This is a genomic window from Arenibaculum sp., assembly GCF_035998295.1.
Lineage (GTDB): Bacteria > Pseudomonadota > Alphaproteobacteria > Azospirillales > Azospirillaceae > DASYHS01.
In genome coordinates, this window is record NZ_DASYHS010000113.1 from 1 (window position 1) to 45,207 (window position 45,207).

41 protein-coding genes are annotated in these 45,207 nt (G+C 69.7%); 18 read left to right on the forward strand and 23 right to left on the reverse strand.

Going from position 1 to position 45,207, the window contains the following annotated elements:
* Positions 1 to 381 (forward strand): S4 domain-containing protein (locus VGO20_RS11715; protein ID WP_473964857.1); only part of this gene is annotated, 381 nt, incomplete at its 5' end.
* 11 nt (positions 382 to 392) lie between these two features.
* Here the strand turns inward: VGO20_RS11715 and VGO20_RS11720 are convergent.
* Positions 393 to 3,542, reverse strand: coding sequence for a YhdP family protein (locus tag VGO20_RS11720; RefSeq protein ID WP_327502527.1), 3,150 nt, complete (start codon positions 3,540 to 3,542; stop codon positions 393 to 395).
* An 84-nt stretch (positions 3,543 to 3,626) separates the two neighbouring features.
* Between VGO20_RS11720 and VGO20_RS11725 the strand changes: the two genes are divergently transcribed.
* The 3 genes from VGO20_RS11725 (at position 3,627) to VGO20_RS11735 (ending at position 7,868) form a co-directional block, all read left to right on the forward strand.
* Positions 3,627 to 6,599, forward strand: a complete 2,973-nt coding sequence (locus VGO20_RS11725; protein ID WP_327502528.1) for a bifunctional [glutamine synthetase] adenylyltransferase/[glutamine synthetase]-adenylyl-L-tyrosine phosphorylase — start codon at positions 3,627 to 3,629, stop codon at positions 6,597 to 6,599.
* 10 nt (positions 6,600 to 6,609) lie between these two features.
* Entirely contained in the window at positions 6,610 to 7,335 is a 726-nt protein-coding gene (locus VGO20_RS11730; protein ID WP_327502529.1) for a GNAT family N-acetyltransferase, read from the forward strand.
* A gap of 68 nt (positions 7,336 to 7,403) precedes the next feature.
* Positions 7,404 to 7,868 (forward strand): peroxiredoxin, encoded by a 465-nt coding sequence (locus VGO20_RS11735; protein WP_327502530.1) that lies wholly within the window; start codon positions 7,404 to 7,406, stop codon positions 7,866 to 7,868.
* Between the two features lie 8 nt (positions 7,869 to 7,876).
* Here the strand turns inward: VGO20_RS11735 and parA are convergent, their stop codons facing one another.
* The gene (gene parA, locus VGO20_RS11740; protein ID WP_327502531.1) at positions 7,877 to 8,536 is read right to left on the reverse strand and encodes a ParA family partition ATPase; all 660 of its coding nucleotides are present in this window, start codon (positions 8,534 to 8,536) and stop codon (positions 7,877 to 7,879) included.
* A 114-nt stretch (positions 8,537 to 8,650) separates the two neighbouring features.
* Here parA and VGO20_RS11745 point away from each other — a divergent pair, with 114 nt between their 5' ends.
* Genes VGO20_RS11745 through VGO20_RS11755 form a run of 3 tightly spaced genes read left to right on the forward strand, consistent with a single transcriptional unit; the run spans position 8,651 to position 11,302 of the window.
* Positions 8,651 to 9,622 (forward strand): L-threonylcarbamoyladenylate synthase, encoded by a 972-nt coding sequence (locus VGO20_RS11745; protein WP_327502532.1) that lies wholly within the window; start codon positions 8,651 to 8,653, stop codon positions 9,620 to 9,622.
* 25 nt (positions 9,623 to 9,647) lie between these two features.
* On the forward strand, positions 9,648 to 11,060 hold the full coding sequence (locus tag VGO20_RS11750) for an FAD-binding oxidoreductase (RefSeq protein WP_327502533.1): 1,413 nt from the start codon (positions 9,648 to 9,650) through the stop codon (positions 11,058 to 11,060).
* Between the two features lie 14 nt (positions 11,061 to 11,074).
* The gene (locus VGO20_RS11755; protein ID WP_327502534.1) at positions 11,075 to 11,302 is read left to right on the forward strand and encodes a hypothetical protein; all 228 of its coding nucleotides are present in this window, start codon (positions 11,075 to 11,077) and stop codon (positions 11,300 to 11,302) included.
* A 17-nt stretch (positions 11,303 to 11,319) separates the two neighbouring features.
* On the opposite strand, the gene VGO20_RS11760 is transcribed toward VGO20_RS11755, so the two are convergent.
* Both VGO20_RS11760 and VGO20_RS11765 read right to left on the reverse strand, forming a co-directional pair.
* A complete protein-coding gene (locus VGO20_RS11760) occupies positions 11,320 to 11,658 on the reverse strand; it encodes a DUF1491 family protein (protein ID WP_327502535.1) in 339 nt (112 codons plus the stop codon).
* A gap of 81 nt (positions 11,659 to 11,739) precedes the next feature.
* The gene (locus VGO20_RS11765) at positions 11,740 to 12,633 is read right to left on the reverse strand and encodes a transglycosylase SLT domain-containing protein (RefSeq protein WP_327502536.1); all 894 of its coding nucleotides are present in this window, start codon (positions 12,631 to 12,633) and stop codon (positions 11,740 to 11,742) included.
* Positions 12,634 to 12,776: 143 nt separating this feature from the next.
* Here VGO20_RS11765 and VGO20_RS11770 point away from each other — a divergent pair, with 143 nt between their 5' ends.
* Positions 12,777 to 14,573 carry an acyl-CoA dehydrogenase gene (locus VGO20_RS11770; RefSeq protein WP_327502537.1) on the forward strand — a complete coding sequence of 599 codons (1,797 nt, stop codon included), beginning with the start codon at positions 12,777 to 12,779 and terminating at the stop codon, positions 14,571 to 14,573.
* Between the two features lie 63 nt (positions 14,574 to 14,636).
* Here VGO20_RS11770 and VGO20_RS11775 read toward each other — a convergent pair whose 3' ends face one another.
* The 6 genes from VGO20_RS11775 to VGO20_RS11800 all read right to left on the reverse strand — a co-directional run bounded on the left by VGO20_RS11775 (position 14,637) and on the right by VGO20_RS11800 (position 21,749).
* Positions 14,637 to 15,542: a DMT family transporter gene (locus tag VGO20_RS11775; RefSeq protein ID WP_327502538.1), complete on the reverse strand. Its 906-nt coding sequence runs from the start codon at positions 15,540 to 15,542 to the stop codon at positions 14,637 to 14,639.
* A gap of 32 nt (positions 15,543 to 15,574) precedes the next feature.
* A complete protein-coding gene (locus VGO20_RS11780) occupies positions 15,575 to 16,210 on the reverse strand; it encodes a 2OG-Fe(II) oxygenase (protein ID WP_327502539.1) in 636 nt (211 codons plus the stop codon).
* Entirely contained in the window at positions 16,203 to 17,396 is a 1,194-nt protein-coding gene (locus VGO20_RS11785) for a hypothetical protein (protein ID WP_327502540.1), read from the reverse strand. The genes VGO20_RS11780 and VGO20_RS11785 overlap by 8 nt, the downstream gene beginning before the upstream one ends.
* 59 nt (positions 17,397 to 17,455) lie before the next feature.
* On the reverse strand, positions 17,456 to 18,688 hold the full coding sequence (locus VGO20_RS11790) for a hypothetical protein (protein WP_327502541.1): 1,233 nt from the start codon (positions 18,686 to 18,688) through the stop codon (positions 17,456 to 17,458).
* Between the two features lie 678 nt (positions 18,689 to 19,366).
* Complete coding sequence (mepK, locus tag VGO20_RS11795; RefSeq protein ID WP_327502542.1) at positions 19,367 to 19,972, reverse strand: peptidoglycan L,D-endopeptidase MepK; 606 nt, start codon at positions 19,970 to 19,972, stop codon at positions 19,367 to 19,369.
* Positions 19,973 to 20,072: 100 nt separating this feature from the next.
* Positions 20,073 to 21,749, reverse strand: coding sequence for a L,D-transpeptidase family protein (locus VGO20_RS11800; protein ID WP_327502543.1), 1,677 nt, complete (start codon positions 21,747 to 21,749; stop codon positions 20,073 to 20,075).
* Positions 21,750 to 21,999: 250 nt separating this feature from the next.
* Between VGO20_RS11800 and VGO20_RS11805 the strand changes: the two genes are divergently transcribed.
* On the forward strand, positions 22,000 to 23,871 hold the full coding sequence (locus VGO20_RS11805; RefSeq protein WP_327502544.1) for a YjbH domain-containing protein: 1,872 nt from the start codon (positions 22,000 to 22,002) through the stop codon (positions 23,869 to 23,871).
* A gap of 15 nt (positions 23,872 to 23,886) precedes the next feature.
* Here the strand turns inward: VGO20_RS11805 and VGO20_RS11810 are convergent, their stop codons facing one another.
* Both VGO20_RS11810 and VGO20_RS11815 read right to left on the reverse strand, forming a co-directional pair.
* Entirely contained in the window at positions 23,887 to 24,342 is a 456-nt protein-coding gene (locus VGO20_RS11810) for a hypothetical protein (protein ID WP_327502545.1), read from the reverse strand.
* An 82-nt stretch (positions 24,343 to 24,424) separates the two neighbouring features.
* Positions 24,425 to 25,477, reverse strand: a complete 1,053-nt coding sequence (locus VGO20_RS11815) for a DNA topoisomerase IB (RefSeq protein ID WP_327502546.1) — start codon at positions 25,475 to 25,477, stop codon at positions 24,425 to 24,427.
* A gap of 249 nt (positions 25,478 to 25,726) precedes the next feature.
* Here VGO20_RS11815 and VGO20_RS11820 point away from each other — a divergent pair, with 249 nt between their 5' ends.
* From VGO20_RS11820 to VGO20_RS11835, 4 genes are all read left to right on the forward strand, one after another.
* Positions 25,727 to 25,882 carry a hypothetical protein gene (locus VGO20_RS11820; protein WP_327502547.1) on the forward strand — a complete coding sequence of 52 codons (156 nt, stop codon included), beginning with the start codon at positions 25,727 to 25,729 and terminating at the stop codon, positions 25,880 to 25,882.
* An 81-nt stretch (positions 25,883 to 25,963) separates the two neighbouring features.
* Entirely contained in the window at positions 25,964 to 26,725 is a 762-nt protein-coding gene (locus VGO20_RS11825; RefSeq protein WP_327502548.1) for a DeoR family transcriptional regulator, read from the forward strand.
* Positions 26,726 to 26,839: 114 nt separating this feature from the next.
* On the forward strand, positions 26,840 to 27,604 hold the full coding sequence (locus tag VGO20_RS11830) for a metallophosphoesterase family protein (RefSeq protein WP_327502549.1): 765 nt from the start codon (positions 26,840 to 26,842) through the stop codon (positions 27,602 to 27,604).
* Positions 27,605 to 27,621: 17 nt separating this feature from the next.
* A complete protein-coding gene (locus tag VGO20_RS11835) occupies positions 27,622 to 28,008 on the forward strand; it encodes a hypothetical protein (RefSeq protein WP_327502550.1) in 387 nt (128 codons plus the stop codon).
* 22 nt (positions 28,009 to 28,030) lie between these two features.
* Here the strand turns inward: VGO20_RS11835 and VGO20_RS11840 are convergent, their stop codons facing one another.
* The 9 genes from VGO20_RS11840 to VGO20_RS11880 all read right to left on the reverse strand — a co-directional run bounded on the left by VGO20_RS11840 (position 28,031) and on the right by VGO20_RS11880 (position 37,252).
* Positions 28,031 to 29,047: a peptide ABC transporter ATP-binding protein gene (locus VGO20_RS11840; RefSeq protein WP_327502551.1), complete on the reverse strand. Its 1,017-nt coding sequence runs from the start codon at positions 29,045 to 29,047 to the stop codon at positions 28,031 to 28,033.
* On the reverse strand, positions 29,044 to 30,027 hold the full coding sequence (locus tag VGO20_RS11845; protein WP_327502552.1) for an ABC transporter ATP-binding protein: 984 nt from the start codon (positions 30,025 to 30,027) through the stop codon (positions 29,044 to 29,046). Before VGO20_RS11845 ends, VGO20_RS11840 begins: the two co-directional genes overlap by 4 nt.
* A gap of 3 nt (positions 30,028 to 30,030) precedes the next feature.
* Positions 30,031 to 30,933 (reverse strand): ABC transporter permease subunit, encoded by a 903-nt coding sequence (locus tag VGO20_RS11850; RefSeq protein WP_327502553.1) that lies wholly within the window; start codon positions 30,931 to 30,933, stop codon positions 30,031 to 30,033.
* 5 nt (positions 30,934 to 30,938) lie between these two features.
* Positions 30,939 to 31,949: an ABC transporter permease subunit gene (locus VGO20_RS11855; protein WP_327502554.1), complete on the reverse strand. Its 1,011-nt coding sequence runs from the start codon at positions 31,947 to 31,949 to the stop codon at positions 30,939 to 30,941.
* Between the two features lie 93 nt (positions 31,950 to 32,042).
* The gene (locus tag VGO20_RS11860) at positions 32,043 to 33,641 is read right to left on the reverse strand and encodes an ABC transporter substrate-binding protein (RefSeq protein WP_327502555.1); all 1,599 of its coding nucleotides are present in this window, start codon (positions 33,639 to 33,641) and stop codon (positions 32,043 to 32,045) included.
* 141 nt (positions 33,642 to 33,782) lie between these two features.
* Positions 33,783 to 35,330 (reverse strand): ATP-binding response regulator, encoded by a 1,548-nt coding sequence (locus VGO20_RS11865; protein ID WP_327502556.1) that lies wholly within the window; start codon positions 35,328 to 35,330, stop codon positions 33,783 to 33,785.
* Positions 35,331 to 35,500: 170 nt separating this feature from the next.
* Positions 35,501 to 36,016, reverse strand: coding sequence for a hypothetical protein (locus VGO20_RS11870; protein WP_327502557.1), 516 nt, complete (start codon positions 36,014 to 36,016; stop codon positions 35,501 to 35,503).
* 12 nt (positions 36,017 to 36,028) lie between these two features.
* A complete protein-coding gene (locus VGO20_RS11875; RefSeq protein ID WP_327502558.1) occupies positions 36,029 to 36,634 on the reverse strand; it encodes a hypothetical protein in 606 nt (201 codons plus the stop codon).
* A 24-nt stretch (positions 36,635 to 36,658) separates the two neighbouring features.
* Positions 36,659 to 37,252, reverse strand: a complete 594-nt coding sequence (locus tag VGO20_RS11880) for a MotA/TolQ/ExbB proton channel family protein (RefSeq protein WP_327502559.1) — start codon at positions 37,250 to 37,252, stop codon at positions 36,659 to 36,661.
* A 265-nt stretch (positions 37,253 to 37,517) separates the two neighbouring features.
* Between VGO20_RS11880 and VGO20_RS11885 the strand changes: the two genes are divergently transcribed.
* Complete coding sequence (locus VGO20_RS11885) at positions 37,518 to 37,955, forward strand: CBS domain-containing protein (protein ID WP_327502560.1); 438 nt, start codon at positions 37,518 to 37,520, stop codon at positions 37,953 to 37,955.
* Between the two features lie 22 nt (positions 37,956 to 37,977).
* Here the strand turns inward: VGO20_RS11885 and VGO20_RS11890 are convergent, their stop codons facing one another.
* Entirely contained in the window at positions 37,978 to 39,129 is a 1,152-nt protein-coding gene (locus tag VGO20_RS11890; protein WP_327502561.1) for a M24 family metallopeptidase, read from the reverse strand.
* A gap of 211 nt (positions 39,130 to 39,340) precedes the next feature.
* Here VGO20_RS11890 and VGO20_RS11895 point away from each other — a divergent pair, with 211 nt between their 5' ends.
* From VGO20_RS11895 to VGO20_RS11910, 4 genes are read left to right on the forward strand one after another with little or no spacing between them, the layout of a single operon-like run.
* Positions 39,341 to 40,930, forward strand: a complete 1,590-nt coding sequence (locus VGO20_RS11895) for an ABC transporter substrate-binding protein (RefSeq protein WP_327502562.1) — start codon at positions 39,341 to 39,343, stop codon at positions 40,928 to 40,930.
* A 51-nt stretch (positions 40,931 to 40,981) separates the two neighbouring features.
* A complete protein-coding gene (locus VGO20_RS11900) occupies positions 40,982 to 41,935 on the forward strand; it encodes an ABC transporter permease (protein ID WP_327502563.1) in 954 nt (317 codons plus the stop codon).
* Positions 41,919 to 42,737 carry an ABC transporter permease gene (locus VGO20_RS11905; protein WP_327502564.1) on the forward strand — a complete coding sequence of 273 codons (819 nt, stop codon included), beginning with the start codon at positions 41,919 to 41,921 and terminating at the stop codon, positions 42,735 to 42,737. Before VGO20_RS11900 ends, VGO20_RS11905 begins: the two co-directional genes overlap by 17 nt.
* Positions 42,734 to 44,737 carry an ABC transporter ATP-binding protein gene (locus VGO20_RS11910; RefSeq protein WP_327502565.1) on the forward strand — a complete coding sequence of 668 codons (2,004 nt, stop codon included), beginning with the start codon at positions 42,734 to 42,736 and terminating at the stop codon, positions 44,735 to 44,737. The genes VGO20_RS11905 and VGO20_RS11910 overlap by 4 nt, the downstream gene beginning before the upstream one ends.
* 7 nt (positions 44,738 to 44,744) lie before the next feature.
* Here VGO20_RS11910 and VGO20_RS11915 read toward each other — a convergent pair whose 3' ends face one another.
* Positions 44,745 to 45,206, reverse strand: coding sequence for a hypothetical protein (locus tag VGO20_RS11915; RefSeq protein ID WP_327502566.1), 462 nt, complete (start codon positions 45,204 to 45,206; stop codon positions 44,745 to 44,747).
* Between the last annotated feature and the right edge of the window lies 1 nt (position 45,207).

The following is a 45,207-nucleotide window of genomic DNA, read 5'->3' on the forward strand; positions in this document are numbered from 1 at the left end:
GGCGCCGAGATCAACGAGGCGAAGAAGGTCCTCGCCTTCGAGGCGACCCGCCTGGCCCATGGCGCCGAAGCCGCGGAGCACGCCGCCGAAACCGCCCGGCGAACCTTCGAGGAAGGGGCCGCCGCCGAAGGGCTCCCCAGCATCGACGTCGCCATGGCCGATCTCGAAACCGGCGTTCCCGTCGTCGACCTGCTGGTGCGGACGGGACTGGCCGCCAGCAAGGGAGAGGCACGGCGCCTGATCCGCGGAGCCGGCGCCCGTCTCAACGACGCCGCGGTGACGGACGAGGCGGCCCTGGTCGGGACCGGCGACCTCGACTCCGGCGGGATCGCCAAGCTGTCGGCCGGCAGGAAGCGGCACGCCCTCGTCCGCGGAGCCTGATACCGGCCCGGTCAGCCCCGAGGGTGCATCTCGTCGGGCGGGACCGGGGCCGGGGCCGGATCTCCGGGCGCCGGGCCCAGGAAGAACAGGGTGCGCAGAAAGCCCGGCGCAAGGACCGCCAGCGGATTGACGGTGACGCGCGGGTCCGCGATCGGCCCGGCGACCGCGTAGGTGAATGCGAAGACCCCCTGCCCTTCGCCGCCGGTCAACAGCTGCCCCAGGAGCGGGATCGCCCCGATGACCCGGTTGACGCCGTAGACCGGGACGATCGTCCCTTGGACGTCGACCGTATCGGCATCGAGGTCCGCGATGCCCTCAAGCGTCAGCCCGAGCGCGGCACCGGACGTCCGCATCTCGGAGATTTGGACCTCGCCGCCTTCGTAGCGCCATTTGCCGATCAGGCGCTTGAAGTTGATCCCTTTGCCTTCCACCAGTTCGGCGAAGCCCGTAGGCGACGCCGCGTTCAGCAGGCGTGCCAATACCGGGGCGTCCAGCAGCACGAAGTCGGTCATCTCCACGCCGCCTTCGAGAGGGGCTTGCGGATCGTCCGCCGGCGCCGTCGCGTCGAGCACGAGATCGCCACCCTGCATCGACCCGAAGAAGCCGAGCGCGCGGAGTACCGCTCCGGCGTTCCCGGTCTGGAAGCGGAGCCGCCGAAGCGCTCCCTCGGGTCCGTAGCGCAGCATCACGGGCGTGGCGGACCCGACCCGGCCGTCGACCTGGACCCGGGTCCAGCGGCTGCCGTCGTTGGCGGCCTCGGCAACGACGTCGCGCAGTTCCTGGTCCTCTCCGAGCACGACGCGTTCCAGGCGGGCCGAAAGCTCGAACGGCACCCCGGGTTCACCCGCGTCCTCCGCCGGGTCGGGCTCGGCGTCGCGCGCTTCCATCACCGGACCGAGGTCCAGGGCCGGGCCGACGAGCGACATCCGCCACGTCCCGTCCGGCCGCCGATCCGCGTCGAGGCGCAGATGCGTGGCGCCGACACGCACCTCGTCCAGGTTCACCGCCTGCACGCGTCCTCCCTCCCCGAGGCCGGCACTGCCACGCGCATCGAGCCCCGGCCCCCGCAGCACGAAGGCCGCCACGCGTACCGGTGCGCCTCGTTCGAACAGGACGGTCGCCTCTGCCGAGGCGGGAACGCCCGGGGACTTCGACCAGCCGAGGCTCCCGGCATCCAGCTCCGCTCCGGCCAAGTCCATGCGCGCCGTGAGCGTCGCCGGCCCGCTTTTCGGCACCACGTACTCCGCATCGACCGCGACCGGGCCGGCAACCCAGGGCTCCACGTCGAGGCCGAGCACCCTGCGGTCTTCCGCGGACGTCACTCCGGCGACGGTGATCCGGGACACGATCCCCTTCCGGGGAACGAAATGCTCCCGCCAGGCGACCGTGGCGGGGATGCCGTCGACGCGCGCGGTGCCTTCGATGTGGATGCCGCCCGGATCGAGGGCCAGCGTCAGGTCCCCGTCCGAGATCCTGCGGCCGGCCGGCACGCCGTCGACGGTGACGTCCGAGAGCTTCGCCTTCGCTCCGAACACGACGTCGTCGATGCTGACGTCCTTCAGCAGCGGGAAGGCGAAGGTCACCGTTCCCGCCGCGCGGCCCGAAGCCGCCGCGGGGTCCAGTCCCAGCCGCGCCGGATACCCCAGCGGCGGCATGTCCAGCACGGCGAGGATGGACCTTACCGGCCCGGACAGCGGCACCTCGATGTCGATGGCCTCGTTGCCGCCGTCCAGCCCCGTGATCGACACGCGCGAGCGTCCGACCGCGACGTCGCGGAGCTTTCCTCCGTCGAGGGAGAGATCCATGCGCGTCGTATCGAAGGTTGCGACGCCGCTCACTCCGGTGACCGGCGGCAATTCGCCGAAATAGCGGACGTCGACGCCGGCGACCCGGATCTCGCCGTCGAGGGCGCGGATCTCAGCATCCTCCGGGCGGTCCGCCGGGAAGATCGCGGCAAAGGTCGCGGTGGCCCGTTCGGCCATGCCTCCGGACAGATTGGCGAGAATCCACTGCCGCGGGTTCCGGGCGACTTTCGGGGGCCATAGCCGCTCCAGCTCGCCGACCGGCACGCCCGCCACTTCAGCATCCCCGCGGACATCGATCCGGCCGCCCCCGAGATCGACCAGCGTGGCGGCCAGCCTGGCCGTCGGCCCCCCCAGATCCGCGAACACGTCGTCCAGCACGACCATCCCTCGCGCGGCGTCGAACCGGCCCCGCAGCTCGGCGAAGGGGAGGTGCTGCGGCGCGTCGTACAGCTGAGGAAGATCCAGCACCCCGTCGCGCCCGGTGAGATGGACCGTACCCTCGGTGATCCGGAACGCCCGGTCGAACCGCGCGGTGGCCGTGCCGCCCATCAGCATCGACACGGCCGAAAGCGGCTCGAGTGCGCGGGCGCGCGGCGCCAGTTCGCGCAGGTCGAGGTTCTCCACCCTTGCATTCACGACCGTCGACCCGTCGCCGGCGCGATGGCGCAGATCGGCCGTCAGCCGCGCGGTGCGGACCCCCGTCAGGACGTCCAGCAGCGCGAACCCGCCGAGGCCGGCCTCGTCCCGGCGCAGCGCCAAGTCGGCGCGCGGCGCATGCCAGACCTGGCCGTGCTCATCGTCCTCGACGACCAGCGCCGCGGCCGAGACGCTGATCTCCCGCAGTTCCGAGAGCGGCCCCCGGGCTTGCCCCGGCGGGCGCTGCAGCGCATCGAGCAGCTCGCGAACGACGGTCGTGCCCGAAGCGGTGGGCTCCGCGCCCATGGTATCGGCAACGTCGAATTGGAAACGGCCGTCAGCGGTGCGAACGATCCGCAGGCTGGGACGGATCAGGACCAGCCGGGTCGGCGCGAACTCGCCTCGCAGCGCCCGCCGCAGATCCAGGCTGATCCCCATCTCCGGGACCGAGGCGACCGGCGCGTCACTCCGGTCGTAGACCCTGACCGAGCGGGCGCGCAGCTCGAACGGCTCGGAGAAGCCGCCCCAGGTGATCTCGGTGCCGCCGATGTCGGTGCGGATGTCCGCGGCGGCGAGCGCGCGCTCGATCGCGGGTGTCAGGAAGTCGGCACGCAGCGGGCCTTGCGCGATGCGCCACACGAACAGGCCGGCCAGGATCGCGAGTGCCGCAAGGCCGGCTCCCAGGATCTCGACCAGGACCTTGGCGGCAGGGCGGATCAAGGAGCCCGGACCCCAACCCGGTTGACCACGTCCGGCACCCGGCGCATCGTCGCCCGATGCCCCGTCCGAGAAAGACCGTCATCCGTGTGGGTCGAATTCCCCTCTCTCCCGAAGCCGAGCGACCCTGCCGCCGCCAAGCTGGGCCTGGAGCACTGGCACGAGCGCGCGGCCCGCATCGATGACGCCGCCGTGCGCAGCTTCGCCGAAGCCTTCGCAGCCGCCCCGGAAGGGCGCGCCGTGCTCGACGCGGTGTTCGGCAACAGCCCGCACCTGACCCAGAGCCTCGTGCTCGACCTGCCCTTCGCCAAGCGCCTGTTCGAGGAGGGATGCGACGCCCTCTTCCCCGCCCTGATGGCGGAACTGCGCGCGGCCCATTCCCACGAACGCGACACCACCCGGCTGATGTCCGGCCTGCGGATCGCGAAGCGGCGCGCAGCGCTGCTGATCGCGCTCGCCGACATCGGCGGGCTGTGGCCGCTGGAGCGCGTCACCGCCGCCCTGTCCGAGCTTGCGGAGACCGCGCTGCGCCTCGCGGCGGCGCATCTCCTGCGCAAGGCCGGCGAGGCGGGCGCGCTCGTCCTGCCCGATCCAGAGGATCCGACGCGGGGGACCGGGCTCATCGTTCTTGGCATGGGCAAACTCGGGGCGCGCGAACTGAACTACTCGAGTGACATCGACCTGATCGTCCTCTACGACGACCAGGTGGTCCAGACGGCCCAGCCGGAGACGATGGCGAGGACGTTCATCCGCCTGGCGCGCGACCTCTGCCGCATTATGGAGGAACGCACCAAGGACGGCTACGTCTTCCGCACCGACCTGCGGCTGCGCCCCGACCCGGGTGCGACGCCGCTCGCGGTGTCGGTCTCCGCAGCCGAGGCCTACTATGGCAGCCTGGGACAGAACTGGGAACGGGCCGCGATGATCAAGGCGCGCCCCGTGGCCGGCGACGCCGACGCCGCGAAGCATCTCCTCGACGTGCTCGGCAGCTTCGTGTGGCGGCGGAACCTGGATTTCGCGGCCATCCAGGACATCCATTCGATCAAGCGGCAGATCAACGCCCATCGCGGCTTCAAGACGGCGGCGATCGAGGGACACAACGTCAAGATCGGCCGCGGCGGCATCCGGGAGATCGAGTTCTTCGCCCAGACCCAGCAACTGATCTTCGGCGGGCGCGACCCGACCCTGCGCAAGAGCGGCACCCGGGCGGCGCTGCGCGCCCTGGTCGAAGCAGGCCGTGTCGAGGCGTCGACGGCCGACGCGCTGACGGGAGCGTACGGGCTGCTTCGCCGCGTCGAGCACCGCGTCCAGATGATCGAGGATCAGCAGACCCACCAGCTTCCGTCCGACGAGGCCGGAGTGGCCCGCCTCGCGACCTTCCTCGGCTACGACAGCGCGTCGGCATTCCGGGACGCGCTCTCCGCGACCCTGTCGCTGGTGCAGGAGCACTACGCGGCGCTGTTCGAGGAGGCGCCGCCGCTCTCGGGGCCGGGCAATCTCGTCTTCACCGGCACCGAGGACGACCCCGAGACGCTGGCGACGCTGCAGCGCCTCGGCTTCCGCAACCCGGCCGGGGTCTCGGCGACCATCCGCGGCTGGCACCACGGCCGCTACAAGGCGACCCGCAGCACGCGGGCGCGCGAACTGCTCACCGAGCTCGGGCCGACCTTGCTCGAGGCGCTGGGCCGGACGCCCAATCCCGACGACGCGTTCATGAAGTTCGATGAATTCCTGGGCCGCCTGCCCGCCGGCGTCCAGCTCTTCTCGATGTTCTACAGCAACCCGGCGCTGCTCGAGCTGGTCGCCGAGATCATGGGGACGGCGCCTCGTCTGGCGGAGGTGCTGGCCCGCTCGCCGGCACTCCTCGACGCGGTGCTGACTCCCGATTTCTTCGGCCCCCTTGCCGACCGCGCACAGCTCCAGGGCGAGCTGGACACCGTGCTGTCGAGCGCCCGGAGCTTCGAGCAGGCGCTGGACATCGATCGCCGCTGGGCCAACGACCAGCGCTTCCGGGCAGGCGTCCACATCCTGCGCAACATCACCGGCGGCGATGCCTGCGGCCCGTTCCTCTCCGACGTCGCCGACCTGTCCGTCGGGGCGCTCGTCCCCCTGGTCCGCAGCGAGTTCGAGCGCCGGCACGGAACCTTCGGCGACGCCGCCGGCGCGGGCATGGTCGTCCTGGCGCTGGGCAAGCTGGGCAGCCGCCAGATGACGCTGCGCTCGGACCTGGACCTCATCACCGTCTACGACGTGCCCGACGGGGTCGGCGCGTCGGACGGGCCGAAACCGCTGACCCCGGCCGAGTACTACACCAAGCTGACGCAGCGCCTGATCAACGCGATCACCGCGCCGACCGGCGAGGGACAGCTCTACGAGGTCGACATGCGGCTGCGGCCGTCGGGCAATGCCGGCCCGCTCGCCGTCAGCTTCCCCGGCTTCGTCGCGTACCAGCGCGATTCGGCCTGGACCTGGGAACACATGGCGCTGACGCGCGCCCGCGTGATCCTCGGGCCCGACGCTCTCGCCGGCCGGCTCGCCGCCGCCATCCGCGACGTGCTGACCCGGCCGCGCGACCCGGCGCGCCTGCTGCGCGACGTGGCCGAGATGCGCGGCAGGATCGAGCGGGAATTCGGCACCGACGACGTCTGGAACACGAAATACGTGCGCGGCGGCCAGATCGACGCCAGCTTCATCGCCCAGTACCTGCAGCTGCGCCATGCCCACGACCATCCCGGGATTCTGAGTACCGACACGGCCACCGCGATCGGCAACCTGGCCGCGGCGGGCCTGCTGGACACCGGCATCGCGGCGGATCTGATCGATGCGTTGCGCATGTGGCGACGGATCCAGGGCTTCCTGCGGCTCACCACCGAGGGTCGCTTCGACGCGGCCAATGCCCCGGAAGGACTGCGCCGGGCGCTGACGCGCGCCGTTCTCGGACAGGACGCGGGGGATCTCGAGTTCTCCGGCCTGGAAACCCACGTCCGCAAAACCGCCGGGAGGGCGCATCGGCATTTCGCGTCCCTGGTCGAGGTCCCGGCCGCCGGGCTTGCCGGTTAGGCCGACGGGGATGGTCCACCCGCCCTCGATCCTGGCGCTGGAGGAGCATGCCCTGGAGGCTTGGCCCGCGCTCGAGGCGGTCCGGTTCGGCGGCTGGTCGTTCCGCTTCGCCGAGGGCTATACCAAGCGCGCCAACTCAGCCAGCGCGCTGGCCCCGGATCGCCCGTTCGCCGAGATCCACCGCGAGGCGCTCCGGCGCTACGCGGAGCGTGGGCTGCCGCCGATCTTCAGGATCGGTCCGCTCGCAGGGCCCGAACCGGACGGCACGCTCGACGCGCTCGGCTACCGTGCGCTGCGTCGCACGCTCGTCCTCACGGCGCCGGTGCCCGACGTCCCGGCCGATGCCGCCGTAAGGATCGCGCCCGTTCCCGACGGCGGCTGGCTGAACGTCCACGATCCGGGGCGGCCCGCGGACCGGGACCTGCACGCGCGCATTCTCGCCGCGACGGAGCTGCCCGCCGCCCATGCCACGCTCCTCGAGGATGGACAGCCCGTCGCCTTCGGCCGCATCGTCGCCGGCCGCGGACTGGCCGGGCTGTTCAGCGTCCTCACGCTGCCGCGAGCGCGCGGCCGCGGAGCCGGACGGCGCGTCGTGGAGGCGCTGCTCGGCTGGGCGCACGGTCAGGGGGCTCGAACCGCCTACCTGCAGGTCGAGGCGGACAATGCGCCCGCTCTCGCCCTCTATCGCCGCCTCGGCTTCACTGAAACTTACGGTTACCACTACCGGTTACCGTGACGGTTGCAAAGCACCGCCGGATGGCCGAAACCTTTGCTCACGCCATCGAGACAGGAGCACCCCCGACCATGAGCATCGAGCCCGGCTCACCCGCCCCGGACTTCACCATGCCGACCGATGGTGGCGGCACTCTCAGCCTCGCGGGCCTGAGGGGCCGGAAGGTGATCCTCTACTTCTATCCCAAGGACGACACCTCGGGCTGCACCAAGGAAGCCTGCGGCTTCCGCGACCTCCTTCCCGATTTCACCGGCACCGACGCCGTGGTCGTCGGCGTGTCCAAGGACGGCGTCGCCAGCCACGACAAGTTCAAGGGCAAGTACGACCTGCCCTTCACGCTCGCCTCCGACCAGGGGGGAGACGTCTGCGAGCGCTACGGCGTCTGGGTCGAGAAAAGCATGTACGGCCGCAAGTACATGGGGATCGACCGGGCGACCTTCCTGATCGACGGCGACGGCGTCGTCCGCCGCGTGTGGCGCAAAGTCAAGGTCCCGGGGCACGTCGAGGAGGTGCTGGAGGCCGCGCGCGCCCTCTGAACACCCGCTCAGGAAAGCGCGCCGGACCGGGCGGAGCGCCCGACGCTCTCGCGAATCTCCGCCGAGAGGTCCCGGATCTCCTCGGCGGCGCGGGTGCGGCGGGCCTGCTCGGTGACGCCCAGCCCCTCGAACAGGGCCGAGGCGAACTGGATGCGGTTACCTACCTGCGTGCGGGCTACGGGAGCGCCGAGGTCGCGGATGCGCCGTTCCAGCTCGTCGGCGAGGCGGGCGCGCGGCGGCACCCGGTTCACGACGATCAGCACCGGCACCTTCTCCTCCCGGGCGAGCGCCAGCGTCGGCTCCGTCGCCCACAGGTCCATCGGGCTCGGCTGCACCGGCACGACGACCAGGGTGGCGGAGCGGACCGCTATCCGGGCCTCCGTCTCGGCGTGCGGCGGGCTGTCGATGACGACGAAGTCGTGCTCGCGCGCCAGCCGCTCGACCTCGCGCTGGGTGCGCCAGCCGGTGATCTGGACGTGGCTGAGGCCGCCGTCCCCCCGCGCGGCCAGCCGGGTCTGGTACCAGCGCGACAGGCTCGCCTGCGGATCGATGTCGACGATGGCGACGCGACGTCCGCCTTCGGTCAAGGCGACCGCCAGATGCGCCGCCAACGTCGTCTTGCCCGCGCCGCCCTTCTGCTGGGCCACGGTGATGATCGCGCCCGCCATGCTTCTTCCTCTTCCTTCGCTCGCCCCGTCGCCGAGCAGTGTGCCCGTCCGTTCGCAATCCGCCAAGGACGCCGTCGCACTTGCGAACGCCGGGGAAAGCACTACAACACGTCCATGACGCCTTCTGCCCGACCCCAGCTCGTTCCGCCGACCGATCCGAACGTCGAGCGCGCGGCGGAACTGATCCGCGACGGCCGGCTCGTCGCCTTCCCGACGGAGACGGTGTACGGCCTGGGCGGCGACGCCACGAACGACCGCGCCGTCGCCGCGATCTTCGCGGCCAAGGGGCGACCTGCCTTCAACCCGCTGATCGTCCACGTCACCGATCCGGATGCGGTCGGCGAGGTCGCCGTCATGGACGGCCGGGTCGAGGAGCTGGCCGGGATATTCTGGCCCGGCCCGCTCACCCTGGTTCTGCCGCGCCGTCCGGGCGGCCCGGTGTCGCTGCTGGCCTGCGCCGGTCTCGACACCGTCGCCGTGCGCATCCCCGCCCATCCCGTCGCGCGCCGCCTGATCGCGGCGGCCGGCCGTCCGGTCGCCGCCCCCAGCGCCAACCGGTCCGGCGCCGTGAGCCCGACGACCCCGGTGCATGTCGCCGAAAGCCTCGGCACCGGCGTCGACCTAATCATCGCCGCGGGCCGCTGCCGGATCGGCCTCGAATCGACCGTTCTCGACCTGACGGGCGCGCAGCCGGCGATCCTGCGCCCGGGCGGCATCACGCGCGACCGGATCGAGGCGGTGCTGGGACCGGTGCTGGCATCCGGCCAGACGGCCGAGGCCCCGAGATCCCCGGGCCAGCTCGCCAGCCACTACGCCCCCGGCCGGCCCGTACGGCTGGACGCGCGTGAGGCCGGGCCGGACGAGGCGCTGCTCGCGTTCGGCCCGGACGCCTTCGTGCGCGGTGGGCGCGAACGGCTCAACCTCAGCCCCGAGGGCGACCTGGACGAAGCGGCTGCCAACCTGTTCGCCATGCTGCGCGCCCTCGACCGCCCCGGCATCTCGGGCATCGCCGTGATGCCGATCCCCGACCAGGGGCTCGGCGTCGCCATCAACGACAGGCTCCGTCGGGCGGCGGCGCCCCGCTGACCCCGCGCGCCCGGGAGACCCGCCCATGACCGCTTGCGATGCTCTGGACGCCCTGCGGACCCTGCTCGGCCCACGGGGCTATCTCGATCGTCCGGAGGACATGGCGCCGTATCTACGGGAATGCCGCGGGCGCAAGTCCGGGACGAGCCCGCTGGTGATACGGCCCGCCGACACCGCGCAGGTTTCCGCCGCCGTCCGCATCTGCGCCGAGGCCGGCATCCCGATCGTGCCCCAGGGCGGCAACACGAGCCTGGTCGGCGGGTCCGTCCCGGACCACGGCACCGAGGTGGTCCTGTCGCTCTCGCGCATGGACCGCATCCGGGCGGTCGACCCGCTCGACTACGTCATCACGGTCGAGGCCGGCTGCATCTTGAAGCGGGTCCAGGACGCCGCGGCGGAAGTCGACCGCCTGTTCCCCCTCAGCCTGGGGGCCGAAGGGACGTGCCAGATCGGCGGCAATCTGTCGACGAACGCGGGCGGCATCCTGACGATCCGCTACGGCAACGCGCGCGACCTCGTCCTCGGCCTGGAGGTGGTGCTGCCGGACGGACGGGTATGGGACGGGCTGCGCTCGCTGCGCAAGGACAACACCGGATACGACCTGAAGCATCTCTTCATCGGCGCGGAGGGCACGCTGGGCGTCATCACCGCCGCGACGCTGAGGCTGTTCCCTCGGCCGAAGCAGGTCGAAACGGCCCTGGTCGCCGTGCCGGACCCGGAAGCGGCGATCGCGCTCCTCGCCCGCCTGCGGGCGGCGACGGGCGACGGGCTCACCGCGTTCGAGCTGATGAAGGGCGCCCTGCTCGACCTCGCCCTCGCCTACGTTCCCGGGACCGTCGATCCGCTTCCGGACCGGCATCCCTGGTACGTGCTGCTGGAGGCGGCCAGCGGCTTCGGCGGGTCGGCGCTGCGCGACGCGCTGGAGGAGACGCTCACCGACGCCATGGAGGACGGGTCGGTCCGGGACGCCGTCCTGTCGGCGAGCGGCGCGCAGACGAAGGAGCTCTGGTTCATACGCGAGGCGATCGTCGAGGCGCAGCGCCAGGGGGGCGGATCGATCAAGCACGACGTCTCGGTCCCGGTATCCAAGGTCGCGGAATTCATCGAACGCGCCTCGGCCGCCCTGGAAACACTGATCCCCGGCATTCTCCCGCTGCCGTTCGGCCACGTCGCCGACGGCAACATCCACTTCAACGTCTGCCAGCCCGCGGGCGCGGATACCGCCGCGTTCCTGGAGCGCTGGGACGAGGTCAACCGCGTCGTCCACGACGTGGTGCTGTCGCTCGGCGGGTCGATCAGTGCCGAGCATGGGATCGGCACCTTCAAGCGCGGCGAGCTGCTGCGGGTCGCGGGCGCGGTGGAGGTCGACCTGATGCGGCGGGTCAAGGCCGCGATCGACCCCGGCGGGACGATGAATCCCGGCAAGATCCTGGACTGAGGGAGGAAACGGCGGTGCGCGACCCCCGCGGCGGCTCGATCTCGGCGCTCGTTCTCTATCTCGCGGGCGCGATCGTCACCGTCATGAGCATGACGCTGCTGCTCGGCCCGACGGAGGCGACCTTCGGCCCCGGCCTCGTCGGCACCGGCCTCGGGCTGGTGATCATGGCACTCGGCCGGGTGGTCGGGGTGCTGAGCGAAATCCGGGACGAACTCCGCACGCGGCGGGACGGCTTTCCCTGACCGGCCGGGGAGGGATGCTAGATCAGCTTTCCCTCGAAGGGGTGCCAGCCCCGGCGATCCTCGATCTCGACCACCCACAGGTCCGGGTCGCGCCGGACCGCCCGCTCGATATAGGCGTCGGCGTCCGGTTCCGGCATCAGGGCGTTTTCCTTGGCGGCAAGCCAGCCGAGGCGCCCCTGCGCGTCGCGCGCCTGGGTCAGCACGCGGCAGCCGAGGTCGAGCTGGTTCAGCTTGAGCACGAGGCTGCCGCCCTGGAGCGCGCCCTTGCGGATCACGTAGGCGGGAACGGCCTCCGCCATGCAGCGGCGCAGGTGGGCCTTGATCCAGAGCTCGGTCGGTAGGCGATCGTCATCCATGACCTGGGAGTTAGCGGCTGACCGGCTTGCGCGCAAGTCGCCTCGACGGCGGCCCGCCCGGATTCACGCCGGGGCAGGCGTTCACGCCAGCGCCGGGATCGGCCGGGGCGCGCGCGCCTCCTGGCCCGCTTCGTCGCGCCGGCCGGTATCCCCCTCGTCCGGCGTGCCCAGCTGGGACAGCAGCATCACCGTGAACAGCGACAACGGCTCCGCCCCGCTCACGGCCGAAGGGGCGCCGCCCGCGGCGGCAGTCATTGCCGCGCCCCTTCCATCCCCCTCCTGCGCGCCGACGAGGCGCGGCCCCTTCGCCACGTCGCCGGCCTCCCCGAAGCGCTGGGCGAAGCGTTCGTAGACCTCCGCGACGGAGCGCGGCCGCCCTTCGGGACCGTAGAACACCGCCCGGTTGGCCGCCGCCGCCTGCGGCAGCAGCGCCGACGCCGGCTTGCCGGGATCGGAGCGGTGGGCGTCCAGGAACTTGGCGGCTCCCCCGGCGCCGAGGAAATGGGCCATGTACAGCTCGGTCGCGCCGATGCGCCCCCCGACTTCGCGCGCGAGATGCTCCCGGTTCTCCCGGGTGAACTCGGCCGCCATCAGGGAGGCGATGCGGGGGTCCTCGCGCAGCTCCAGGATCGCCTTGCGTTCCTCGGGATCGGCGACGACGCGGCGGCCGTCGGCGCGCCGCTCGATCCGCGCGGCGACGTCGCCCAGGCCGTGCCGCGAGCCGTGCTCGTCGATCATGGTCAGCCAGGTGCTCTCGATGAACTGGTACAGGCCCGTGGCGCTGCTGGTGCGGGCCTTGGCCGCTGGGTCGAAGCCGCTTTCCTGGGCAGCTTTTTCCATCAGGTAGGAAAAATCGACCCCGGTCTTCCGGGCGGCATCGCGGATCGCCGTCGTGACCGAGGCCCGCCCCGACCCGGCGGGACCGCGGGCGGTCTGCGCCTCGATGCTGCTGTGTGCGCTGTTCGGTATCGACATGGACGGCGTCTCCGGACGGGTCTGCCTCTCCTGGTAAGCAACCGCCGTGCCAGAACATGCGTTGCCGTATGGCCGGACGGCGGATATGCTCCCACGGCCACGTTCTCGCCGCTCCAGCCAGACGAGAGGACCCGGGAGGAAAGATGATTCCCTACGCCGCACCCGTCAAAGACATGCGCTTCGTCCTCGCCAATGTGGTCGGCTTCGACCGCATCGCGGCGCTGCCGGGCTACGAGGCTGCAGCTCCCGACTTGGTCGACGCCGCCCTCGACGAGGCCGCGAAGCTCGCCGCCGAGGTGGTCGCGCCGCTGAACCGCATCGGCGACATCCAGGGTTCGGTGCTGGAGAACGGGGTCGTGCGCACGCCGGACGGGTTCCGCGACGCCTACCGGCGCTACGTCGACGGCGGCTGGAACAGCGTCCCGTTCGAACCGGACTACGGCGGCCAGGGGCTGCCCTGGGTACTGGCGACCGCATTCCACGAGATGTGGCAATCCGCCTGCATGAGCTTCTCGCTGTGCCCGCTGCTCAATCTCGGCGCGGTCGAGCTTCTGACCGCGCATGGGAGCGAGGAGCAGAAGCTCGCCTATCTGCCGAAGATGATCTCGGGCGAGTGGACCGGGACCATGAACCTGACCGAGCCGCAGGCCGGCTCGGACCTCGCCCAGATCCGCGCCCGCGCCGAGCGGGCCAGCGACGGCACCTACCGGATCTTCGGGCAGAAGATCTACATCAGCTTCGGCGAGCACGACCTGACGGACAACATCGTGCATCTCGTCCTGGCCCGCCTGCCCGACGCGCCCGCCGGGGTCAAGGGCATATCGCTGTTCGTGGTGCCCAAGCTCCTCCTGGACGGCGAGGGCCGCCCAGGTGCGCGCAACGACCTGCGCTGCGTCAGCCTGGAGCACAAGCTCGGCATCAACGCGAGCCCGACGGCGGTGATGGCCTACGGCGATTCCGGCGGCGCCGTCGGCTATCTGGTCGGCGAGGAGAACCGCGGCCTCGAATACATGTTCACGATGATGAACAACGCCCGCCTGAACGTCGGGCTGCAGGGCGTCTCCATCGCCGAGCGCGCGTACCAGCAGGCGCGCGACTACGCCCGCGGGCGCGTCCAGAGCAAGGACCTGGCGGAGCCGAAGGGCGGGCCCGTGCCGATCATCCGGCACCCCGACGTCCGGCGGATGTTGCTGTCGATGCGGTCGCGCGCGGAAGCCGGGCGCACCCTCTCCTACTACGCGCTGGCCTGTCTCGACGTCTCCAAGCGTGCCGTCGACGCCGAGTCGCGGCGTGCCGCCCAGTCGCGGGTCGACCTCCTGACGCCGGTGGTCAAGGCCTGGTGCACCGACATGGGGGTCGAGGTCGCCTCGACCGGCGTCCAGGTCCATGGCGGCATGGGCTTCATCGAGGAGACGGGAGCGGCGCAATATTACCGCGATGCCCGCATCTCGCCGATCTACGAGGGGACGAACGGCATCCAGTCCAACGACTTGGTGTTCCGCAAGGTCGCGCGCGACGAGGGGGCGGCCGCCCGCGCGCTGATGGCCGAGATGCGCGGGACGCTCGACGCCTTGCGGGCGCGGCCGGGCGACGATGCGGCCGCCATCGCGGATCGCCTGGAGGCGGCGCTGGCGACGCTCGACGCCGCGACCGGCTGGGTGGCGGCGACGGCCGGCCCCGACCCGAGAGCGGCGGCGGCCGGCGCCGTCCCCTATGCGCGCCTGTTCGGCACCGTCTCGGCCGCGTGGCTTATGGCGCGCTCCGCGCTCGCGGCTCAGGACGCGCTGCGCGTTCCGGCTGCCGACCACGCCTTCCTCGACGCCAAGATCGCCTCGGCCCGCTTCTTCTGCGAGCATCACCTGCCCGAGGTCGAGGGGCTGCTCGCCACGGTCCGCGACGGCTGGCGCACCGTCCTCGCCTTCCCGGAAGAGAGCTTCTGAGAGCCGCGACGAAAAACGCGCCGGCGGTCTCCCGCCGGCGCGCCTCGTCGAAGTCGAGAGATGTCAGCGGGCGGCGGTGCCCATCGCCGCCGTCGAAGCCTGGGCCGCCTTCTCGGTGATCGGGGTGCGCTTGCTGAGCACGACGATCGCCACGACCAGCACGGTGAAGCCGAGCGCGGTGAGGCTGAACGCCTCGCCGAGGAACAGGACCGAGAAGAAGAAGGTGAGGAAGGGCTGGATCAGCTGGGCCTGGCTGACGCGCGCGATGCCGCCGATCGCCAGCCCCCGATACCAGAAGAAGAACCCGATCAGCGAGTTGACCAGAGCCAGGAATAGGAACGCTCCCCAAGCCGTCGGCGAAAGGGCCTCCAGATGGCCCCAGTCGATCAGCGCCAGGGTCGGCAGGACGAGGATCGGCAGGCTGACGACCAGCGTCCAGCAGATCACCTGCCACCCGCCCATGGTCTTCGCGAGCTGGCCGCCCTGCGCGTAGCCCAGGCCCGCCATCACCACGGCCCCGAGCAGCGCCAAGTCGCCCATATAGAGGTCCATTCCCATGCCGCCATGGGTGATGAACGAGAAGGTGGCGACCGCGACGAAGCCTGCGACCGACACCATCCAGAACTGGAGCGACGGCCGCTCCCGCGACAGGAAGGTGCCGATCAGCGCCGTCGAGAGCGGCAGCGCTCCCAGCACGATGCCGCCGTGGCTCGCGGGGACGGTCTGCATGCCCACCGCCGTCAGCACCGGGAATCCGAAGGAGATCCCCGATGCCGTGACGAGAAGGCGCAGCGTCTGCGAGCGGTTCGGCAGCTTCTGGCGCGTGGCGACCAGGACGACCGCCGCCGCGACGGCGGCGATCATGGTGCGGCCGAGCCCGATCTCCCACACGGACAGGAACTCGGTCAGGTAGCGCGTGATCGGCAGCGTCAGGGAAAACGCCGAGACTGCAAACAGCCCGAGCAGCATGCCCAGGTTCTCCTGACGCCCTCCGCCTTGTGTCACTGCGCTCTCCGGTTCTCGAACTCATGGTTGCTGTAGAAATACACGAGGGATACCCGCTCGCCCGAGTTCACCCGCTTGACCTCGTGGGGGTATATGCACTTGCTGACGATAGCGGTGCCGTACTGGGGGGTAAAGCTGTTGACGATGCCATCCCTCGGGTAGACGACGAACTCGCCGCCGGTGAACGCCTGTCCAAGCTGCAGGACGACGGAGACCTCGTAATCCGGATTGCTGTCGATGTCGAGGTGGTAGCCGATATAGGAGGTCGTGACCATGCGGTTGACCTGGCACCGGCGGATGTGACGGTCGCCGCCGAGGATCTCACGGAAGAAGTCCGCGCGCTTGGGCGCCTTCAGCAGGGCGATCAGGCGGTCGGAATGGGGCCGGTTCACCATGGTCGGCAGGTCGCCGGGCTTATCGACCATGAAACGGCCGACATAGAGGTCGTTCGGCTCGCCGGCGTCGCCGATCTTGACGACCTCCTCCGGCAGGGCCCGGTACAGCCGCTCCATCTCCTGGAACTCCTCCTTCGAGAAGAGGACGAAGGGCGGGATCATCACTGTCCCGGTCCGTTCCAGCTCCAGACGGTACGCGGCGGTGTCGATACGCTCTTCGAGCAGGGTGTCACTCATAATTGCGCCTCAGATAAAGGACGGGAATGTCGGCGGCGAGCCGGTAGAAGGGCGCCATCTTGTGGTCGTCGGCACCCAGGACGAGAGGATTCGGGCAACGCTCGCTTCGGGACACGAGCACGCCCATGGCGGCATATTCGGCACCCTGGCGGATGACGATCGACTCGTAGAACTCGACGGGCCGGTCGACGACGTTGTACCAGCGGTCGTAGAGGCCGCGGCGCCCCAGGGCGACCTCCCGGACCTGGGGGGTCCCGGCGATCGGACCGAACGCGCCGGCATTCATGCGCTCCACCAAGTCGGCGTGCACGCGCAGCCAGTGCTCCTTGCCGCCGCCGAGCTCGGTGAAGAAGCATGACCGGACCGGCGCGGGGGCCTGCTCCAGGATCGCCCGCCGCGAGCCTTCGAGACGTTCGAGGAACGTCGCCTCGTCGATGCCGAGGCGACGGTTCGTCTCCTCGGAGAAGCCCTCGAAGTCGCCCGGGCAGACATAGTGGGTCACGTCCAGGCCGAGGCGGTCGCGCAGCAGGCCGCTTACGGCCGGCAGCGCCTCGAACAGCCGGGACGCCGTGACGCCGACGCCGGAGTTGACGCCCCGGAAGGTGAAGCGGTGCTTCGCGTCGCTGCCGTCTTCGACGGCGTAGTCCGGGCACACCGGTGAGACGATCGTCGACGGCTCTCCGGCGAGCGCGCGCTCGAGCCAGTCGACGACCCGGCTCATTTCGGCCTCCGACGGGTCGACGAAGCCCGCCTCCCGCAGGGTGTCGAGCAGGGCGGCCGCGACCGGCGGATCCAGGCGCTCGAGGCTGCGATGGAACCGGTGGTTCAACGTGCCCGCCGCCGGCGGGATGATCCCGGTCAGAAGCGACAGCAGGCTGGGCTTGATGCCCTTGAAGTGGAAGTCGATGACGGTGCCCTTCTCCGTCGCCTGCCAGTCGAAATTCCGGTAACGGTCCTTGATCAGCAGGTAGAAGGGCAGATTGCGCGGGCTGGTCCGCGGCAGGTCCCTGCGCAGCCGCCAGTATTCGTTGCGCAAGGTCGTGATGCGATTCTTGAGCTCGGGCTCGTTGAACCGCGAAAGGTCGAGTTCGCGGCCAAGGACGATCGCATTGAGGACGCGCTTGCTGGTCCGGCGATCGATGAGCCCATGGCTGCGCAGGATCGCCTGTGCTTCTTCGGCTCTCATGCTTCGGTTCCGAATGGACGGGGCGTTGAACGATTAGGAGGTCGGACGGCGCGAACGCGTCACTCGGCGGCGACGGCCGTGGCCTCGGCCGACTGGCGTCGTTGCGCGCGCTCCCATTCGTAGACGCCGAAGGGATCGTTGACGCCGCGGCACAGATGGTCGCGGAGGATGCGGAAGGACTCCCACAATCCCCAGCTGTCCGTCATCGGGCCGTATTTCGACGGCAGGCCCTCGTTGGCGGCGCGCTCCCGGGCGATCGACCAGAAGTTCACCTTGGGCGAACGGTGGTGGAAATCGTGGCTCGGCAGGTCCTGCATGAAGCTGAAGAGCCGGATCGGCAGGTCGACGACGACGGCCAGGGTCCACCACTTCGCGAGCTTCAGCGCATGCCCCACGCCCCGGCCCTTCCCGGGATGCGGGCGACCGAGGAAACGCCCCCAGGTCAGCGATGCGTAGTAGACGAACGTCGAAACGTCCTCCGGCTTTTTCGCGAACCAGAGGTGCTCGGTCGTGTGCTGGATCCAGGACGAGAACTGCGTGAGGATGAGCAGCGGGAACAGGTAGAAAATTGCGACCTCTTCCCAGATGTTGAAGTAGGCGGTTGCCGCAAAGAACAGGCACCAGAACCCGATCCTCGGGAGCCGCTCGCTCCAGGCCGTCTTGATGAAATTCTGCTCGAGCCGGAACTTGATATGGTTCCAGATGTTGCGCGGAAAGAAAGGCGCCACGACCAGGCGGACCCAGAACTCTCTTTCGCTCATTCCCATGCGGAACCCGTGCTCGGTCATGAAGACCTCGTCGGGATCCTTGTTGGTGCACAGGTAAACCGTCGAATGATGGTCCTTCGCATGGATCGAGTGATAATTGTCCCATGGCGTGTGCAGGATGGGAATCGACATGAAGTACTTACCCATCCAGCGGGCGCGATCCATGCTCGCTATGCCGGCGCCGTGGTTGGTGTAATGGAAGCTGTGCAGCAAGCCGCGGGTCCGGTTGACCACCAGCACCCATGAAACGATGACCACGGGGACCTTGACCCACAATGCGATGTCGGGGTCGTTGTAGACGAGCGCGCCCCCGACGGCGGCGATCAGGGTGATCGACCAGGACCAGGCGAGTTGGCACCACATCTGCCATTCCGAGAGCAGGGTCTCCTTCGGTTTGCGCGGCGGTCCCCTCCGCAGGTCCTTGCCGGTCAACCAGGTCCAGAACGACTGACACGGCAGATGCGCATACGTGCCACGGACGTCGCAGTCGTAGCCGTATCTCGACCGAAGTGTCGAGTAATCCATGACAAGCCATCTCCCAACAAGCACGAACGAAACCACGCCGGGAACCGGCTTCATCCGGCTCGTCGGCAACTCCAGATCAGGCGCGGCAGCATTACGCCCAAGAACGTTTTCTTGCAAATGTTATTATGAAGACACTGATTTAACAAGAGGCTCTAAATAATACTATCGTAGTCTTGCGAGAACACGATAGTGTTTCATAACTGTTACATTTAAGGGGTTGATGACGACTATAGCAACCTTTCCGCATGCATATGTCGGCAGGCGACCGACCATCGGGTTTCAGGTAAGACAAGATTCGGGAGAGATGTTTACGACGATGCCCAAAATAGAATTCAGGGCACGCGAATGACGGTCCGACATCCGGCCGCTTCGGGGTAAATGGACCTGCAGGACGGCCCTACAGAAATCCGGGCTATGTTTCAAGCCGGACACTTGGATACGTCGGGTCGGGGTTTTCAGTGATCCCGGGAATCTTTTTTCGATGCGTCCGAACGAGCACTGAACAAGTGCGTGCCGCAGGCGCCGAAGCGTCCGCGCCGCTCAGGATCGAGGAGGAAGACCTGGATTTGACGCCGACGGAACGTCGGGAATTCAGGCCGACGGAACGTCGGGAATTCAGGCCGGCGGAACGTCGGAAATTTTAGGCCGGCGGAACGTCGGTCGATGTGCGGGTCCGGGCTACCAGCTCCGGATCGGCCCGACATCGATGTGGACGAAGCCGCTGTCGGGGTAGTAGCCGACCCCGCCCCCTCTCAGGCGGAGTGCGGTGCGGTACAGGTCCCGGGTGCCGACGCCGGGCATGCGCAGATCGATCGCCATGCCGCGCATGTGATAGCTGTTCCGCGCGACACCGTTGCTCCTGCCGGCGAGCATCGCGTTGGTGGCCGGTGACCGGTAGCCGGAAATGATGTGGAACGGCTCCCTCCGGCTCACCCGCGCATGCAGCAGATGCACGAGGTCGAGGAGGTCGCGGTCGATGGGATGGCGCTCGTCGGTCCGGTGGTCGCGCAGGATCTCGTTGATCTCCGCCAGGGCGTCCTTGACGTAACGCCCCTTCACCCAGTACTCGGCCTTCAGCCGCTCCCCGGTATGGGTGTTGAGGAGCGACAGCTCTCGTGCCGGCGCGCGGATTGCGGCCAGGGCGTCGGCCGGTCCCAGAAGCGCCGCCGCGGCCAGGGCACCGCCCCCCAGCCCCAGAAAGCATCTCCGGCCGAGCACGGCCCTTTCCCCATCCGCCACCCGCTCGTCCCGTGCCGCCATGCCCCTGCCCCCGCTGCCCGCCATGTGCCTCCCCCGCCGCGGCGCGGGAGTGCCACTCGTGATATTCGGGGGACAAGGTTAAGCAAAAGTTTGCGGTGAGACCAGGACGCGGTCGCGGCCGGGATCAGCTCTGTCCGGCGGCGACCCGCAAGGGGGCGTTCCGCCGGCCGAGGGCCTCGATCAGCCGGGGATCGCGGTCGTAGATGTCGGGCCGGAACACCATCCGGCCGTCGTCGTCGCGCCAGGCGGTCCGGTACAGCAGATAGACCGGGACGGGCCGACGCAGCCACACCGTCGTCGTGGCGCCGCCGTCGAGGACTTGGCTGCGCCGCTCCTGCGGCCAGTCGTTCATCCCCTCCACGAGGAACGCGGTCAGCGCCTCGGGGTCTCCCACCCGCACGCAGCCGGAACTGAGCGTCCGGACGGCGCGGCTGAACTTCCCGCGCTGCGGGGTGTCGTGCAGGTACACGTCGAACTCGTTCGGGAACATGAACTTCACCCGCCCGAGCGCGTTCAGCGGCCCGGGCTCCTGGCGCAGGCGGTAGCGCGTGATCCGCGTGCCGACCGCCTTCCAGTCAACGGCGTAGGGATCGAGCATGGGGGCATCCGCCGACCAGCCGTCGAACACCCGGATTCCCTGCGCGATCAGGTATCCCGGGTCCTCGATCACCTTGGGCAGCACGTCCTTGCGCGCGATCGTCTCGGGAATGGTCCAGGTGGGGTTCAGGACGAGGTGACTGATCTTGCCGCCGAGGACCGGCGTCTCGCGGCTCTTGGAGCCCACGATCACGGGCATTGCGAGCCGCACCTCGCCTCCCTCGATGGCTTCCAGCGAGTAGCCCGGGACGTTCACGGCCACGTACCGGTCGCCGAGCTGGTCGGGCAGCCAGCGCCAACGCTCCAGGTTGGCGATCACCTGGTCGATCCGTTCCTCGATGGAGATGTTGAGGGCGGAACGGGTCCGCGGCCCGACCACCCCGTCGACGCCGAGCCCCATGCGCTCCTGGAACCCGCGCACCGCCTGCTCGAGTTCGACATCATAGAACTCCGAAGCGAGATCCGCGCCGGCGAAGTCGCCGGTTGCCGCAAGCCTCCGGCGCAACGGCGGCACCGAAGGATCGATCATTCCCGGCTTGAGCACGGGCCCCGGCCCTGCCAACGACCATCCGCCACGGGCTGCGAAGGCCCGCAGTTCCGCCAAGCCCTGCCGCAGCGCGGCGTATCCGGTGTGCGGCGGGGCGAAACCGGCGAGAGCGGCCGCGGGATCGGGCGCGGACAGCACGTGCCTCGCCGCGGCCACGACGTCCACCGGGGGCGGAACCAGCGCCAGGTCCGCGTCGATCGAGCGTGGCTGGATGCGCCCCGCCCTCAGATGCCCGGCATACTGCATCACCGCGTCCGTGAGCAGCAGATCCAGTTCGGCCAACTCGTGGGGACCCGTCTGCGCACGCGCCAGCCGCGCGGCGATCGCCGCCGCATGATAATCCCGGGGATCGAGCCCCTCCCGATCCGCCGCCACGAACAGGTCCAGCAGGCTGCCGGCCCGCGGGTCCATCTCGCCCTCCGCCGACCAGGCGGGAAGGTCGCCTCGCTCGGCGTAGAACCGCAGCAGCTCCGTCGGCCGCTTCAGCATCTCGCCATCGACGGACGGCGCCGGTGCGGACAGCAGCATCCGCAGCGGCTGCACGGCCTGCGCGTGCGGAACGGGACCTGCATCCGTGGTGCGGGCGGCGGACTGCAGCGGGATCGCCAGCAGAATGGCGATGAACCCTGCTCTGGTCAGCCTGACCGCAACCTTCATGGAACTGTTCCTTCGACCTTTTGCGACTTATACACCCAAACCGAAGGGTCGGATGGCCGGTTCCAAATTTGTCGCACCCGTGTGGCCACCCCGTGGCCGAACTGTCACGTCCCCATCGGTCGGACGGATTTGGGCCGACCTCGCGGGATCCCGCCGAAGATTTCGAAACGAGAACGCCGGAACCGCTTGCGGTTGAGTTCGATAGCGTGCATCAACTCCGCCCTGGGACATACGGGTCCGGATCGCGCGCATGTCGGGTCTCCCTCGCACAATCGCCTCGACGGCGCTGCTGCTGGCTCTCCTCCTTCCCGCGACGGTCCCCGCCGCGGAACGCGACGGAGTGTCCGGCGAACTGATCCGTACCCCGACCGCGCGACAACTCGAACCGGGGCTGGCCGCCGCGGGAGCCGTGATCGCCGGAGACATGCGTGCCGGATATCTGACGGTCGTGCCGTTCCAGGGCGTCGCCGCGACGCTACGGCGCCTCGAGCTCTCCGACCGGTCGGTGGCCGCGACCGCCGACCTCGAGCTGATCGTGGCCCGGGAGGGCCGGTCCGGGCCGCAGGTCGCCATCGGCATGCGGGGTTTGCTCGGCGCCTCGGACGCAGCTCCCTATGTCGTGCTCGGCCGTCGATGGTGGGACCTCGATTTCTCGCTCGGCGTGGGTGGCGGCCGCTTCGCCGACCTCGACGGCATCCTGCTCCCGTGGAGCGGCCAGGTCGTAGCGCCCTTCGGCGGGGTCGCGTGGCAGCCCTTCGGGCCGGCACTCTCGTTCGAGGCGGAATACGATCCGAGGGGGATCGCCCCGGCGGCGTCGGGCGGCCGCGGTGGTCGCGGCCGCCTTCCCCTGAACCTCGGCCTGTCCTGGCGACCGCTGCGCTGGCTCGATCTCTCGGCGGCCCTGGTCCGGGGCGAACGTGCCGAGATGCGGGTCGCCCTCCTGCTGCAGCCACCCCCCGAGCGCCGAGCCGGCCCCTTGCGGCCCCAGGCGCCGGTGCGGCCCGGAGGATCCGCACCGGCGAGCGCCGAACGCCGGATCGCGCGGGCGCTCACCGAGTACGGCATGCCCGCGACAGCGGTGCGCGTGGAGGCCCGGGGAGCGGCGCCCCGGACGATGGTCTGGCTCGACCGCCTGCCCGACGGGCCGCCGGCGCGCACGGTCGGGCGCGTCGCGCGCGTGCTGGCCCGCGAAGCTCCGCCCGCCGTCGAGTGGCTCACCATCGTGCTGCAGCCCGAGGGTCTGGACGGGACGAGCGTATCGCTGATGCGGCGGGACGTCGAACGGGCGGCGGCGGCTCGCGGCAGCCCGGCCGAGATCTGGCGCAACGCCGAGATCGGCCCCGTCACGGAGGATGCGCCGGCACCTGCGTCCCGATGGGCCTTCGCCTTGACCCAGCGCACCCGGGTCGACCCGGCATCCACGGGCTCCCGGGTACCGGACCTCCTGGCAGCCGACCTGTCGGGCCGCTGGCGCTCCGGTCCCTGGCTGATGGCGGGCGAGGTGCGCTTCGACATGCGCTCGCGCGAGCCCGGCCTGAACGCGCTGTATGGCGGCTGGACCGGCAGCCCCGGCGGGGGATGGCACCTGCGCTACTCCTCCGGCATTCTCGAAGAGACCTTCGCCGGTCACTCGGCCGAGGCGTTGTACCGCCCCGCCGGGGCCCGGTGGGCTGCCGGCCTGCAGGCGGACCTCGTCTTCGAACGGCTCCCGGGCTCGGTCGCCGTGACCGACCGGCCCTTCCTGTCCACGATCGCCAGCGCGTATCTGGAGACGCCGGATGCCCAGGGCTACGTGGCCGTCCATGCCGGCCGGTATCTGGCCGGGGACCCGGGCTTCACGGTCGAGCTGTCGCGCATACTGCCCCGCGGGCTGCGCCTGGATGCGCACGCGACCCTCACGCAAGCGACGCAGGGCCGGCGCGGCGCGGTCTTCGGCTTGAACCTGACTGTGCCCTTCGGCCGGGCCGATCCGCTGCCGCTGGACGTTTCGGCGGAACTCACGCTGGGACCGGCGACGGTCGGCGCCGGCAGGAGGCTCGACCAGCCGCTGCCGCTATACCGGATGACGGGCGAGGGTTCCTATGGCCGTATCGTCGCGAGCTGGCCGCGGATCCTCGACTGACGGCCGGCAGCTTGGTCAGGGAGGGGTCAGCACTTCCCCCGTACGGGGATCGATCAGGATCTCGATCCAGCGCCGGTCACGCGTCATCACCTCCGCCACGTAGAGCTCGCCCTCCCGGGTAAGGCGACCCAGCGCCGAAAAGCCGAGCCCGCCGAACCGGTTCAGCAGCGAGGTCCTGACCAACTCGTCTTCGGTCTGGGTCGGCCCCTGGCGATCGCCGACGTCCGGAATGCCGCCTTGCACCGGCGCCCGGAGGCTGCCGGCCGCAGGGTCGTCCCGCATGGCCGGCTCCTGGCGGGCGGGCGTGGAAGGCGCGATTTCGTCGATCCCGATCGGTGCCGGCAGGCTGGACCGGGGCGGTTGGTCGACCGCGGCAGCGGGCAGGCCGGGAATCTGGGCCTGCGAGGTGGCGGGAACCAGGACCGCGGCCGCGAGGAGGGCGAGAACCGCATGCGGGAAATGGGTCGTCACGATCTGCTTCCTCGTTCGGATGCGCCCGGGGACATCGTGCGGAAATATCGGGGACGGGGCAAGGAATGCCGTGCCGGCTCCCTCACTTCGCCCCGAGCGAGCGGAGATAATCGGCCACGGCCGCCTCGTCGGGTTCCAGCAAAGGCGGACAGCCGGCAGCCGTGCGAGCGCGGCACTCGGTCATGCCGTCGAGAAGCCGCCCATCCAGATAGGTCGCCGGAACCGCCGGATGCACGTAGCATTTGCGGCAGAGGACCGGCGTATTCCCGAGCCGCTGCGCGACGTCCTTGATGACGGCGTTGACGTTGCGCTTGGCCTCCGTCGCTTTCTCGAAGCGCGGCAACGCGCACAGGCCGGTCGCCGCGGCGACGGTCGCTCCCCAGGTCCGGAAATCCTTCGCCGAGAACGTTTCGCCGGTGAGCCGCTGGAGGTAGGCGTTGACGTCGGCGGACTCGAGTTCGTGGCGGCGCCCCTCCTCGTCGATCCACTGGAAGAGGTGGAAGCCGGGCACCTCCTGGGTCTTCTTCACCAGCCGGGCCAGTCGCCGGTCGGTGACCGAGATGCGGTGCGGCTTACCCGACTTGCCGCGGAAATTGAACACGATGCGTCCGCCGCTCACGTCGACGTGGCGGTCGCGCAAGGTCGTGAGCCCGTAGGAGCCGTTGGCTTCGGCATATTGGCGGTTGCCGATGCGGATCAGCGTGCGCTCCATCAGCTCGATCACCAGCGCCACGAGCTTCTCGCGCGGCAGGCCGGGACGGTTCAGGTCCGCCTCGACCTGGGACCGGAGTGCCGGCAGCGCCTCGACGAAGCCGACCACGCGCTCGAACTTGGCGGCGTCGCGCACCTCGCGCCATCGCTCGTGATAGAGATACTGCTTGCGCCCGCGCGCATCGCGTCCGGTCGCCTGGATGTGCCCATTGGCCTTCGGACAGATCCAGACGTCCTCCCAGGCCGGCGGGATGGCCAGCTTCGCGATCCGTTCCAGGGTCGCGGGGTCGTCGACGCGGCGCCCCCGCGGATCCTGGTAGGCGAACCCCTGGCCGTGCCGACGGCGGGCGATGCCGGGGGCATGGTCGTCCACGTACCGCAATCGGGCCGCCTCTACGGCCTGGATCGCGTCCTCTTTGGGCATGGTCCCGCTCATCCCTTCTAAGTTGGCGACCGGATGCTGCCCGCAAAGAGCCGAGTTGGCGGCGCATCCGCTTGGGTGAGGTCGCATGCCGGACTAGCCGAACTTTCGGGTGGGCGGCAGGAACAAACCTCCCGTTCGCCCGTTTGGGCGCCAAGCCACGAGCCACGAACCTCGGGAGGAGAGATGCGTGCGAACCAGCCGGCCGTCCCGGTCCCCCCGCCCCCTGCCGAGAGCATCGGAGTCCGATGCATGGCGATACGGATCGCCCTTGCCTGCGCCCGTGGTCATGACGGCGCACTCCAGGTCTTCCCGGACACCTTCCGTACCGCCCATCGCGGCCTGGTTTCCTGCATCGAGGCTGCGGGGGTGACGAAACCGGCGGAAAAGGGTACGAAACAGCGCTGATGCTCCGCATTTTTCGTTTGACCCGGGCCGCCATTCGCCAAACTTCCGGGATGTGAGGCATGGACCGGTGAAGGCTGAGGCGTGAACGGTGAACGCAGGCAGGCGGAAATCCTCGAACTGGCCGCACGGCAAGGCTACGTCTCGATAGACGGGCTCGCGCGCCACTTCGAGGTCACGCCGCAGACGATCCGGCGCGACATCAACCGTCTATGCCGGGACGGGACGCTCGAGCGTCATCACGGCGGCGCGCTGCTGCGCTCGACCACCCACAACGTCGACTACGGCGCGCGCAAGACGCTGGAGCCGGCAGCCAAGGAAGCGATCGGCCGGTCGGTCGCACGCCATGTTCCCGACGGGTCGTCCCTGTTCATCAACATCGGCACGACGACGGAGGCGGTGGCCCGCTCGCTGGTCGGGCACGCCCAGCTCTCCGTCATCACCAACAACCTGAACGTCGCCGCCCTGCTGGCCGGCACCACCGAGTTCGACGTCATCGTGGCCGGCGGGCTGGTGCGCAACCGAGACGGCGGCATCGTCGGCGAGGCGACCATCGACTTCATCAACCAGTTCAAGGTCGATTTCGGGATCATCGGGATCAGCGGCATCGACCTCGACGGTACCCTGCTCGACTTCGACTACCGCGAGGTTCGCGTCGCCCAGGCCATCATCCGCAATGCGCGGACCGTCTTCCTGGTGGCCGACCACAGCAAGTTCGGACGGGGCGCCATGGTCCGGCTGGGGCATGTCGGCGACGTCCGCGCCCTCTTCACGGACCAGGCGCCGCCTTCGCCGCTCGCCGAAGTGCTGGACGCGCACGGCGTTGACGTGCACGTTGCGCGCTGAGGCAGCCTTGATGCGAAAAGGGATAATGATGGCGGGACTGCGATGCCGGATCGTGCATCCGCGACCCGACCCTTTCCGGTCAGGCGGCGACCGCGCGGCCGTCGGAGCCGCGCCGTGATCCTGAACCTGTTCCGTCGTCGTCCCGCATCGTCACCGCCCGTGGGCGCACGCCTGCCCGAACGCGTGCGCGTCTATGCGGTCGGCGACATACACGGCCGCCTCGACCTCCTCGACGCGCTGACCGCCCGGATCGCCGCCGACGCCCGCGAGCGGCCCGGTCCTGCCGATTACATCGTCTATCTCGGAGACTACGTCGATCGCGGGCTGCAGTCGCGCCAGGTGCTCGACCGGATGTGCGCGCCGCCCCCGCCCGGCTTCGGGACGGTGCATCTGCGCGGCAACCACGAGCAGGCCATGCTCGACTTCCTGGACGACGAGAGCACGGGGGAGGCCTGGCTGCAGTACGGCGGCGTCCAGACCCTGTTCAGCTACGGCGTCCATCTTCGTTCCGAGACGCCGGAGCCGGACGAACTGGCCGAAGCGCGCGACCACCTGGCTGCGGCGCTGCCGCGTGCGCATCTGAGCTTCCTGACGCATCTGCGCGCCAGCATCACGATCGGCGACTATTTCTTCGCCCACGCCGGTGTCCGGCCCGGAGTGCCCCTGGACGCTCAGGAGTTGCGGGATCTGCTGTGGATCCGGGACAGCTTTCTTACCTCGACCGCGGATTTCGGCAAGGTGGTCGTCCACGGCCACTCCATCAGCACCGAGCCGGAACTGCGGCCGAACCGCATAGGCATCGATACCGGCGCCTTCGCGACCGGAAAACTGACATGCCTCGTCCTGGAAGAGGACCGGCACCGCTTTCTGTCGACCTGACCACCACTGGAGACCCCATGCCCGCACTGGACCGCGACGAACTGATCGACCTTCTGGAACGGCTGGGCAGTCCCGACGACGCATCGGCGCTGGATGCGGCACGGCTGCTGGACCGTACGGTCCGGGAGGCGGGCACGACCTGGGCCGAACTGCTCGTTTCGGTGGACGACGAGACGGCCGTGCCGGTGCCGTCGGGTCGGGAGGCACCGCCCCGCTCCACCCCGGAACCCGGGTCCGATCTCGGACTGATCGATCACATGCTGTCGACCTACGACCTGACGCCCCAGACCCGTCAGGACCTGGAGGACATGAAGGCCGACATCGCCGAAGGCGAGTTCACGGACCGCGACGCACGATACCTGCGCGACCTGCACGCGCGCCTGGACAGGGGTCGCCGCGGCTGACCCCGGCCCGGGCGCGCCGCGCCTACTCGATCGTCTCGGCGTAGTGGCAGGCTACCGCCCGGCCCTCCACCTGGCGCAACTCCGGCACCTCGGCCGAGCAGCGCCCGGTCGCGAACGGGCAGCGCTTGTGGTAGTGGCAGCCGGACGGCGGGTTCAGCGGCGACGGCAGCTCGCCTTTCAGCAGCGGCACGTCGCGCCGGTTTCCCGGCTCGACCTGAGGTGTCGCCGCCAGCAGCGCCCGGGTGTAGGGATGGCGCGGGTTGGCGAAGATCGTCTGCTTGTCGCCATGCTCCACCGGCCGGCCCAGATACATCACCATCACCGAATCGGCGATGTGGCGCACGACCGACAGGTCGTGGCTGATGAACAGGTAGGCGAGCCGGAATTCCTCCTGGAGGTCCATCATCAAGTTGAGGACCTGGGCCCGGATCGACACGTCGAGCGCGGAGACCGGTTCGTCGGCGACGACGACCTCCGGGTTCAGCATCAGCGCGCGGGCGATCGCGATGCGCTGGCGCTGGCCACCCGAGAACATGTGCGGATAGCGATCATACTGATCCTGACGCAGCCCGACCTTGACCATCATCGCGAGCGCAAGCTCGCGCCGCTCGGCCCTGGACATCGCCGTGTTGATGACGAGCGGCTCCTCGAGGATGGTGCCGATGCGTTTGCGCGGGTTGAGCGATCCATAAGGGTTCTGGAACACCATCTGCACCTTGCGGCGCAGGGCCTTGCGGTCCGCCGTCCCGCGCGCCTCGGTCACGTCGACGCCGTCGAAGCGCAGGACGCCCGAACTTGGCGGGTCGATCAGCGCGACCATCCTGGCCAGCGTGGACTTGCCGCAGCCGGACTCGCCGACCACCGCCAGCGTCGTTCCCGCCGCCAGCGAGAAGGATACGCCGTCCACCGCCCGCACGGTGGCGGCGGGGCGGAACATTCCGCGCCTGATTTCATAGTACCTGCGCAGGTCGGCGGCTTCCAGCACGACCGGCCCGGCCTCGGCTCGGATCGAGGGATCCGCGGTCACGGCGGCGGTCATGCGGCGGCACCTCCGGGTTCCGACAGGGGATAGAGACAGCGGGCGGCGCCGTCGCCGCCGTCGGGCGCCAGCGGTACCGGCCGGGCACGGCACAGGTCGGTGGCGAACCCGCAGCGCGGGTTGAACAGGCAGCCCCGGGGCCGGTCCGCAATGCCCGGCACGACGCCCGGAATGGTCGGCAGGCGTTCGCGGCCGGCCGCACGCTCGGGCAGCGCGTCCAGCAGCGCCGCCGTGTAGGGATGCCGGGGCCGGGCGAACAGCTCGGCGACCGGACGCGTCTCCACGATCTGGCCGGCATACATCACCGCGACCCGGTGCGCCGTCTCGGCGACGACGCCCATGTCGTGCGTGATCAGGATCAGCGCCATGCCGCGCTCGCGCTGGAGGGAGAGCAGCAGGTCGAGGATCTGCTTCTGGATCGTGACGTCGAGGGCGGTGGTCGGCTCGTCCGCGATCAGCAGGCGCGGGTTGCAGGCGATCGCCATCGCGATCATCACGCGCTGGTTCATGCCGCCCGAGAGCTGGTGGGGAAACGACGACAGCCGCGTCTCGGGCGCGGGGATGCCGACCTGGTCCAGCAGCTCGATGGTGCGCCGCCGCAACTCGGCGCGCGAGCCTCCCTCGTGGACCTTGAGCGCCTCGACGATCTGGAAGCCTACGGTAAAGCAGGGATTGAGGCTGGTCATGGGTTCCTGGAACACCATGGCCACCTCCTTGCCCGTGAGCCGGCGGCGCTCGCGTGCAGACAGCGTCCTGAGGTCCCGGCCGGCGAACTCCATGCGGTCGGCATGGATCACGCCGTTGTGGCCGATCAGGCCCATCATCGCGAGCGAGGTGACGGACTTGCCCGACCCTGACTCGCCGACGATCCCGAGCACCTCGCCCTGCTCGACGTGGAGGTCGATGCCGTCGACGGCGCGGAAGCTGCCGCCGCGGGTGGCGAACTCGACCGAGAGATTGCGTATGTCCAACAAAGGCATGGGTCAGCGCTTCAGCTTGGGATCGAGGGCGTCGCGAAGGCCGTCCCCCATCAGGTTGAACGCGAGCACCGTGATCAGGATCGCAAGGCCGGGGAAGGTGACCACCCACCAGGCCCGCTGCACGAACTCGCGCGCCGACGCCAGCATCGTACCCCATTCCGGCGTCGGCGGCTGGGCGCCGAGGCCGAGGAAGCCGAGGGCGGCCGCGTCCAGGATCGCGGTCGAGAAGCCGAGCGTCGCCTGGACGATCAGCGGCGCCATGCAATTGGGCAGCACGGTCACGAACATCAAGCGCAGAACGCCGGCGCCGCTGACGCGCGAAGCGACGACGTAGTCCTTGGTGAGCTCGCTGATCACCGCGGCGCGCGTCAGCCGCGCGTAGTGGGGGAGCACGACGATCGCGACCGCGGCCATCGCGTTGGCGAGGCCGGGGCCGAGGATCGCGACGATCACCACGGCCAGCAGCAGCGACGGCAGCGCCAGCATGATGTCCATCAGTCGCATCACCGCGATGTCGACCCAGCCCCGGAAGAACCCGGCGAGCAGGCCGAGCAGGATGCCCGCGGCGAGCGACAGGGTCACGACGAAGGTGCCGATCGCAAGCGACAGGCGCGCGCCGTGGATCAGGCGGGACAGGATGTCCCGGCCGATGTCGTCGGTCCCGAGCGGGAAACGCATGCTGCCGCCCTCGGCCCAGAAAGGCGGCTGGAGGACGTTGTCGCGGAACTGCACGATCGGGGAATGGGGCGCGATCCAGTCCGCGAAAATCGCGATCAGGACCAGCGCGACGATGACGAAGAACCCGGCGAGGGCGCCCCTGTTCTGCGCAAAATGATGAACGAAGACGCGGAACGGGCTTTCCGGCGCGGACGCGTCGGCGGATTGGGTGGTGTCGATCGCTGCCATTGTTCTCAGCGTCCGTGGCGTATGCGCGGGTTGAGGGCGCCGTAAAGCAGGTCCACGATCAGGTTGACCGCCATCACCAGCGTGGCGATCAGCAGGATCCCGCCTTGCAGCACCGGATAGTCGCGGCGGTTGATCGATTCGATCAGCCACTTGCCGACGCCCGGCCAGGAGAAGATCGTCTCGGTGAGGATCGCACCGGCAAGCAGCACGCCGACTTGCAGGCCGATCACGGTCACGACCGGGATCAGGGCGTTCCTGAGCGCATGCAGGCCGACGACCCTGATTCCCGACAGCCCCTTGGCGCGGGCAGTACGGATATAGTCCTCTCCAAGAACCTCGAGCATCGACGAGCGCGTCATCCGCGCGACGACCGCGAGCGGGATCGTGCCCAGCACGACGGTCGGCAGGACCAGATGCCTCACCGCGGATGCGAACGCGCCCGGCTCGTCGGAGAGCAGCGTGTCGATCAGCATGAAGCCGGTCACCGGCTCGACCCAGTACATCACGGAGAGGCGGCCCGACACCGGTGTCCAGCCGAGATTGACCGAGAAAAGAAGGATCAGCAGCAGCGCCCACCAGAAGATCGGCATCGAGTAGCCGGTCAGGCTGACGCCCATCACCGTGTGGTCGACCGTCGTGCCCCGGCGCACCGCCGCGATGACGCCGGCCGGCAACCCGAGTACGACCGCGAACAGCATCGCGCAGACCGACAGCTCGATCGTGGCCGGGAACAGGGCCAGGAACTCCTGGAGCACCGGCGTCTTGGTGACGACGGAGACGCCGAGATTGCCGCTCAGCACGTCGCCGATATAGTCGAAGAACTGGACCCAGAGCGGCCTGTCGAGCCCGAGCTCGTGGCGGAGCTGGGCGAGACGCTCGGGGGAAATGCCGCGCTCGCCGACGCGGACCTCGATCGGATCCCCCGGAACGAGGCGGATCAGAAAGAAGCTGAGGAAGGTCACGCCCAGGAAAGTCGGGATGACCAGGGCCGACCGGGACAATATGAAACGCAGCATGCTCGTCCTGCACCAACGGCGACCGTCCGGCCGGCGATCCCTGGGGATCGCCGGCCGGAAAGCCGACATCGAGATCCGTGTCGAGACCGAGGATTACTCCTGGATGTCGACACCCTCGAAGACGTGGCGGCCGAACGGGCTGATCCGGAAGTCGACGACTTCCTTGCGCACCGGCTGGAACCACACGGAATGGGCGATCGGGAACCAGGGCGCCTCCTCGTGGAAGATCTCCTGCGCCTCGCGGTAGAGCTCGGCCCGCTTCTCCCGGTCGGTGATCTGCCGCGCCTGCTGGATCAGGCTGTCGAACGGTTCGTAGCACCACTTCGCGATGTTGGACCCGCCTTCGCGCGATGCGTCGCAGCCAAGCAGCACGTTCAGGAAGTTGTCCGGGTCACCGTTGTCACCGGTCCAGCCGAGCTGTGCCATCAGGTGCTCGCCCGCCTGGGCCCGCTTGCGGTACTCGCCCCACTCGTACGAGACGACGTTGGCCTTGATCCCGAGCTTGGCCAGGTCCGCCTGGACCATCTCGGCGATGCGCTGCGCGTTCGGGTTGTAGGGCCGCTGCACCGGCATCGCCCAGATATCGGCCTCGAACCCGTCGGGATAGCCCGCGTCCGCAAGCATCTGGCGCGCCTTCTCGGGGTCGTAGGGATAGGGCTCGACCTCCTCGTTGTACGACCAGATCGTCGGCGGCAGCGGGTTGTGCGCCTTGACGCCGGCGCCCTGGTAGACCGTGTCGATGATCGCCTGCTTGTCGATCGCCATGTTCAGGGCCTGGCGCACGCGCTTGTCCGTGAACGGCTCCTTCTGCGTGTTGAAGGCGAGATAGCCGACGTTCAAGCCTTCGCGCGACATCAGGTTGATGTTCGGGTCGTTGCGCATCGCCTCGACGTCGGCGGGGTTCGGGTAGGGCATCACGTGGCATTCGCCTGCCTGCAGCTTGGCGTAGCGGACCGAAGCGTCGGGCGTGATCGAATAGACCAGCGTGTCGATCTTCTGCGGCTCGCCCCAGAATTCAGGGAACGCCCGGTAGCGGATGACCGCGTCCTTCTGGTAGTTCACGAACTGGAAGGGCCCGGTGCCGATCGGCTCCTGGTCGACCCTCTCCGGCGTGCCCTTCTCCAGCATCGTCTCGCCGTACTCGGCCGAATGCACTGCCGCGAAGGCCATGGCGAGGTTGGCGAGGAACGGCGCCTCGACGCGCTTCAGCGTGATGCGCACCGTGTGGTCGTCGACCTTCTCGACCGACTCCAGGAGGTCGGGCATCCCCATGTCGTTGAAGTAGTCGTACTCGCCGCCCGAGACGTTGTGGTAGGGGTGGTCTTCCTTCCACATGCGATTGAACGTGAACAGCACGTCGTCCGCATTGAAGTCCCGCGTCGGAGTGAAGTTCTGGTTGCCGTGGAACTTCACGCCCTTGCGCAAATTGAACGTGTAGGTCTTCCCGTCTTCGGAAACTTCCCAGCTCTCGGCCAGTCCGGGCACGACTTCCGTCGATCCGCGCTCGAATTCCACCAGGTTGCTGAAGACCGGCTCGGCGGCGTCGAAGCTCGTTCCGGTGGTATTGATCTGCGGGTTAAAGTTCTCGGGACTTCCCTCGGAACAGAAGACCAGGGTCTTCGCTGCAACCGGGAAGGTGAAGCCCGCAGCGAGGGCCAGCCCGACCGCGGCCCCGCGCAGTGCTGTTTTCATTCGGATCCTCCTGTTCGAAGACTCGGTTCGTTATTCGAGTATTGTGCGGCGCACTATAATTTTTCAGATGCAACAATGCGCCCGGCGCAGAATAACGCGGCGCCGGGCTCGTTTGTCAACGGTGTTGCTTGGAGGAGGGAATCATTGCCCGCCGACGAGCGTCCATCCCGTCGCCGCCTCGACCGCGGTTCGAAGATGCTCCGGGCCGAAGGGCTTCTGCAGAAGGCTCGCATCCGCGTCGCGCGCGGCCCTTACCTGCTCCGGCCCGGTGTCGCCGGTCATCAGGATCGCGGGTACGTAGCATCCCGCGGCCCGGCGAACCGCCTCGACCGCGTCCAGCCCGCTCTCGGAACCACGCAGGCGCAGGTCGCTCAGCACGAGACCCGGCGCCCCGCGCTGGGCTATCGCGTCCAGCGCCCGCTCGCGCGTCGGCGTCGCGATGACCGTGCAGCCCCATCCTTCCAGGATCATGCGGACCGCCATGAGCTGGACCGGATCGTCCTCTATCACCACGATCGGGTTGCGCTCGGCCGTCGCTTCCTTGCGGACGGAGGCGCCTTTCCCGTCGGCCGCCGGAATGAGCACGCGGAACACCCCGCCCCGCCCGGGCCGCGACGCCTGCTCGACGGTTCCGCCGATCAGGCGCGCCGTGTCGCGCGCGATGGTGAGGCCGAGCCCGAGATGGCCGCTGCGGTCGAGCTCGGGCCCGACGATCTGATGGAAAGGCTCCCAGATCGCGGCCCGCTCGGCTTCCGGAATACCGGGACCGGTGTCCCAGACCTCCAGCGCGATGCGCCCTGAACGCCGCTTGGCGCCCAGCAGCACGCTGCCCCGGGCGGTCAGGCGGATCGCGTTCGCGACGAACTGGCGCAGTATGCGCTCGACCAGCGCAGCGTCGGCATCGCCTTCCAGGCTGGTGGGGACGTAGCGCAGCCGCAATCCCTTGTCGAGCGCGCTGCGCTCGAACGTGCGCGTCAGGTTCTCCAGCACCTCGGCCACCCGAAACCGCTCCGGCTCCGGCCGCACCCGGCCGGCTTCGAGCGCCGCCAACTCGAGCACGGAGCTCAGCATCGCCTCGCCGTTGTGCATCGCCTGCTCCAGCCGCTCGGCGAGTTCGATCTGGCCGGGATCGATCAGCTTGGCGCGCAGCAGGTGCAAGAACAGGTGCATCGCCTGGAAAGGCTGGCGCAGGTCGTGGTTCGCGGCGGACAGCAGCCGGGCATAGCCTGCGACCTCCTCCCGTCCCTGGGGGGCCGAAGCTGCCGGGACAGGGTCGGCGGTCAGCGCGTCGGCCGCGAGATCGGCGAGGTCGCGCAGGAGCAGGCGTTCGTTCGGGCCGAGGTCGGGACGCGGCAGGCGGTCCGCGACGACGACCGCACCGACCGCTTGGCCGTCCGGCCCCGTGATCGGGGCTCCCGCGACGAACCGCACCGGCCCCGCCGCGGCGCCGGCGAGCATCATGCCCGCGACCGGCGCTTCGGGGCGGACGTCGGGAACGACCGTTACACCCTCCGCCGCGACGCGGCGCGCCCATGTGGCGACGGCGCGCTCGGTCGCCGGCACCTCGGTGCCGATGGCGGCCAGGATGCGGATCTCGTCGCCCTCGGTCCGGGCGACCGCTGCGGTCGGAACATCGAACAATCCGGCTGCGAGCCGGGCTATGCGATGAAAACGCGTTCCCTCCGGCATCGCCCCTCAGAGGTAATGCGGAACGGGCCGGTACAGACGCGCGGAATCGGTGTCCATGGTCTCATGAGGCATCGGGATCTTCGTGCGCATGATACATGAGACGGCCGAAGCGCGGTCCCGGACAACGGGAGTATGACGAAGGCCATAAGCCTTCGGCATACTCCGCGGAGTCAGGCGGAACGGCCGGGATGCTCGAACCGCAGCCCCGGGTCCTGCCGGTCCATGCCCGGCTTGTCCGGCAGCTTGGGCTGCGGGAGCGCATAGAAGCGGGGTTCCTGGCGGTCCCAGGTCTGTTCGAACGGAAGACGCATCATCGGGCTCGTTCCGTTGCGTTCCGCGTCGCGCATCGCGCTCTGGAGTTCCTCCGCCGTGTCCCGGTCCCAGGGCAGCTTGTAGAGGCCCGGCGCGGACTGCCACAGCAGCGTCAGGTAGATCGCCTCGCCCTCGACCATGGTGGCGGAGAGGATGGACGCCTCCTGCACGGCGCCGTTCAGCCATTCCAGGGTCACGGGCTTGGCCTTGCCGAGCAGGGAGGCCGGTGCGGCGTAGGCGGCCGGAAGCATGATCGCGAACAGCCCCACGATCGTGATGCGGGCCAGCCCCCCGCGCGTCCAGCGCAAGGCGACGAGAACCAGCAGCAGGGACACCGTCGCGACGAAGACGAAGAGATAGGTGAGTTCGAGCATGCCAGATCCTTGTCAGTTCGCCTTGGCCGAACGGAGCGGCTTGAAGACGGCATGAATGCTGTCTGCAACCAACTCCCCCCGCTCGTCGAGGCGGAAACGGAATGCGGTGACCTCCTGCCCCTCCCGATCCAGCTGCACGGTGGTGGACGCGATCGGCCGCGCCCCTCCGTCCTTTTCTGATTTCACCCGCGCCACGACCCGGACCTCGACCGGGTAGACGCTCTCCAGGTTCCGGAACAGATGCACGTTCACCGTGTATTCTCCTGGCGGAACACCTCGCGAAAATGACGTCTCGAAGTTGATCCCCGTCGGGTCCCCCTGGCTGCCGAGGTCGTCTCTCAGCAAGTTGAAGATCAGGCCGCCTTTGTTGGAGTAGCCGACCGGAATATCGCCGGGGGCCTGTACCCACAGGTCGACGTCGGTGCGCATCTCGTCCGGCCACTTGGCTTCCATGATCACGTTGCCGGGAGGCTCGATCGCGCCTTCGGCCCTCTTGCCGGGCGGATTGAGATGCGGCAGCAGCAGCACGGTGACAAAGATGAACCCGGCCAGCGCCAGCAGGATGACGTCCCGGAACACCGTTCCGGTCTCGTCGCTGTCCTGCCAGGGGTCGAGCATCGTTTCCCTCCGCCGCCGAGCCTCTCAGGTGTAGCCGGCGTCGATCAGAGCTGCCGCCAGATTGGCGGTTCCCGTCGCGAGCAGCTGGTAGTTGGCGGCAAGCCACATGTGCAGCACGGCGCCGACCAGCGTCGTATAGAGCGCCACGCCCATGCCTTCGATCAGCATGCCCACCATGCGGCTCACCTGGTTGACGTCGGCGGCGGCGTCGGCGCTCACGTTGGAAAGCGCCATCACGAAGCCGACCACCGTGCCGATCAGCCCGAGCAGCACCAGCATGTTGGAGATATGGCGCACGAAGGCGATGCGCGAGAACAGCCGCAGCTCTAGGGCGCGCGTCGCACCCGCCCCCGCGGCGCTCTCGAGCGCCCTGCGGTAGGAGGAAAGCCTGCCGCCCTCGCCGAGGCGCAGGAAGTCCAGCTCCCGCGTCACCTTGTCGATACGCCACGCGCTGGCCCCGAGCCCGATCAGGAACAGGACGAAGATCACGATGCTGATGCGGCTCGCGTCGCCGGTCACGATGCGGTCGACCCACCCGTTGATCCAGACCAGGAACAAGCCGGCGAAGCCGACGAGGTTCAGCGCGACGAACCGGCTCCACAGCAGCCAGTGATGCATCTTGCCCTCTCCGACGAGCGGTGACGGGATGCGGTTCGCCGGGCCTAATCGCACGCGCCCGGCCCGTCGCGTTCTCCCCCTCGGGCCCCCGCCCATCCGCCGGCGGAACTTTGCGAACCGTACAACGGGCAACGCCGGGAAAGGCTGAAAGTTCCTGGGCGATTTCGTGCTGGAAACCGGCGTCGCGCCCGGGCGGGAACCAAGAGCGGCGACCCGATGTTCTCGCTCGCACGGACACCCGGGAAACCAGCCTGCGGAGACCAAGATGAAGATTCGCGAGATCATGACGACCGACGTCGAGATCGTGCGCGCCGAGATGCCCCTGCGGGAAGCCGCCCGTCTCATGCGCGACGTCGATACCGGCTTCCTGCCCGTCGGCGAGGAGGACCGGCTGATCGGTACTCTGACCGACCGCGACATCGTCGTTCGGGCGATCGCCGAGGGGCGCGACCCCGACACCGCGACCGTCCGCGACGCAATGACCGACGAACTCGTGTTCTGCTACGAGGACCAGGAGACGAGCGAGGCGGCACAGCTCATGGCCGAAAGGCAGGTCCGGCGCCTCCCCGTGGTCGACCGCGACAAGCGCCTGATCGGAATCGTCTCCCAGGGCGACCTCGCGACCCGCACGTCCGACGACGACCTCGTCGGGCAGACGGTCGAGGAGATTTCCGAGGGCCGTGGCCGGACGGGACCGGCCTGAGCCGGGCCCGCCCCGCCGGGCTCTACTTCACCACCAGGTCCAGGGGCCGGCGGGACAGCACCTCGCAGCCGGACTGCGTGACCCTGACGGTCTGGCCGGGGCACATCGCGATGCCGCGGTCGCTGTCCATCAGGATCATGTGCAGGAAGAAGATCATGTCCGGTTCCGTCTGGACCGGGTTGCCGGTGTAGAACATCGGCCAGTCCATCCAGTTGGGCGCGAAGGTCGTTCCCAGCGAGTAGCCGGTCGCGTTCAGGCGGTGGGGCTGCATCCCGGCCCCGTCGCAGACGCGGGCGTAGGCGTCGAACACCTTCCCGATCGGCTCGCCCGGCTTGAGCGCCTCGATGCATGCCGCCATCGCATCGACCGCGACCCGGTGCATCTCGACGTGGCGCGGATCGGCGCGGCCGACCGGTATCGTGCGCATCAGGCACGCGTGGTAATGGCGATGGGCGCCCGCGAACTCCAGCGTGATCTGGTCGACCGGGTCGAGGTGCCGCCGGCCGGTGAAGTACCGGCACAACAGCGCGTCGCGCCCGGAGCCGATGATGAACTCGTTGGCAGGGTCGTCTCCGCCGCCGCGGTAGATCGCCCCATGCATTGCCGCCAGGACGTCGCCCTCGAACGCGCCGGGACCGATCGTCTCGTGCGCGGCGTCCAGGGCGGCGTCGGCGAGCTCGGCCGCACGGCGGACATAGCCGATCTCCGCCGGGCTCTTCACGACGCGCAGACGGCTCACCAGATCGGACGCGTCCTCCAGCCCGCAGAATCCGTCGAGCGCCGCCTCCAGGCGCCGTCCGTTCGCGTGGGTCAGCCCGTACGCCTCGTACTCGACCCCGAGCTTCCTGCCGGCGAGACCGAATTCGCGCAGCATCTCGCGCAGGTCGCCCGCCGGGTCCGCGTCAGGCCGGTCGACCCAGACGCGCACGTCCTCGACGACGGAGGTGTGCCGCGCCTGGCGCAGGTCCGGCGCACGGGTCAGCAGCGCCAGGCGCCCGTCGGCACCGAGATAGAGGCACTGGAAGAAGACGTAGCCGAAGGTGTCGTAGCCGGTCAGGTAGTACATGCTTTCCTGACGGAACATCAGCAGTCCGTCGAGGCCGCGCCGCTCCATCGCGGCGACCGCCCGCGTCCGGCGCCCCTCGAGTTCCTCGGCCGTGAAATGCAGCGCCACTCCATCCTCCCTCGTCGCTCGCGCGGCGTACTATGGCCCGTCCCGCGAGGGCGCTCAAGGAGGCGGGCCGCCGGTCTCGCCGAAAGCGTTACTCCTCAATGGAACAAATCGGGAATGCCGTCAACAGGTTGCCTCACCGGCCCTCGTCCGTCACTTTAGAAGGATGGGAACTGCCGCGCGCGCGGCGTCAAACCGAAGACGGAGATTCTCGATGGAAGCCCGCGGCAGCGCACTGTCCCGCCTCCTCGCCGAACACGCGGCCGGCCGCCTTTCCCGCCGCGGTCTGCTGAAGGCGGCGGCGGGGCTCGGCATATTTCTGGCGGCCGGGCCGCTCGGCCGGCCGGCTCTGGCCCAGGGCACCCCCCAGGGCACCCCAAAGCGGGGCGGCACGCTGAAGATCGCGGCCCCGCCGGCGACGACCATCGACCCTGTGAAGCTGAACAGCCCCGGCGCGATCGGGATCGTGCAGCAGGTGGCGGAGTACCTGGTGTACGCCGAGCCGGACCTGAGCCTGCGCCCGGTGCTCGCGACCCGGTGGGAGCCTTCGGAAGGCGGCCGCGTCTGGACGTTCGAGCTGCGCCGCGACGTCCGCTTCCACGACGGCCGGCCGATGACGGCCGCGGACGTCGTCGCGAGCTTCCGCCGCCTCGTCGATCCGGAATCCGCCTCGCCCGCGGCCGGCGCCCTGTCCTTCCTGAAGCCGGACGGCGTCACGGCCGTCGACGACCACACGGTCCGCTTCGCGCTCGACCGTCCGATCGGGGACTTCCCGTATTTCACCCACATCTACAACGCGGTGATCCTGCCCGCTGACTACGCCGGGAACTTCGCGGAGAAGCCGGTGGGCACGGGGCCGTTCCGCCTCGTCTCCTACCGGCCCCAGGAAGGCGCGGTGTTCGAGCGCAACCCCGACTACTGGGACCAGCCCAAACCGTACCTGGACCGGGTCGAGATCCAGCTTCACGAAACGCCGCAGCCGCAGATCCTGGCCCTGCAGTCCGGTGCCGTCCAGGTCGTCCAGCAGCTCACCTGGCTGGACGCGCGCCCGGTCGTCGACGACGCGGGACTGGTGCTGATCGAGGCCGAATCGGGCGACCATCGCCAGCTCGCCATGCGCACCGACATGGCTCCCTTCGACGATGTGCGTGTACGCCGGGCCGTAGCACTGTGCTTCGACCGCGCGGCCATGGTCGAAGGGCTGCTGGGCGGGCGCGCCTCGGTCGGCAACGACCATCCGATCGCGCCGATCTATCCCGAGCGCATCGATCTCGCGCAACGCTCCCCCGATATCGAGCAGGCCCGCGCGCTGCTGGCGGAGGCCGGCTACCCCGACGGCTTCGAGGTCGACCTGCATACCCACCAGTTGCTGGAGCTGCCGCGCCATGCGGCGCTGGCCCAGCAGATGCTGGCCCCGGCGGGCATCCGGGTGAACCTCAAGGTCGAGCCGAGCAACCTCTACTACGGGCACTGGACCGAGGTGCCGATGGGCCTGACCGAGTGGACGTCGCGCCCCGTCCCGGCACTGATCCTCGCACAGTCGTTCCGCAGCGACGCGGAATGGAACGCCGCGCACTGGAAGAACCAGAGGTTCGACGACCTCCTGGCCCGCTTCGAGGCGGAAACCGACCTCGGCAAACGCAGCGCGACCGGCACCGAGATCGCGGCGCTGATGAACGAGGAGGTACCGGCCGTGATCGCCTATTTCGTTCGTACCCTGCGCGCCGCGCGCGGCGAGGTGAAGGGGCTGGAGGCCAGCATGTCCAACTACCTCGACCTGTCCGGAACCTGGCTTGACGCCTAGGCGTCGGCCGCGGCGACGCTGGGAAGGGCCAGGACAGGGAGGGAGTCGCCGGTGCTCCGCTTCGCCGCACGCAGGACGATCCTCCTGGCCGCGACCCTGGCGCTCGCCTCGGTCCTGGTGTTCGCGCTGACCGACCTGCTGCCGGGTGACGTCGGGCGGATCATCCTCGGGCCGTTCGCCCCGCAGGACGCGGTGGACCGGCTCAACCACGAGCTGGGTGCCGACCGTCCCGCGGCGCGGCGCTACGTCGACTGGATGGCCGGCGTGTTGCGGGGCGACTGGGGCCGCTCCCATGCCTTCGACACGCCGGTGCTGCCGCTGGTCGCCGGCAGGCTCGGCCGGTCGCTGGTCCTGGCGGGCGCTGCGCTGGTCATCCTCGTCCCGCTCTCGGTCGCCGCGGGGGTCGCGGCGGCCCGGCGCGAGGGCGGGCCGCTGGACCGGGCTCTGACGGTTGCCGGCCTCGCCGTCGGCGCGCTGCCGGAGTTCGTGACCGGCGTCTTCCTGATCCTGATCTTCGGGCTATGGCTGGAGCTGCTGCCGATCCAGGCCCTCGCCCCCGACGGCGCCGGCGCGCTGCAACGGGCGGCCCACCTCGTGATGCCCGTCGCATGCCTCTCGCTGCTGCTGTTCGCCTACCTGTTCCGGATGACCCGGGCGAGCGTCATCGAGGCGCTGGCCTCGGACTACACCCGCACCGCCGTGCTGAAGGGCCTGCCCGAACGCGTCGTGATCCGCCGGCACGTGCTGCGCAACGCCCTGCCGCCGACCCTGGCCGTCGCGGGCGCGCAGCTCGGCTGGCTCGTCGGCGGCCTGGTCGTCGTCGAGACCCTGTTCAAGTACCCGGGCATCGGCAGCCTGCTCCACTTCGCCGCCACCAACAAGGACCTGCCGCTGCTGGTCGGCTGCGTCATCGCCGTGACCGGCGTCTTCGCTCTCGGCAACCTCGCCGCCGACCTCCTGCACGCCGTCCTCGACCCCAGGCTCCGCCATGCCGACGCCGCGTGACCTCGCCCGCCGGAACGGCACGCTTGTCGCCGGGCTGGTCCTGGTCGGGCTGTGGATCGCGACCGCGCTCGCCGCCCCCTGGATCGCGCCTCATCCGCCGGACCGGATCGATCTGCTGGCGGTGCTCCAGCCGCCCTCGGCCGGACACTGGTTCGGCACGGACCAGCTCGGACGCGACGTACTCAGCCGCGTGCTCCACGGCGGCGCTACCGTGCTCGCGATCGCCCCGGCGGCGACGCTGCTGGGCCTGGCGCTCGGCACCGCGGTCGGTCTCGCCGCCGCCTGCGCCGGGCGCCGGGCCGACGAGGCGGTGATGCGCGTGCTCGACGCGGTGATGGCGTTCCCGGTCGTGGTGCTCGCCATGCTGGTACTGGCCTTCCTCGGCGCCGGAACGGGCAACGTGATCCTGATCGTGGCGCTGGTGTTCGCGCCGCTGGTCGCCCGCACGGTGCGGGCCGCGGCGCTGGCCGAGGTGCGCAAGGAATACGTCCAGGCGGCGCGGCTGCGCGGCGAGGGGATCTTCTACGTGATGACGATGGAGATCCTGCCCAACGTGCGCGGCCCGCTGGCGGTGGAGGGCACGGTCCGCCTCGGCTACGCCGTCTTCACGTCGGCGACGCTCGGCTTCCTCGGCCTGGGGGTGCAGCCGCCGAGCCCTGATTGGGGTTTGATGGTGAGCGAGAACCAGGGCCTGCTGACCACCGCGCCGTGGACGATCCTGTTCCCGGCGCTGGCCATCGCGCTGGTCGTGGCGGGGTTGGGCCTCGCCGCCGACGGCATCAAGGAGATCCTCGACCCGTGAGCGTTCCGGTTCTCCAGTTCGACAGCGTCACCATCTCCTACCGCCGGCGCGCCCGCTGGCTGCCGGCGGTGCGGGACCTCAGCTTCGCGATCGCCGCCGGCGAGGCCTATGGGATGGTCGGCGAGTCCGGCTGCGGGAAGTCGACCGCCGCCCTCGCCGCGATGCGCTTCCTGCCGCGCAACGCCAGGCTCGAGGACGGGCGCATCGACCTGCTCGGGCGCGACCTGTGGGCCCTGCCCCCGGCCGAGCTGCGGCGGCTGCGCGGCGAGCGGGTCTCGATGGTGTACCAGAACCCCGCCGGCGCCCTCAACCCGTCCCTGACCGTGGGAGCGCAGGTCGCGGAGGTGTTCCGCCATCACCGCGGCCTGGACCGCCGGAGCGCCGACGAGGCCGCGGTGGACATGCTGGCCCGGATGCGCATCGCCGATCCGGCGCGCGTCGCCGGGCTGTACCCGTTCCAAGTCTCCGGAGGTATGCAGCAGCGCGCCGTCATCGCGATGGCGCTCGCGACCGAACCGGACCTGCTCGTCCTCGACGAGCCGACGACCGCGCTGGATGCGACCGTTCAGGCGGAGATCCTGGACCTGTTCGCGGAACTGCGCCGGACCCGCAGCACCGCCTTGCTGTTCATCAGCCACAACCTCGACGTCGTGCGCCGGATCTGCGACCGGATCGGCATCCTCTATGCCGGCGAGCTGGTGGAGGAAGGGGACGCCGCCCGGGTCCTCGCCCGTCCGCGGCATCCTTATTCGGCAGCGCTCGCCGCCTGCCTGCCCCGCCCCGGCCAGCGCAAGGGCGGCCGCCGGCTCGCGACCCTGTCCGGCACACCGCCTGATCCGGCGGACCTGCCGGGCGGCTGCGCGTTCGCGCCGCGCTGCCCGTCGGCGCGGCCGGACTGCAACGCCGCGGCGCCGGCGCTCGCTCCCGCCGGGCCCGGGCGGCTCGTGCGCTGCCCATACCCGCTCGACGGCCCGGATCCGCATGTGAGCCCGGGACCGGCCGCGGCCGAGCGGCCGGGCAGGAGCGAGCCGCTGCTGTCGCTGCGCGGCCTGGGCCATCGGATCGGCAAGGTCGACATCCTGCGGCGGATCGACATGGAGATTCATTCCGGCGAGACCTTCGCCCTGGTCGGCGAATCGGGCAGCGGCAAGACGACGCTCGCCCGCGTCGTCGCCGGCCTCGCCGCCCCCGACACCGGTGGCGTGACGCTCGATGGCGTCCCGCTGGCCGGCCATGCCCGGCGGCGGACGGCGGACCAGCGGCGCGCCGTGCAGATGGTGTTCCAGACCCCGGACACGACGCTCAACCCCAGCCGCCGCGTCGCCTCGATCGTCGGCCGGGCGGTGCGCGTGCTGGGCGGACGCAGGGGGCGCGAGCGGCGGGAGCGGGTAGCCGAACTGCTGGGCATGGTCCGCCTGCCGGCGCCGGTCGCTTCGTCGCGTCCCGGCCGGCTATCGGGAGGTCAGCGGCAGAGGGTCGCGATCGCCCGCGCCTTCGCGGGGACGCCGCGTCTCGTGATCCTGGACGAGCCGACCTCCGCGCTCGATGCCTCGGTCCAGGCGGCGGTGCTGAACCTGCTGCTCGACCTCCAGGCCGAGGGCGGGGCCGCCTATCTCTTCATCTCCCACGACCTCGGCGTCGTGCGCTACGTCGCCGACCGGGTGGCGGTGATGTATCTGGGCGAGCTGGTCGAGGTCGGCCCGACCGAGCGGGTTTTCGCCGGCCCCCACCATCCCTATACGGCGGTACTGCTCGCGGCCGCGCCCGGGGCGGATGCCGCCCTGCGGCCGGTGGAGGGAAAGGCGGCTGGACCTTCGGAGCGGCCGGCGGGATGCGCCTTCCACGGCCGCTGCCCGCACGCGCTCGACCGTTGCACCGTCGAGGAGCCGCCCTGGCGGCCTACGGCCGGCGGCCATGCGATCCGCTGCTGGATCGCGCCGGACCGGCTCGCCCCCGCCCACGAGCCGCCGCGCCCGCGGCGGGCGGACGGTGCATCGTGATCGACCTCTATCGTCCGAGATAGTCGTCGATCTCGGCCTGGTCCATCACCTCGGCGGTGCCGTGGACGATGCCGTTGGCGACCTGGATGATCCTGCGCATGATCTCGACGGAAGCCATGCAGTCATGGCGCAGCCGCTGCTCGTCGCCACTCCCGCATGCCGCGGCGATCCGCTCCAGGGCGGAGGCGACCACGGCATCCATCTGGTCGATCGTCGCCTCGAGCGGGATGCGGAACTTGGACGGGACGTGGCCGTAGGCCTCGATGGCAAGGTCGCCATCCGAGAAGCCGCTGTCGCGGAAATGCTCGCAATACCCTTTCGGCCGCCAGGCCTTGCAGTCCTCGATCATGTCCGGCATGTCCGGAACCATCTCGACGAGCATGGCGATCTCGTTGAAATGGTTGAGGTAGTCGGTCGCGAGCAAGGTCTTGGCCGAGATGTTGGCCCCCCGGATGCGCTCGCGCCACACC

What these genes read in the sequence shown, in the direction of transcription:
- VGO20_RS11775 (WP_327502538.1), bottom strand. Translation starts at nt 15,542, where the DNA reads ATGCTGCTCGGGCTGTTTGCAGTCTCGGCGTTTTCCCTGACGCTGCCG.
- VGO20_RS11815 (WP_327502546.1), bottom strand. Translation starts at nt 25,477, where the DNA reads ATGCCCAAAGAGGACGCGATCCAGGCCGTAGAGGCGGCCCGATTGCGG.
- VGO20_RS11885 (WP_327502560.1), top strand. Translation starts at nt 37,518, where the DNA reads ATGAAGATTCGCGAGATCATGACGACCGACGTCGAGATCGTGCGCGCC.
- VGO20_RS11730 (WP_327502529.1), top strand. Translation starts at nt 6,610, where the DNA reads ATGGTCCACCCGCCCTCGATCCTGGCGCTGGAGGAGCATGCCCTGGAG.
- VGO20_RS11840 (WP_327502551.1), bottom strand. Translation starts at nt 29,047, where the DNA reads ATGACCGCCGCCGTGACCGCGGATCCCTCGATCCGAGCCGAGGCCGGG.
- VGO20_RS11845 (WP_327502552.1), bottom strand. Translation starts at nt 30,027, where the DNA reads ATGCCTTTGTTGGACATACGCAATCTCTCGGTCGAGTTCGCCACCCGC.
- VGO20_RS11835 (WP_327502550.1), top strand. Translation starts at nt 27,622, where the DNA reads ATGCCCGCACTGGACCGCGACGAACTGATCGACCTTCTGGAACGGCTG.
- VGO20_RS11855 (WP_327502554.1), bottom strand. Translation starts at nt 31,949, where the DNA reads ATGCTGCGTTTCATATTGTCCCGGTCGGCCCTGGTCATCCCGACTTTC.
- VGO20_RS11785 (WP_327502540.1), bottom strand. Translation starts at nt 17,396, where the DNA reads ATGAGAGCCGAAGAAGCACAGGCGATCCTGCGCAGCCATGGGCTCATC.
- VGO20_RS11750 (WP_327502533.1), top strand. Translation starts at nt 9,648, where the DNA reads ATGACCGCTTGCGATGCTCTGGACGCCCTGCGGACCCTGCTCGGCCCA.
- VGO20_RS11850 (WP_327502553.1), bottom strand. Translation starts at nt 30,933, where the DNA reads ATGGCAGCGATCGACACCACCCAATCCGCCGACGCGTCCGCGCCGGAA.
- VGO20_RS11780 (WP_327502539.1), bottom strand. Translation starts at nt 16,210, where the DNA reads ATGAGTGACACCCTGCTCGAAGAGCGTATCGACACCGCCGCGTACCGT.
- VGO20_RS11735 (WP_327502530.1), top strand. Translation starts at nt 7,404, where the DNA reads ATGAGCATCGAGCCCGGCTCACCCGCCCCGGACTTCACCATGCCGACC.
- VGO20_RS11805 (WP_327502544.1), top strand. Translation starts at nt 22,000, where the DNA reads ATGTCGGGTCTCCCTCGCACAATCGCCTCGACGGCGCTGCTGCTGGCT.
- VGO20_RS11770 (WP_327502537.1), top strand. Translation starts at nt 12,777, where the DNA reads ATGATTCCCTACGCCGCACCCGTCAAAGACATGCGCTTCGTCCTCGCC.
- VGO20_RS11745 (WP_327502532.1), top strand. Translation starts at nt 8,651, where the DNA reads ATGACGCCTTCTGCCCGACCCCAGCTCGTTCCGCCGACCGATCCGAAC.
- VGO20_RS11790 (WP_327502541.1), bottom strand. Translation starts at nt 18,688, where the DNA reads ATGGATTACTCGACACTTCGGTCGAGATACGGCTACGACTGCGACGTC.
- VGO20_RS11875 (WP_327502558.1), bottom strand. Translation starts at nt 36,634, where the DNA reads ATGCTCGACCCCTGGCAGGACAGCGACGAGACCGGAACGGTGTTCCGG.
- VGO20_RS11865 (WP_327502556.1), bottom strand. Translation starts at nt 35,330, where the DNA reads ATGCCGGAGGGAACGCGTTTTCATCGCATAGCCCGGCTCGCAGCCGGA.
- VGO20_RS11895 (WP_327502562.1), top strand. Translation starts at nt 39,341, where the DNA reads ATGGAAGCCCGCGGCAGCGCACTGTCCCGCCTCCTCGCCGAACACGCG.
- VGO20_RS11905 (WP_327502564.1), top strand. Translation starts at nt 41,919, where the DNA reads ATGCCGACGCCGCGTGACCTCGCCCGCCGGAACGGCACGCTTGTCGCC.
- VGO20_RS11820 (WP_327502547.1), top strand. Translation starts at nt 25,727, where the DNA reads ATGGCGATACGGATCGCCCTTGCCTGCGCCCGTGGTCATGACGGCGCA.
- VGO20_RS11765 (WP_327502536.1), bottom strand. Translation starts at nt 12,633, where the DNA reads ATGTCGATACCGAACAGCGCACACAGCAGCATCGAGGCGCAGACCGCC.
- parA (WP_327502531.1), bottom strand. Translation starts at nt 8,536, where the DNA reads ATGGCGGGCGCGATCATCACCGTGGCCCAGCAGAAGGGCGGCGCGGGC.
- VGO20_RS11860 (WP_327502555.1), bottom strand. Translation starts at nt 33,641, where the DNA reads ATGAAAACAGCACTGCGCGGGGCCGCGGTCGGGCTGGCCCTCGCTGCG.
- VGO20_RS11870 (WP_327502557.1), bottom strand. Translation starts at nt 36,016, where the DNA reads ATGCTCGAACTCACCTATCTCTTCGTCTTCGTCGCGACGGTGTCCCTG.
- VGO20_RS11880 (WP_327502559.1), bottom strand. Translation starts at nt 37,252, where the DNA reads ATGCATCACTGGCTGCTGTGGAGCCGGTTCGTCGCGCTGAACCTCGTC.
- VGO20_RS11800 (WP_327502543.1), bottom strand. Translation starts at nt 21,749, where the DNA reads ATGAAGGTTGCGGTCAGGCTGACCAGAGCAGGGTTCATCGCCATTCTG.
- mepK (WP_327502542.1), bottom strand. Translation starts at nt 19,972, where the DNA reads ATGGCGGGCAGCGGGGGCAGGGGCATGGCGGCACGGGACGAGCGGGTG.
- VGO20_RS11760 (WP_327502535.1), bottom strand. Translation starts at nt 11,658, where the DNA reads ATGGATGACGATCGCCTACCGACCGAGCTCTGGATCAAGGCCCACCTG.